Annotated in this window: 56 protein-coding genes, 3 tRNA genes and 1 CRISPR repeat array (2 of these 60 running past the window's edge); of the genes, 31 read left to right on the top strand and 28 right to left on the bottom strand. The window is 72.8% G+C overall.

Translation table 11 applies throughout. The features are described from left to right. From ACVMYR_RS03510 to ACVMYR_RS03490, 5 genes are all read right to left on the bottom strand, one after another. Positions 1-788 carry the 5' portion of a hypothetical protein gene (locus ACVMYR_RS03510; RefSeq protein WP_077935495.1) on the bottom strand. Its footprint begins 175 nt before the window's first position, so only the first 788 of its 963 coding nucleotides appear in the window; its start codon is at positions 786-788; the stop codon falls past the left edge of the window. A 10-nt stretch (positions 789-798) separates the two neighbouring features. Further along, the gene (locus ACVMYR_RS03505) at positions 799-1,785 is read right to left on the bottom strand and encodes a serine/threonine protein kinase (protein WP_457121095.1); all 987 of its coding nucleotides are present in this window, start codon (positions 1,783-1,785) and stop codon (positions 799-801) included. Further along, entirely contained in the window at positions 1,782-2,534 is a 753-nt protein-coding gene (locus tag ACVMYR_RS03500; RefSeq protein ID WP_077935497.1) for an NUDIX hydrolase, read from the bottom strand. The genes ACVMYR_RS03505 and ACVMYR_RS03500 overlap by 4 nt, the downstream gene beginning before the upstream one ends. Before the next feature lie 82 nt (positions 2,535-2,616). Next, positions 2,617-3,498, bottom strand: a complete 882-nt coding sequence (locus ACVMYR_RS03495; protein ID WP_457121094.1) for a MaoC/PaaZ C-terminal domain-containing protein — start codon at positions 3,496-3,498, stop codon at positions 2,617-2,619. Beyond that, entirely contained in the window at positions 3,498-4,853 is a 1,356-nt protein-coding gene (locus ACVMYR_RS03490; protein ID WP_457121093.1) for a 3-oxoacyl-ACP reductase, read from the bottom strand. Before ACVMYR_RS03490 ends, ACVMYR_RS03495 begins: the two co-directional genes overlap by 1 nt. A gap of 56 nt (positions 4,854-4,909) precedes the next feature. On the opposite strand from ACVMYR_RS03490, the gene ACVMYR_RS03485 reads away from it, so the two are divergent. The 12 genes from ACVMYR_RS03485 to purB all read left to right on the top strand — a co-directional run bounded on the left by ACVMYR_RS03485 (position 4,910) and on the right by purB (position 17,748). After that, the gene (locus ACVMYR_RS03485; RefSeq protein WP_431895337.1) at positions 4,910-6,202 is read left to right on the top strand and encodes an acetyl-CoA C-acetyltransferase; all 1,293 of its coding nucleotides are present in this window, start codon (positions 4,910-4,912) and stop codon (positions 6,200-6,202) included. A 161-nt stretch (positions 6,203-6,363) separates the two neighbouring features. Beyond that, on the top strand, positions 6,364-7,464 hold the full coding sequence (locus tag ACVMYR_RS03480; RefSeq protein WP_396789277.1) for a glycosyltransferase family 2 protein: 1,101 nt from the start codon (positions 6,364-6,366) through the stop codon (positions 7,462-7,464). Then, a complete protein-coding gene (locus ACVMYR_RS03475; protein ID WP_457121092.1) occupies positions 7,457-9,832 on the top strand; it encodes a hypothetical protein in 2,376 nt (791 codons plus the stop codon). The genes ACVMYR_RS03480 and ACVMYR_RS03475 overlap by 8 nt, the downstream gene beginning before the upstream one ends. Positions 9,833-9,968: 136 nt before the next feature. Next, the gene (locus ACVMYR_RS03470; RefSeq protein ID WP_431895341.1) at positions 9,969-10,829 is read left to right on the top strand and encodes a TNT domain-containing protein; all 861 of its coding nucleotides are present in this window, start codon (positions 9,969-9,971) and stop codon (positions 10,827-10,829) included. A gap of 28 nt (positions 10,830-10,857) precedes the next feature. Next, positions 10,858-11,109, top strand: coding sequence for a hypothetical protein (locus ACVMYR_RS03465; RefSeq protein ID WP_043961194.1), 252 nt, complete (start codon positions 10,858-10,860; stop codon positions 11,107-11,109). A 75-nt stretch (positions 11,110-11,184) separates the two neighbouring features. Beyond that, positions 11,185-11,862, top strand: coding sequence for a hypothetical protein (locus ACVMYR_RS03460; RefSeq protein ID WP_457121091.1), 678 nt, complete (start codon positions 11,185-11,187; stop codon positions 11,860-11,862). A 286-nt stretch (positions 11,863-12,148) separates the two neighbouring features. Continuing rightward, positions 12,149-12,790, top strand: coding sequence for a MauE/DoxX family redox-associated membrane protein (locus tag ACVMYR_RS03455; RefSeq protein WP_457121090.1), 642 nt, complete (start codon positions 12,149-12,151; stop codon positions 12,788-12,790). Positions 12,791-12,812: 22 nt separating this feature from the next. Beyond that, a complete protein-coding gene (locus tag ACVMYR_RS03450; protein ID WP_457121089.1) occupies positions 12,813-13,355 on the top strand; it encodes a TlpA family protein disulfide reductase in 543 nt (180 codons plus the stop codon). A gap of 104 nt (positions 13,356-13,459) precedes the next feature. Next, positions 13,460-15,274 carry an ABC transporter ATP-binding protein gene (locus tag ACVMYR_RS03445; protein WP_457121088.1) on the top strand — a complete coding sequence of 605 codons (1,815 nt, stop codon included), beginning with the start codon at positions 13,460-13,462 and terminating at the stop codon, positions 15,272-15,274. Further along, positions 15,271-15,822 (top strand): signal peptidase I, encoded by a 552-nt coding sequence (gene lepB / locus ACVMYR_RS03440; RefSeq protein ID WP_457121087.1) that lies wholly within the window; start codon positions 15,271-15,273, stop codon positions 15,820-15,822. The genes ACVMYR_RS03445 and lepB overlap by 4 nt, the downstream gene beginning before the upstream one ends. Positions 15,823-15,883: 61 nt before the next feature. After that, positions 15,884-16,093, top strand: a complete 210-nt coding sequence (locus ACVMYR_RS03435; protein ID WP_457121086.1) for a hypothetical protein — start codon at positions 15,884-15,886, stop codon at positions 16,091-16,093. 230 nt (positions 16,094-16,323) lie between these two features. Continuing rightward, a complete protein-coding gene (purB, locus tag ACVMYR_RS03430) occupies positions 16,324-17,748 on the top strand; it encodes an adenylosuccinate lyase (protein ID WP_228986635.1) in 1,425 nt (474 codons plus the stop codon). Positions 17,749-17,878: 130 nt separating this feature from the next. Here purB and ACVMYR_RS03425 read toward each other — a convergent pair whose 3' ends face one another. Both ACVMYR_RS03425 and ACVMYR_RS03420 read right to left on the bottom strand, forming a co-directional pair. After that, positions 17,879-18,445, bottom strand: coding sequence for a YbjQ family protein (locus ACVMYR_RS03425; RefSeq protein WP_091282542.1), 567 nt, complete (start codon positions 18,443-18,445; stop codon positions 17,879-17,881). Between the two features lie 24 nt (positions 18,446-18,469). Continuing rightward, positions 18,470-19,153: a S1 family peptidase gene (locus ACVMYR_RS03420; protein WP_077935506.1), complete on the bottom strand. Its 684-nt coding sequence runs from the start codon at positions 19,151-19,153 to the stop codon at positions 18,470-18,472. 366 nt (positions 19,154-19,519) lie between these two features. On the opposite strand from ACVMYR_RS03420, the gene purS reads away from it, so the two are divergent. The 4 genes from purS (at position 19,520) to ACVMYR_RS03400 (ending at position 24,223) form a co-directional block, all read left to right on the top strand. Beyond that, positions 19,520-19,783 carry a phosphoribosylformylglycinamidine synthase subunit PurS gene (purS, locus tag ACVMYR_RS03415; RefSeq protein WP_043961200.1) on the top strand — a complete coding sequence of 88 codons (264 nt, stop codon included), beginning with the start codon at positions 19,520-19,522 and terminating at the stop codon, positions 19,781-19,783. Then, on the top strand, positions 19,780-20,463 hold the full coding sequence (gene purQ, locus ACVMYR_RS03410; protein ID WP_043961201.1) for a phosphoribosylformylglycinamidine synthase subunit PurQ: 684 nt from the start codon (positions 19,780-19,782) through the stop codon (positions 20,461-20,463). Before purS ends, purQ begins: the two co-directional genes overlap by 4 nt. 64 nt (positions 20,464-20,527) lie before the next feature. Beyond that, the gene (purL, locus tag ACVMYR_RS03405) at positions 20,528-23,458 is read left to right on the top strand and encodes a phosphoribosylformylglycinamidine synthase subunit PurL (protein WP_457121085.1); all 2,931 of its coding nucleotides are present in this window, start codon (positions 20,528-20,530) and stop codon (positions 23,456-23,458) included. Between the two features lie 3 nt (positions 23,459-23,461). Then, positions 23,462-24,223 (top strand): 2-phosphosulfolactate phosphatase, encoded by a 762-nt coding sequence (locus ACVMYR_RS03400; RefSeq protein WP_457121084.1) that lies wholly within the window; start codon positions 23,462-23,464, stop codon positions 24,221-24,223. 102 nt (positions 24,224-24,325) lie between these two features. On the opposite strand, the gene ACVMYR_RS03395 is transcribed toward ACVMYR_RS03400, so the two are convergent. Beyond that, positions 24,326-26,551 (bottom strand): carboxypeptidase-like regulatory domain-containing protein, encoded by a 2,226-nt coding sequence (locus ACVMYR_RS03395; RefSeq protein ID WP_457121292.1) that lies wholly within the window; start codon positions 26,549-26,551, stop codon positions 24,326-24,328. Between the two features lie 199 nt (positions 26,552-26,750). Here ACVMYR_RS03395 and ACVMYR_RS03390 point away from each other — a divergent pair, with 199 nt between their 5' ends. From ACVMYR_RS03390 to amcA, 5 genes are all read left to right on the top strand, one after another. Next, positions 26,751-27,116, top strand: coding sequence for a sterol carrier family protein (locus ACVMYR_RS03390; RefSeq protein ID WP_043961208.1), 366 nt, complete (start codon positions 26,751-26,753; stop codon positions 27,114-27,116). A 158-nt stretch (positions 27,117-27,274) separates the two neighbouring features. After that, positions 27,275-28,813, top strand: a complete 1,539-nt coding sequence (purF, locus tag ACVMYR_RS03385) for an amidophosphoribosyltransferase (protein ID WP_077935508.1) — start codon at positions 27,275-27,277, stop codon at positions 28,811-28,813. A 64-nt stretch (positions 28,814-28,877) separates the two neighbouring features. Then, a complete protein-coding gene (gene purM / locus ACVMYR_RS03380) occupies positions 28,878-30,032 on the top strand; it encodes a phosphoribosylformylglycinamidine cyclo-ligase (protein ID WP_077935509.1) in 1,155 nt (384 codons plus the stop codon). 131 nt (positions 30,033-30,163) lie between these two features. Further along, complete coding sequence (gene amcB, locus ACVMYR_RS03375; protein ID WP_457121291.1) at positions 30,164-31,270, top strand: cyclophane-forming radical SAM peptide maturase AmcB; 1,107 nt, start codon at positions 30,164-30,166, stop codon at positions 31,268-31,270. Continuing rightward, positions 31,239-31,475, top strand: a complete 237-nt coding sequence (amcA, locus tag ACVMYR_RS03370) for a multiple cyclophane-containing RiPP AmcA (protein ID WP_091282530.1) — start codon at positions 31,239-31,241, stop codon at positions 31,473-31,475. The genes amcB and amcA overlap by 32 nt, the downstream gene beginning before the upstream one ends. A 145-nt stretch (positions 31,476-31,620) precedes the next feature. Here the strand turns inward: amcA and ACVMYR_RS03365 are convergent, their stop codons facing one another. Then, positions 31,621-31,836 (bottom strand): DUF3073 domain-containing protein, encoded by a 216-nt coding sequence (locus ACVMYR_RS03365; protein ID WP_036373645.1) that lies wholly within the window; start codon positions 31,834-31,836, stop codon positions 31,621-31,623. A gap of 371 nt (positions 31,837-32,207) precedes the next feature. Further along, positions 32,208-33,290, bottom strand: a complete 1,083-nt coding sequence (locus ACVMYR_RS03360) for a Glu/Leu/Phe/Val family dehydrogenase (protein ID WP_077935512.1) — start codon at positions 33,288-33,290, stop codon at positions 32,208-32,210. Between the two features lie 206 nt (positions 33,291-33,496). Here ACVMYR_RS03360 and ACVMYR_RS03355 point away from each other — a divergent pair, with 206 nt between their 5' ends. Next, positions 33,497-34,336: a hypothetical protein gene (locus ACVMYR_RS03355; RefSeq protein ID WP_077935513.1), complete on the top strand. Its 840-nt coding sequence runs from the start codon at positions 33,497-33,499 to the stop codon at positions 34,334-34,336. A gap of 285 nt (positions 34,337-34,621) precedes the next feature. Beyond that, positions 34,622-34,831 carry a BldC family transcriptional regulator gene (locus ACVMYR_RS03350; RefSeq protein ID WP_007073996.1) on the top strand — a complete coding sequence of 70 codons (210 nt, stop codon included), beginning with the start codon at positions 34,622-34,624 and terminating at the stop codon, positions 34,829-34,831. 73 nt (positions 34,832-34,904) lie between these two features. Here ACVMYR_RS03350 and ACVMYR_RS03345 read toward each other — a convergent pair whose 3' ends face one another. Beyond that, positions 34,905-35,315 (bottom strand): PPOX class F420-dependent oxidoreductase, encoded by a 411-nt coding sequence (locus ACVMYR_RS03345; protein WP_091282523.1) that lies wholly within the window; start codon positions 35,313-35,315, stop codon positions 34,905-34,907. Between the two features lie 53 nt (positions 35,316-35,368). Between ACVMYR_RS03345 and ACVMYR_RS03340 the strand changes: the two genes are divergently transcribed. Next, positions 35,369-36,148: a class I SAM-dependent methyltransferase gene (locus ACVMYR_RS03340; protein WP_077935515.1), complete on the top strand. Its 780-nt coding sequence runs from the start codon at positions 35,369-35,371 to the stop codon at positions 36,146-36,148. Between the two features lie 60 nt (positions 36,149-36,208). On the opposite strand, the gene ACVMYR_RS03335 is transcribed toward ACVMYR_RS03340, so the two are convergent. Then, complete coding sequence (locus ACVMYR_RS03335; RefSeq protein WP_043961229.1) at positions 36,209-36,496, bottom strand: hypothetical protein; 288 nt, start codon at positions 36,494-36,496, stop codon at positions 36,209-36,211. A gap of 161 nt (positions 36,497-36,657) precedes the next feature. Between ACVMYR_RS03335 and ACVMYR_RS03330 the strand changes: the two genes are divergently transcribed. Both ACVMYR_RS03330 and ACVMYR_RS03325 read left to right on the top strand, forming a co-directional pair. Beyond that, positions 36,658-37,515, top strand: coding sequence for a 3-hydroxyacyl-CoA dehydrogenase family protein (locus tag ACVMYR_RS03330; RefSeq protein ID WP_077935516.1), 858 nt, complete (start codon positions 36,658-36,660; stop codon positions 37,513-37,515). Beyond that, positions 37,512-38,255, top strand: a complete 744-nt coding sequence (locus ACVMYR_RS03325) for an enoyl-CoA hydratase/isomerase family protein (RefSeq protein WP_074475579.1) — start codon at positions 37,512-37,514, stop codon at positions 38,253-38,255. Before ACVMYR_RS03330 ends, ACVMYR_RS03325 begins: the two co-directional genes overlap by 4 nt. Before the next feature lie 67 nt (positions 38,256-38,322). Here ACVMYR_RS03325 and ACVMYR_RS03320 read toward each other — a convergent pair whose 3' ends face one another. After that, positions 38,323-39,666: an ABC transporter substrate-binding protein gene (locus ACVMYR_RS03320; RefSeq protein ID WP_077935517.1), complete on the bottom strand. Its 1,344-nt coding sequence runs from the start codon at positions 39,664-39,666 to the stop codon at positions 38,323-38,325. Between the two features lie 169 nt (positions 39,667-39,835). Between ACVMYR_RS03320 and ACVMYR_RS03315 the strand changes: the two genes are divergently transcribed. Then, positions 39,836-40,225, top strand: coding sequence for a hypothetical protein (locus ACVMYR_RS03315; protein WP_043961233.1), 390 nt, complete (start codon positions 39,836-39,838; stop codon positions 40,223-40,225). A 42-nt stretch (positions 40,226-40,267) separates the two neighbouring features. Here the strand turns inward: ACVMYR_RS03315 and ACVMYR_RS03310 are convergent, their stop codons facing one another. After that, a complete protein-coding gene (locus tag ACVMYR_RS03310; protein WP_043961234.1) occupies positions 40,268-40,702 on the bottom strand; it encodes a hypothetical protein in 435 nt (144 codons plus the stop codon). A gap of 123 nt (positions 40,703-40,825) precedes the next feature. Here ACVMYR_RS03310 and ACVMYR_RS03305 point away from each other — a divergent pair, with 123 nt between their 5' ends. After that, complete coding sequence (locus ACVMYR_RS03305; RefSeq protein ID WP_457121083.1) at positions 40,826-41,533, top strand: DUF2786 domain-containing protein; 708 nt, start codon at positions 40,826-40,828, stop codon at positions 41,531-41,533. 2 nt (positions 41,534-41,535) lie between these two features. Here ACVMYR_RS03305 and ACVMYR_RS03300 read toward each other — a convergent pair whose 3' ends face one another. The 5 genes from ACVMYR_RS03300 to ACVMYR_RS03280 form a co-directional block, all read right to left on the bottom strand. Next, positions 41,536-42,054 (bottom strand): SRPBCC family protein, encoded by a 519-nt coding sequence (locus tag ACVMYR_RS03300; protein WP_043961236.1) that lies wholly within the window; start codon positions 42,052-42,054, stop codon positions 41,536-41,538. Between the two features lie 136 nt (positions 42,055-42,190). Continuing rightward, positions 42,191-42,385, bottom strand: coding sequence for a hypothetical protein (locus tag ACVMYR_RS03295; RefSeq protein ID WP_077935519.1), 195 nt, complete (start codon positions 42,383-42,385; stop codon positions 42,191-42,193). 4 nt (positions 42,386-42,389) lie between these two features. Further along, positions 42,390-42,560: a hypothetical protein gene (locus tag ACVMYR_RS03290; RefSeq protein ID WP_158229360.1), complete on the bottom strand. Its 171-nt coding sequence runs from the start codon at positions 42,558-42,560 to the stop codon at positions 42,390-42,392. Continuing rightward, positions 42,557-43,183, bottom strand: coding sequence for a GNAT family N-acetyltransferase (locus ACVMYR_RS03285; RefSeq protein WP_457121082.1), 627 nt, complete (start codon positions 43,181-43,183; stop codon positions 42,557-42,559). The genes ACVMYR_RS03290 and ACVMYR_RS03285 overlap by 4 nt, the downstream gene beginning before the upstream one ends. Then, positions 43,180-43,965: a GntR family transcriptional regulator gene (locus ACVMYR_RS03280; protein WP_256092032.1), complete on the bottom strand. Its 786-nt coding sequence runs from the start codon at positions 43,963-43,965 to the stop codon at positions 43,180-43,182. Before ACVMYR_RS03280 ends, ACVMYR_RS03285 begins: the two co-directional genes overlap by 4 nt. Positions 43,966-44,153: 188 nt before the next feature. Here ACVMYR_RS03280 and ACVMYR_RS03275 point away from each other — a divergent pair, with 188 nt between their 5' ends. After that, the gene (locus ACVMYR_RS03275) at positions 44,154-44,612 is read left to right on the top strand and encodes a hypothetical protein (RefSeq protein ID WP_091282493.1); all 459 of its coding nucleotides are present in this window, start codon (positions 44,154-44,156) and stop codon (positions 44,610-44,612) included. Positions 44,613-44,712: 100 nt separating this feature from the next. Here ACVMYR_RS03275 and ACVMYR_RS03270 read toward each other — a convergent pair whose 3' ends face one another. From ACVMYR_RS03270 to ACVMYR_RS03230, 9 genes are all read right to left on the bottom strand, one after another. After that, positions 44,713-46,113, bottom strand: coding sequence for an ApeA N-terminal domain 1-containing protein (locus ACVMYR_RS03270; RefSeq protein ID WP_457121081.1), 1,401 nt, complete (start codon positions 46,111-46,113; stop codon positions 44,713-44,715). A gap of 497 nt (positions 46,114-46,610) precedes the next feature. After that, positions 46,611-46,882: a CRISPR direct-repeat array (repeat unit 28 nt; unit sequence CTGTTCCCCGCGCATGCGGGGGTGATCC). A 215-nt stretch (positions 46,883-47,097) separates the two neighbouring features. Beyond that, a tRNA-Phe gene (locus tag ACVMYR_RS03265) sits at positions 47,098-47,171 on the bottom strand. A 103-nt stretch (positions 47,172-47,274) separates the two neighbouring features. Further along, positions 47,275-47,348, bottom strand: a tRNA-Asp gene (locus tag ACVMYR_RS03260). A 40-nt stretch (positions 47,349-47,388) separates the two neighbouring features. Then, positions 47,389-47,461 (bottom strand) — tRNA-Glu (locus ACVMYR_RS03255). A gap of 154 nt (positions 47,462-47,615) precedes the next feature. Then, entirely contained in the window at positions 47,616-48,413 is a 798-nt protein-coding gene (locus tag ACVMYR_RS03250; protein ID WP_228986633.1) for a polysaccharide deacetylase family protein, read from the bottom strand. A 72-nt stretch (positions 48,414-48,485) separates the two neighbouring features. Next, entirely contained in the window at positions 48,486-49,445 is a 960-nt protein-coding gene (locus ACVMYR_RS03245) for a MerR family transcriptional regulator (RefSeq protein WP_091282485.1), read from the bottom strand. Next, positions 49,435-50,061 (bottom strand): isopentenyl-diphosphate Delta-isomerase, encoded by a 627-nt coding sequence (idi, locus tag ACVMYR_RS03240; RefSeq protein WP_077935526.1) that lies wholly within the window; start codon positions 50,059-50,061, stop codon positions 49,435-49,437. The genes ACVMYR_RS03245 and idi overlap by 11 nt, the downstream gene beginning before the upstream one ends. A gap of 25 nt (positions 50,062-50,086) precedes the next feature. Continuing rightward, the gene (gene crtI / locus ACVMYR_RS03235) at positions 50,087-51,568 is read right to left on the bottom strand and encodes a phytoene desaturase family protein (protein ID WP_457121080.1); all 1,482 of its coding nucleotides are present in this window, start codon (positions 51,566-51,568) and stop codon (positions 50,087-50,089) included. Positions 51,569-51,596: 28 nt separating this feature from the next. Continuing rightward, positions 51,597-52,751 carry a polyprenyl synthetase family protein gene (locus tag ACVMYR_RS03230; RefSeq protein WP_077935528.1) on the bottom strand — a complete coding sequence of 385 codons (1,155 nt, stop codon included), beginning with the start codon at positions 52,749-52,751 and terminating at the stop codon, positions 51,597-51,599. 65 nt (positions 52,752-52,816) lie between these two features. Between ACVMYR_RS03230 and ACVMYR_RS03225 the strand changes: the two genes are divergently transcribed. Then, positions 52,817-53,740, top strand: coding sequence for a phytoene/squalene synthase family protein (locus ACVMYR_RS03225; RefSeq protein WP_457121079.1), 924 nt, complete (start codon positions 52,817-52,819; stop codon positions 53,738-53,740). After that, positions 53,737-54,973, top strand: the 5' portion of a protein-coding gene (locus ACVMYR_RS03220) for a cryptochrome/photolyase family protein (protein WP_457121078.1). It continues 53 nt past the right edge of the window; 1,237 of the gene's 1,290 nt are visible here — the first part of the coding sequence; the start codon lies at positions 53,737-53,739; the stop codon falls past the right edge of the window. Before ACVMYR_RS03225 ends, ACVMYR_RS03220 begins: the two co-directional genes overlap by 4 nt.

Here is a 54,973-nt window from a genome sequence, read left to right as displayed (position 1 = left end):
AGGCCGACGGTGAGGGCGATGGTCTCGCAGACCGCGTCGAGGTCGTCGAGCACGACGGCGTTCTGCCCGAGCAGGTCGCGCCAGAAGTCCAGCACCTTCGTGTTGCCGGCGTAGCTGCTGCCGGCGGGGAGCAGGTAGTAGGTGTCCCAGCGCCGGGTCACCTCGTCGACGATCTGCAGCAGCGGCACGTCCTCGCGGAGGTCGTCACCGATGAGCCGGCTCACCTGCCGCCGGTCCACCCGGGGGTAGGCCAGCTCGTCGCCGATGATGAACAGGTAGCCGCGCCGGCCCCGCTTCTCCCAGCAGTCGGTGGCGGTGTGCCGGGCCATGAAGTACATGGCCAGCTCGTACGACTCGGTCATCTGGCCGCCGCCGCCACCCTCCAGCACGATCCGGCCGAGGTCGTCGTCCATCCGGTTGTCCGACTCGAACTGCCCGACCTGCAACGGCACCTGGTCGCAGGTGGCGTCGCCGATCGCGCCGAACATGATCTGCGGGTCGCGGGCGTACCCCTGGCGGAGCAGGAGCCCGAGCAGCTGCGGCAGCTTGGCCTGGAGGGTGCGGGGCACGTTCCGCATGGAGCCGGTGACGTCGAACAGCACTGTGATGGCCGTCGACTGCGGGTGCTCGGCCGAGTCGCGGCTCTCCCGCATCGCGTCGCGCGGGTCGAGCGCCGGGTGCACCTTGCGCGCCCCGCTGTCGCTGTAGGCGAAGGCGCTCTTGCCGGTGGCCCGGCGGTACCGGTCGGCGGCGTCGTACACGTCGGTGGACCACATTCCACTGCCCATGGCAGCCTCCCTAGGGGTTGAGGGTGAAGGGTCGGAAGGTGCGCGGCCCGTAGAGCCGTTCGAGCACCTCGTCCAGTTCGCGCAGCAGTCGCCACGCGTCGTCGGGCCGGGACAGCAGCGCCGGGCGGCGGCAGCCGTGGGCGAAGGCGCGCAGCTCGCGCGGGGCCCGGTCGCCCATCAGCCACGCCATGCACGTGGCGGCCATCGCCAGGTCGGTGCCGGGCCCGCAGGCCCGCCGGGCGGCGACCTCCGGCGGGTACCAGTCCTCGTGGCCGGGCACCAGCGCGGGGATCGTGCCCCCGGTGGCGGCGGAGAAGCACCAGTCGACGAGCACCACGCCGTGCCCGTCGGGCTCGATCAGCACGTGCCGGGGCAGCACCGCGCCGTGCACGATGCCGGCCCGGTGGGCCAGGCCGAGGGCGACCAGCAGCCGCCGCCACATCCAGGCCGCGTCCCGGCCGTCGAGCCCGTCGGGGTACGCGCGGCGCACCTCGTCGAGGCTGTGCAGGCCGGGCGCGGTGGCCAGCACGCTGATCCGCCGTTCCGCCCCGGTGGCCGGGTCCCGGTGCCGGAGGGTGTCGACGAGCCGGGGCACGTACGGCAGGTAGCGGGGGTCGCCGCGTTCGGAGATGGTGCGCAGCGCGTGCTGCTCGCGGGCGATGAGGTCGTTGTCGGCGGGGTCGCGGGGCAGCTTGAGCAGGCGGTCCGACCCGACGTCGTAGAGGTCGGCGAGGTCGCCGGTGTGGGCGAGCGGGCCGAGCCGGTGGCCGCCGAGGACGATCGGGTCGGCGCTGGCCCGCCCGGCCCGCCACCGGTTGGTGACCTGGACGAACGCGTCGGTGGCGGCGGCGCGTACGGCCGGGTCGAGCGCGCCCAGCCGGTCGGGGTGCAGGGCCGCGACCAGCTCGCGGTAGCGGTGGGCCGACGGGTCGGCGCCGAACAGGTCGGCGTCGGTGCGCGCGGCGGTGACCAGCCGGATCGCCTCGTGGGTGTTCACCGCACCGTCTCCTCCCGGGCGGGGCGCAGCAGCGCCGGGTGCAGCAGTCGGGCGTCGCCGGCCCGGTAGAGCTTGGCGCGGGGGCCGCCGCGCGTGCCGCCGCGTTCGGTGCTCGCGCCGGTGCTCTCCACGAAGCCCGGCACGGAGAGCACCTTGCGGTGGAAGTTGCCGGGGTGCAGCGGGTGCCCCCAGACGGTCTCGTAGACGGCCCGCAGCTCGCTGATGGTGAACTCGGTGTCGAGGAAGCGGGTGGCCAGCGGGGTGTATTCCAGCTTGGACCGGGCCCGCTCCAGGCCGTCGTCGATGATCCGGTCGTGGTCGAAGGCGAGCTGCCGGCTGCTCAGCGCGGTCACGGGCAGCCAGATCGCGTCGTCGGCGTCGCTGCCGGCGGCCGGGTCGGGCAGGTCGGGGGCGAACGCGAGGTAGGCCACCGAGACGATCCGCATCCGGGGGTCGCGGTCGGGGTCGCCGTAGCTGGCGAGCTGCTCCAGGTGGACCCGGCGCAGCCGCTCGCCGCCGAGGCCGGTCTCCTCGGCCAGCTCCCGCCGTGCCCCGGTCGCCAGGTCCTCCTCGGGGCGGACGAACCCGCCGGGCAGCGCCCAGTGGCCCTCGAACGGCGGCCCGCCCCGGCGGACGAGCAGCAGGTGCAGCGCGTCGGACCGGACGGTCAGGGCGACCACGTCGACGGTGACGGCCACCGCCGGGTAGGCCCGGGGGTCGTAGGCGGCGAGGAACTCCTGCTCGTTCACGGCGTCTCTCTCACTCTGAGAACATCTCAACGTGAGAACAACTTAGCGCACGAAAGAGTGAATGCCAAGCCCTGACCCCTCGTCAGCGCACGGAGCCCACCAGGTGCGGCCTGCCGCTGCGCGCGTCGTGCAGGGCGAACTCCCAGGCCGGGCCGTCGGCGGTGGCGGTGAAGGCCACCGTGGACGGCAGCGGCACCGGCAGCTTGAACGCCACCTCGACCGTGTACGCCTCCGGCAGCCGGCTCTCCAGCGCGGCCAGGCAGCGCGCCTTGCTCCACATGCCGTGCGCGATCGGGCGGGGGAAGCCGAACAGCCGCGCCCCCAGCCGGGAGGTGTGGATCGGGTTGTGGTCGCCGGAGACCCGCGCGTAGTCGGTGCCCACCCGCGGCGGCACCCGCCAGGAGGCGGTGGCGGCCGGCGCGGCGGGCCGGTCGCCCCGGTCGCGCCGCGCGCCGCCGCCGGCCGTGCGCTCCCTGCCGAGGTACGTCGACACGCCGCGCCACACCTCCGCCCCGCCGGCCGCCCCGACCAGCACCACGTCGACCTGCCGCCCCCGCTCGTGCGGGCGCAGGTTCTCGGCGTACGCGCGGAAGTCCAGCGGCTCGCCGGCCTCGACCGGCCGGCGCACGGTGATCCGGTTGGCCACGTGCACCAGCCCGACCAGCGGCAGCGGGAACTGCGGCGCGGTCATCAGCCGCAGCGCCAGCGGAAACCCCAGCACGTGCGGGTACGTCCCCGGGAGCCGGTCGGCCAGCCGGAACCCGCACACCCGGTCGTAGTCGGCCAGGTGCGCCCGGTCGACGGCGACCCCGGCGACGGCCAGCTCGACCTGCGGCAGCGCGTCGCCCCGGCGGCGACCCGGGCCGGGCAGCGCCCCGAGCAGGGCCCGCCGGTAGAGCGGGCCGGCCTGCGGCAGCCGGGGCAGCTCCAGCAGGGTCCGGCCCTGCGTCTCCGCGTCGGTCATCACGCCCCCAGCAGGCTCTGGCCGCAGACCCGGACGACGTTGCCGCTGACCGCGCCGCTCGCCGGCCAGGCCAGCCAGCCGATCGTCTCGGCGACGTCCACGGGCAGGCCACCCTGGGTCATGCTGTTCATCCGCCGGCCCGCCTCCCGCACGACGAGCGGGATGCGGGCGGTCAGCCGGGTCTCGATGAACCCGGGGGCGACCGCGTTGACGCTGATCCCGCGCTCGCGCAGCGCCGGGGCGAGCGACTGCACCAGCCCGATCACGCCCGCCTTGGAGGTGGCGTAGTTGGTCTGGCCCCGGTTGCCGGCGATCCCGGCGATCGAGGAGACCGAGACGATCCGGCCGCCGGCCGGGATCAGCCCGCGCTCCAGCAGCACGTCGTTGATGCGTTCCTGGCTGGACAGGTTGACGTCGATGACGCTGTCCCACCGGTCGGCGTCCATCCGGCCCAGCGTCCGGTCCCGGGTGATGCCGGCGTTGTGCACCACCACGTCGACCCGGCCGTGCCGGGACGCGAGGTGGTCGGCGAGCCGGGTGGGCGCGTCCGGGGCGGTCAGGTCGAGCTGCACGGCGGTGCCGCCGATCTCGTTGGCGACGGCGGCCAGCTCGTCCCCGGCGGCCGGGATGTCGAGCGCGACGACCTGCGCGCCGTCGCGGGCCAGCACCCGGGCCAGGGCCGCGCCGATGCCCCGGGCCGCCCCGGTCACCAGGACGACCTGGCCGTCGAGCGGCCGGTCCCAGTCGGCCGGCGGCTCGGCCGCGCCGGCGCCGACCCGGACGACCTGCCCCGAGACGTACGCCGAGCGGCCCGAGAGCAGGAACCGCAGGGTGGCCTCCAGGCCGGTGGCCGTGCCGGCGTCCCCGTGCGCCGTGACGTGCACGAGCTGGGCGGTGACGCCCCGGCCGAACTCCTTGCCGATGCTGCGGGTCAGCCCCTCCAGGGCCCGCTGGGCGGTCGCCTCGCGCGGCGTGCCGCACTCGTCGGGCGGGGTGCCGAGCACGATCACCCGGCCGCCGGGCAGCACCGAGCGGGCGCGCGGGTGGAAGAAGTCGTAGAGCTGGCGCAGGCCGGTGGAGTCGGTGATGCCCGTGGCGTCGTACACCAGGGCCCCGAAGCGCTCCTGGGCGTCGGCGGTGGCCGGATCGCGCAGCTCCACCCCGGCGGCGGTCAGGATCGTGCCGACCGGCCCGGCGAGCCGGCCGCCGGTGGCCGAGCCGAGCAGGGCCGGCCCGGTCAGCAGCGGGTCCCCCGGGGTGTGCCGGCGCAGTCGTGGCGGGTCGGGCAGCCCCAGGCGCTTGACCAGCGCGCGGCCGGCCCCCGATCGGACGAAGCTCGCGTACCTGTCGGTCATAGGCGTAGCCTACTGGCCAGTAGGTTGTGGGCAAGCCCTGAAACGGAGGCGGGATCGTGCAGAGCATCCGGCGGGTCGCGGTCATCGGCGGCAACCGCATCCCCTTCGCCCGGTCCAACTCGCGGTACGCCAGCGCGTCCAACGCGGACATGCTGGGCGCGGCCCTCGACGGGCTCGTCGCGCGGTTCGGGCTGGCCGGGCAGCGGGTCGGCGAGGTCGTCGCCGGGGCGGTGCTCAAGCACTCCCGGGACTTCAACCTCACCCGCGAGGTGGTGCTCGGCTCGAAGCTCGACCCGCACACCCCGGCGTACGACATCCAGCAGGCGTGCGGCACCGGCCTGGAGGCGGCGATCCTCGTCGCCAACAAGATCGCCCTCGGGCAGATCGAGGCCGGCATCGCCGGCGGCGTCGACACCACCTCCGACGCCCCGCTGGCCGTCAACGAGGAGCTGCGCCGCACCCTGCTCCGGCTCAACTCCGCCCGCACCCTCGGCGAGCGGCTGAAGATCGCGGCGAAGCTGCGTCCGCTCCAGCCGTTCCAGCCGGAGATCCCGCGCAACGCCGAGCCGCGCACCGGGCTGTCGATGGGCGAGCACGCCGCCCGCACCGCCCTGCGCTGGAACGTCGACCGGCAGGCCCAGGACGAGCTGGCGCTCCGCTCCCACCAGCGGCTCGCCGCCGCGTACGACCGGGGGTTCTTCGACGACCTGCTGACCCCCTACCTGGGGCTGAACCGGGACCAGAACCTCCGCCCCGACACCACCATGGAGAAGCTTGGCTCGCTCAAGCCCGTCTTCGGCCACCGGGGCCCGGACGCCGAGCACGCGACCATGACCGCCGGCAACTCCTCCCCGCTCACCGACGGCGCGTCCACGGTGCTGCTCGCCTCCGAACAGTGGGCGGCCGAGCGCAACCTGCCGGTGCTCGCCTGGTTCTCCTGGTCGGAGACGGCGGCCGTCGACTTCGTGCACGGCGACGAGGGGCTGCTGATGGCCCCCGCGTACGCGGTGCCCCGGATGCTGGCCCGCGCCGGGCTGACGTTGCAGGACTTCGACTACTACGAGATCCACGAGGCGTTCGCCTCGCAGGTGCTGGCGACGCTGGCCGCCTGGGAGTCGCCGGAGTTCTGCAAGGACCGGCTCGGCCTGGACGCCCCGCTCGGGTCGATCGACCGGGACAGGCTCAACGTCAACGGCTCGTCCCTGGCCGCCGGCCACCCGTTCGCCGCCACCGGCGGGCGGATCGTCGCCACGCTGGCCAAGCTGCTCGCCGAGTCCGGTTCCGGGCGGGGGCTCATCTCGATCTGCGCGGCCGGCGGCCAGGGGGTCACGGCGATCCTGGAGCGCTGACGCCCGGCCCCGCCTGCCTGACCGCGCCTCGCCGGGCCTTGCCGCAGCTCGCCGCGCTGACCCGCCGCCGTCCGGCCGTCCGGTGCCGGGCGGCCGACGTTCACCGGGCGTTCAACTCGGTGTGTGGCTGTGGTGGCCTCGGGCCGGCAGGGTGGCCGGCGATGGACATCAGCGCAGCCGGGGCGACACCGGACCTGTCCGTGGTCGTCCCCATGTACAACGAGCAGGACGTCGTCGCGGTGTTCGTCGAGCGGCTCCGGCCGGTGCTCGACGGCACCGGCACCACGTACGAGGTGGTCGCCGTCGACGACGGCAGCCGCGACGCCACGGCCCGGCTGCTGCTCGACCACGCCCGGTCCTGGCCCCAGCTCCGGCTCGTCCGGCTGCGCCGCAACAGCGGCCACCAGGCCGCCCTCACCGCCGGCCTGCACCGGGCCCGGGGCCGCTGGGTGGTCAGCATCGACGCCGACCTCCAGGACCCGCCCGAGGTCATCCCCGAGATGCTGGCCACCGCCCGCGACCGGGGCGTCGACGTCGTGTACGGGGTGCGCGCCGACCGCAGCACCGACACGCCGTTCAAGCGCGGCACCGCCGGCCTGTACTACCGGCTGATGCGGCGCATCGTCGGCGCGGACCTGCCCGCGCAGGCGGGCGACTTCCGGCTGGTCAGCCGCGACGTGGTGGAGGTGCTGCGCCGGCTGCCCGAGCGCACCCCGGTCTACCGGCTGCTGGTGCCCTCGCTCGGCTTCGCCGCCGCCGAGGTGCGCTACTCCCGCGCGGCGCGGGCGGCCGGGGAGACGAAGTACCCGCTGCGCCGGATGATCGCGCTGGCCTGGGACAGCACGGCGAACTTCACCGCCGCGCCGCTGCGGCTGGCCACCTGGCTCGGCGTGGTCAGCTTCGCGGCCTGCCTGGTGCTGGCCGTCCTCGGCCTGGTCGCCTACGCCGACGGCGCGACCATTCCGGGCTGGACCTCGCTGTTCGTGGCGGTGCTGCTGTTCAGCGCCGTCCAGCTGATCTGCCTCGGGCTGCTCGGCGAGTACGTCGGCCGCATCTACCGCACGGTGCAGGACCGCCCCACCCACCTCGTCGGCTTCGACTCCGCCGAGGTGCCCTTCGAATCCGGCGGGGTCCCCTTCGGCCCCGGCGAGGCTCCCTTCGGCTCCGGTGGCGCATCCGGCCCCGGCGGGGTGCCCGTCGACCCGGCCGGGGCGTCCGACTCGCCGGCCGTGGCGGTGGCGGCTGGCCGGGCCGGTGACTGAACCGGCGGTGCTGACGCAGGGCCCGCCGGTGGCGTCGGACGCGCCCGCCCCACACGACGCACCGACGGGTCGGGGCGGCCCGCCGGCCCGCCGGGTCGCGGCGGCCCTCGCCTGGGCCACGGTGCTCGCCGCGCTGGTCGCCGGCTGGTGGTGGACGGGCACCCCGGGCGGCGACGTCGCCCGGTACGTCGCGTACTGGTCGCTCGCCCTGGTGCTGCCGGGCACGCTCGTGCACCGGGCGCTGCGGGGCAGCCGGGGCAACCTGCCGGAGGACCTGGGCTACGGCGCCGCCGTCGGCCTGCTGCTGGAACTCGCCGCTTGGGCGCTCGCCACGGCCACCGGCACGCAGCCGGCGCTGCGCTGGTGGCCGGTGCCGGTGCTGGCGCTGTTCGTCGCGGTGCCCCGGCTGCGCCGGCACTGGCGGATCGCCCGGCCCCGGCCGCTGCCGCTGCGCTGGACGACCGCGGTCGCCGGGGTGCTGGTCCTCGTCGTGGCCTGGGCGGCCGTGGGCTGGCGGGCGAACCCGCTGCCGCCGGTGGACCACGTCTACTACCAGGACCTGCTCTACCACCTGGGGCTGGTGCACGAGCTGACCCGGACCATGCCCTTCGAGCTGCCGCAACTCGCCGGGGAACCGCTGCGCTACCACTACCTGGTCGACGCGCACCTGGCCAGCGCCAGCATGATCACCGGTACGGCACCGGCGACGATCCTGCTCCGGCTGTGGCTGGTGCCGGTCGCCGCGACGGCGGTCGTCGTCACCGCCGGGCTGGCCCGGGACCTCAGCGGACGCTGGTGGGCCGGCCCGGTCGCCGCGGCGACGGCGTACCTCGGGGTGTCGCTCTCCCTCGGCTCCGCCGCGACGGCCAGCGGCACCCTCCCGCTGTCCGTGGAGAGCCCCTCGCAGACGTACCTGCTGCCCCTGCTCCTGCTGCTCACCGGCGTCTGCGCGGACGTGGTGCGCGGCCGGCGGCCCGGGTGGGGGTGGGCGCTGGTGCCGGCGGCGGGCCTGGCCGTGGCCGGGGCCAAGTCCAGCGGCCTGCCCCCGCTGATCGCCGGCGTGGCGCTGGCCGGGGTGGTCGTCGGTTGGCGGGCCCGCCGGGTGCCGTGGGCGGCCGTGTCGCTGTTCGCGGTGCTGGTCGCGGCGATGGCCGTCGGGTACCGGCTGTTCGCCGGGGGCGGCGCGGGGGTGCTCTCCCCGCAGGTGTTCGGGGTGCTGCGGTTCCTCGCGCCGTGGCGGGGGACCGTCGGCGCGGGCGGGGGCATCGCGGCGGGCGGCCTGCTGCCGCCGGGGCTCGCGGCGGCCGGCGCGGCCGGGTGGCTCTTCGCGCTCGCCGTGCTGGGCTGGTGGCTGGCGCTCCAGGCGCCCCGCTTCGTCGGCGTGCTGCTGCTGGCCCGCCGGGGCACCCGGGTCGACCCGGCGGCATGGCTGCTGGCCGGGGCGCTGCTGGCCGGGGCGGGCGGTGCCTGGTCCTTCTTCCATCCGTCGGTCAGCCAGCTCTACTTCTTCATGGCCGTGGTCCCGTTCGGGGCCCTGCTGACCGTGTGGCTGCTGGCCGAGGCGCGCCCGTGGTGGCCGGTCGTGGCGGTCGCGGCGACCGTGGGCGCGGCGGCCCAGTGGCTGCTCGACCCGCTGGCCCCGTCCGAGCGGACCCGGCGGGCCTGGCTGTGGGCGATGGCCGTGCCGGCGGGCCGGGTGCTGCTGCTGGCCGGCGTCGCCGCGCTGCTGGCGGTCCTGCTCGCCGCGCTGCGCGCCCGGCGAGACCAAAGCCGGGGCCGGCCTGCGGCGGGGGCGTCGTGGCGTGGCCGGGCTGCGGTGGCCGGGGTGGTCGCCGCGCTCTGCGGGGCGAGCGTGGCCGGCGGCCTGGAGTGGACCGCGCGCCGGATCGGGGACCCGCCCCGGGCGCTCACCGCCGCCGAACGACCCTGGGCGCTCACCCGGGACGAGGCACGGGCCGCCCTCTGGCTGGACGCCCACGCCGACCCGGCGGACGTGGTGGCCACCAACGTGCACTGCCGGCCGGTGCGGACCGTCGCGCACTGCGACGCGCGGGCCTTCTGGGTGAGCGGGCTGGGCGGCCGGCGGACGCTCGTGGAGAGCTGGGGCTACACGGACGAGGCCCTGGCTGGGCACGCCCGCGACGGTTTCTCGTACCCCCGGCAGCCCGCCCCCGACCCGGAGCTGTTCGCCCGCAACGAGCGGCTGTTCACCGCGCCGACCGCCCCCGAACTGGACCGGGTGCGCCGCGAGGACGGCGTGCGGTGGCTGCTCGCCGACTCGGCCGCCGGCCCGGTGTCGCCGGAGCTGGCCCGGCTCGCCGAGGTGGGGTTCGTCGCCGGCCCGGTGACCGTGTACCGGCTGCGCTGACGGTCACCGGCCGCGCTGGCGGCGTGCCGGCTGCGCTGACCGACCTCTACCGGTAGAAAACCGCACGAAACCTCACATTCCAGTCCCGATCTCCAGAAGATGAGGGCAGCTCCTGTCCCTTTTCTGGAGGTTTGACGTGAAAATACCTCGTTGGGCCTTGGCGGCGCTCTCCGGCGCAGCCCTGGCCCTGCTTCCCGCCGTGGCGGCCCAGGCCGCCCCGATCGACACCGACCAGGGCACCCGGCTCATCGCCGACCGGTCCTCCGCCACCGGCCTCGGCGCCGGCTTCTGGGGTTCCGGTCTCCCGGGCTCCGGCGACGTGGCCCCCACGGGCCCCGCCCAGCCGCAGCCGCCCGTGGGCGACAGCCTGTGCCGCCCCGGCGTCCCGCCGAACGCGCCGCCGACCACCCAGTTCTACGACAACAACCCGCTGCTCGGCCCCGCCACGCTGCCCACCGCGCCGCCGGTCGGTCCGCTGCTCGCCGGTTACCAGCGCTTCGGTGGCCTCACCGAGTCGCAGTTCCTCCAGCAGTACGGCAACGCCACCCAGACCGCGTACGTCTATCCGCCTGCGAACGGCTTCGTCCTCGGCCCGAACGGGGTGCCGATCAAGGCGAAGCAGACCCTGCTGCCCGGCTACCGCCTCGACCGCTTCGGCTTCCCGGGCGGCGCGTTCCTCGCCCCGCTCGGCACCCCGTTCAGCGCCCGGTCGCTGCCGCCGTCGAACCTGAACACGCCGGCCGACGCGCCGCTGGCCAACTACCACGTCTACTGCGTGGTCAAGCCGTTCCCGGTGGACTCCGGGCCGATCGCCCCGTGGTTCGCCCAGCCGGGAATGGGCACCCAGTTCCAGCTCAACCCCGCGTACCTGCCGCAGGCCGGGGGCAACCTGAGCGTCACCTGGCTGCTCGCGCACGGTTTCCTGGTGGAGGAGAACCTGGAGGCGGCACCGTGCGCCGTCCCGCTCCAGCGCGGCGGCGTCCCGGCCGTCTGCTGACGACGAACCGGATGAACGGAGGTCGGGTGTGGACCGGCATCACGTACGCGCCGCGCTGCTGGCGGCCGGGTTGTCCCCGGACGCCTTCGAGATCGAGGGTGTGCACGAGCACGTGCCGGTCCCGCCCGACTTCTGGTTCCTGCGCCGCTCGCCCGACGGACGCTGGGAGATCGGCCTGTACGAACGCGGGACGCACGACGTCCGCCAGGCGTACGACTCCGAGGAGGCCGCCGCCGCTGGCCTCTACACGGCGCTGACGGGTCGGCCCGCGCCGTACTGATCCCTGTTGCCGGGCGTCCCTACTGTGGGTCCAGCCCGCCCGGACGTCACCGGCGGCACCCGTCAAGGAGTGGCCATGCCCGGTCGAGTCCTGCTCCGCCCCGCCCACCTCGCCCCCGTCGTCCTCGGCCTGGCCGTCGCGCTCACCGCCGCCGGCTGCGCGTCCACCGCCACGGGTTCCGGGGGGTCCACCGCGAAGACGACCGTCACCGAGGCACCCGGCGATGCGCCTGTCTCGGCCGGCTCCGGTTCCAGCTCCGGCGACAGTGGCACCGGCACCGGCACCGGCACCGGCACCGGCTCGACGGGCGGCGGCTCCACCGGTGGTGGCTCGACGGGCGGCGGTTCCACGGGCGGCGGTTCGACGGGCGGCGGTTCGACCGGCGGCGGTTCCGGTAGCAGCAGCGGCGGCGGGTCCGGCACCAAGTCCAGCGGCCCCACCATCGGATACTTCCGGGTCGCCCAGAAGCCGGCCTGCCCGGCCGGGACCAACGTCAACCCGATCGCCGGCACCCCGGTCGTCGTGGAGTGGAAGACCGGCAACGTCGACTCGGTCGCCCTCTCGGTCGACGGCCCCGGCGTGTACGGCGACAACTACCCGCCGGCCGGCAGCGAGACCCTGAACTTCCCCTGCTCCGGTGGCGAGGGCGACGTCCAGGAGCACACCTACACGCTGACCGTCCGCAACGCGCACGGCAAGCAGTCGAAGACCATCGTGGTGACCGCGAAGGTGCACGACATCCCGCGCGTCTGACCAGCGACGTCACCGCCGGCCCGTCCCGGCGCGAGGGGCGGGCTGGCTCGGGCGTCGGCCGGGCGCTGAGGGATCGGCCTCTACGAACGCGGCGTCTCCTCGATGCCTGGGGGACCCACGACCGAGGACACCGCCTGCCGTGCCCTGCACCACGCCCTCACTGGTCGCCCCGCCTTCTCCTGACCCGCCCCACCGGCTGCGTCGCTCGCCGACGCAGCATCGCATAAATAATCTTGCATATTTAAGGCTCTTTCCATGTGATGGTCAGGATTGTTAGCCTGACCTGGTGCTGGAGCACGTTGACATCGCGCTGCGCTGTCTGATCGGAGTGGTCTTCCTTGCCGCTGCCTTCGGCAAGGTTCGCAACCGAGGGGCCTGGCGCGAGTTCGTCGCCTCACTCGCCGCGTTGCGGATGGTGCCGGCGCGGCTCGTCTCCGCCACCGCCTGTGCAGTTGTCGTGGCGGAAGCTGCCGTCCCGATTCTGCTGCTGTTGCCGCCGACCCGCAGGCTCGGCCATGTACTCGCAGCACTGCTCCTGGTCGCCTTCAGCAGCGGGGTCCTCGTGACGTTGCACCGTCGGCAGCAGGTGGCCTGCCGCTGCTTCGGTGCGACAGGTGCGCCACTCGGGCGGCGACACCTCCTCCGTAACGGCCTGCTGATCGCTGCCGCGCTGGTGGGAGTGGTAGCCGGTGGTGCCGCCGGCGGCGTTGCGCTGGCGGGCGTCGCCGTGGCCGCCGTGGCCGGTGCAGTGGGCGGACTGGTCTTCGTGCGGTTCGACGACATCGCCGACCTCCTTGTTGCCCAGCCTGCCCGGCGTGGAGCCGTCGCCCAGCCCGTCCGACGTGGACCCGTGGTCCGTGAGGGCCTGGCGAAGGCCGCCGACATGACGACGAACCCGCGACAACGAAGTAGTCGATCACCCCGATAGCGCGACCCAAAGGAGCCCTTCCATGGCGTACCTTTCCGCTGCCGTCATCGTCGTCGGCGTGATCGGCCTGCTGAATCTGATCCTCACCTTCGGGCTGGTCAAGCGGCTACGTGAACACTCCGAACGACTCGCCGGCCTTGAGGCCGGGCACGGCGACCAGATCATGCTCCAGGCCGGGGACACCGTCGGGCCGTTCCAGGCCGTCACCGAGGACGGCGTGGCCCTCACCCGGGACGGGCTGGCTGGGCGTACCCTCGTCTCGTTCTTCTCCCCGGGATGCGCCCCCTGCAAGGAACGGATGCCGCAGTTCATCCAGTACGCGGCCGAGCACCCCGGTGGTCGGGACCGCGTTCTCGCAGTCGTGGTCAGTGACCCGGACGCCGCCGGAGGCTCCGTCGCCGCGCTGACGCCGGTGGCCCGGGTCGTCGTCGAATCCGACCGAGGGCCGGTCTGCACCGCCTTCGGGGTGCAGGGCTTCCCGGCAATCGGTCTGATCGACGAATCCGGTGTCGTCATTGCCAGCGGTTCCAGGCTCGACGAGATCTCGACGCCTGTGGCCGGATGAGTCCACCGGACGGCGGTGGCCCGGTCCGACTCGACCCACTCGCCGGGTCGCAGGAGGAGGCGTCGGACGGGTCGCCCCGCGCGACCGTGAGCCGTCGGTGGCCGATGTTGACCGCAGCCGCTGCGGGCGCTCGCCTCGTCCGGCGCGGGGCACCCCTGGTCACGGTCACCTACGGTCTGGTCACGGTGGCCGGTGCGGTGCTGCCGATCGTCACCGCCTGGCTGCTAAAGGCGGTCCTGGACGCGGTCGGCAGCGGCGTGGACCGGGCAACGGTGCTCGTCTCCGGTGCCGGTCTGGCCGTCGCCGGGCTCGGCACCGCCCTGCTACCACGGCTCGGCGACTACCTGACCGCCGAGATCGGGCGGAACATCGCCATCGTCGCCGACGACGAGCTCTACCGTTCGGTGGGACGCCAGGTCGGGCTGGCGCGTCTGGAGGACCCGACCTTCCTGGACGGGCTGCGGCTGGCCCAGGAGGGTGCGGCCATGCCGCTCCAACTGGTGGAGGCGGCCTTCGGCCTGGTCCGCGGGGCGCTTCTGATCGTCGGCTTCATCGGCTCGCTCACCCTGCTCAGCCCGGCCCTCACCGGACTGGTTCTGCTGGCCGCCGCACCGGTGTTGCTGGCCGAACTGGCGCTTGCCCGACGCCGGGCCCGGTTGCATTGGCAGATCGGCCCCTGGGAACGTACCGAGGTCTTCTACCGGACCCTGCTCCAGGACGCGCAGGCGGCGAAGGAGATCCGGTTGTTCGGCCTGGAGGGCTTCCTACGCGAGCGGATGCTACGGGAGCGGCGTCGCGCCAACCAGGCTCTGCGCCGCGTCGACCGGCGGGAACTCGCCGTCCAGGGTGTGCTGGCGGTGCTGGCGGCGGTGGTCGGCGGCGCCGGGCTGCTTTGGGCGGTCCGGGCGGCGTACGCGGGTGAGTTGACCGTGGGCGACGTCTCGATTGTGATCGCCGCACTCGCGGGGGTGCAGAGTGGGCTCAATTCGCTGGTGCGTGCCGTCGCGGACGGACGCGAGCAGCTGATGCTCTTCGACCACTTCGCGGTGATCACCACCGGTCCGGTGGATCTGCCACTGGCCGTCGATCCGGCACCGGTGGAGTCGCTGCGCCGGGGCATCGAACTGAGGGATGTCTGGTTCCGCTACAGCGACGAGCTGCCCTGGGTGCTGTGCGGCGTCAACCTGTACGTGCCGGCGGGTCAGGCAGTGGGACTGGTCGGGCTCAACGGCGCGGGCAAGAGCACCATCGTCAAGCTGCTCTGCCGCTTCTATGACCCGGGCCGGGGAGCGATCCTCTGGGACGGCGTAGACCTGCGCGACCTCGACGTGGCACAACTCCGCCGCCGGATCGGTGCCGTCTTTCAGGACTACATGGCCTACGACCTGAGCGCGGCGGAGAACATCGGGGTCGGAAACCTCCCGGCGTTGGCCGACCGGGACCGGCTGACCAGCGCGGCACGCCAGGCTGGGGTGCATCCGGCGATCGAGGCGCTGCCGTACGGCTACGACACCCTGCTCACCCGGATCTTCTACGGTGAGTCGGATCAGGGCGACCCGCAGACCGGGGTGCGCCTCTCCGGCGGGCAATGGCAGCGGATCGCCCTGGCCCGTGCCTACCTGCGAGAGGAGCACGATCTGATGATCCTCGATGAGCCTAGTGCTGGCCTCGACCCCGACGCCGAGTACGAGGTGCACAGCGCGCTTCGTGCCCACCGGGCCGGCCGGACCAGTGTCCTCGTCTCGCACCGGCTCGGCTCGATCCGTGACGCCGACCGGATCGTGGTGCTCGCCGACGGGCGGGTGGCCGAGCAGGGGACGCACGCCCAGTTGCTGGCAGCCGGTGGTGCGTACGCCGAGCTGTTCCGTCGTCAGGCGGACGGCTACCAGCTTGATCCGGTACCGGACGAGGCGCGGTGACCATATCGATCTCCGGGGTCGCCGCCCTCGCCGTCGCCGGGGCGGTGCCGTTGGCGGTGGCGTGGTGGCTGCGTGGTCGGTATGTGCTGGTCACGGTTGACGGTGAGAGCATGCTGCCGACGTACCGCCCCGGCGACCGGGTGCTGGTGCGGCGAATGCCACCCTCGGCGTTGCGTACCGGTCAGGTCGTGGTCGCCGGATGGCCGGACAGGCAGTGGGTACCGGGGCGGCGGGCCGTCAACAGTCGCTCGGTCTCGGACAGGGGTTGGCTGATCAAGAGGATCGCGGCGCTGCCGGGCGATCCGGTCCCGCCAGAACTGCCCGGAATGGACGTGTCGCAGGTCGACTCGCTGGCCAAGGTTGCCCCCGGCGGGAGGATGTCGGGCGACGACACCCAGACGGCGACCGTGCCGTCGGGGCTGCTGGTGCTGATCGGGGACAACCGTACGGTAAGTCATGACTCACGGCAGATCGGCTACTTCATCCTCTCGGACGTACTCGGCGTGGTGCTGCGAAAAATCGGTTCAGCGAATCATCGGAACAGTTAAATATGTACAATCTTCTTTGTTCCGTTCGGCGGGACGGACTCCAGTAACGAAGGAGGAAGCGATGATCCGACTGGTCGAGTCGCTGGGCGACCGGATGCTCAGCCTGGTCGTGCCTAAGGCAACGGCTACCGCGGCGGCGTGTCAGGGCAGCGCCTGGTGGGGCAGCTACTGCTACTGCCAGTCCTACCGGCCCTACTACCTGCGTTGCACGTGCGTCAACGGTGTGCCGTCCTGCACCTGCCAGCCCCGTGCCGGGATCGGCACCTGCTGATTCTGCCTCGGCGGTGAGCCCTGTCCTGCCAATCGGCGGGTCGGGCTCACCATCGCCTACTTCTGGGTCGCCGACGGACCGGCCCGCTCGGCCGGGACCAGCATCATCGTGGTGACCGCCCCGGTGCGCGACAGCCCAAGGTGTGACCAGCGCCTCCTGGCCTGGTCAGAGGAGGTGTCCGAGGTGGGCTGGCTCGGGCGGCGGTCCGAGCGTGCGAGAGAATGAGGCACGTGACGACGATCCCGAACGTGCTCGCCCACCGGTACGCCTCGCCCGAACTGGTCGCCCTCTGGTCGCCGGAGGAGAAGGTGCGAATGGAGCGGCGGCTCTGGCTCGCCGTGCTCCGCGCCCAGCGGGACCTCGGCGTGGCCGTTCCCGACGGCGTGGTCGAGGCGTACGAGCGGGTGCTCGACGACGTCGACCTGGCCTCGATCGCCGAGCGGGAGCGGGTCACGCGGCACGACGTGAAGGCCCGCATCGAGGAGTTCAGCGCGCTCGCCGGGCACGAGCACGTGCACAAGGGGATGACCTCCCGGGACCTCACGGAGAACGTCGAGCAGCTCCAGGTCCGCGCGTCGCTGGAGCTGGTGCGGGACCGGGTGGTGGCCACCCTCGCCCGGCTCGCCCGGCTCGCCAACGAGCACTCCGGGCTGGTCATGACCGGCCGGTCGCACAACGTCGCCGCGCAGGCCACCACGCTGGGCAAGCGCTTCGCGTCGGCCGCCGAGGAGCTGCTGATCGCGTACGAGCGGCTGGAGGAGCTGATCGCCCGGTACCCGCTGCGGGGGATCAAGGGCCCGGTCGGCACCGCCGCCGACCAGCTCGACCTCTTCGATGGCGACGCCGACAAGGTGGCCGAGCTGGAGCGCCGGGTCGCCGAGCACCTCGGCTTCGCCCGGGTGCTGGACAGCGTCGGCCAGGTCTACCCCCGTTCGCTCGACTTCGACGTGCTCGCCGCGCTGGCCCAGGTCGCCGCCGCGCCGTCGTCGCTGGCCACCACGATCCGGCTGATGGTCGGCCAGGAGCTGGCCACCGAGGGCTTCAAGCCGGGCCAGGTGGGCTCCAGCGCGATGCCGCACAAGATGAACACCCGGTCCAGCGAGCGGGTGAACGGCTTCGCGGTGATCATCCGGGGTTACCTGTCGATGGTCGGCGAGCTGGCCGGCGACCAGTGGAACGAGGGGGACGTCTCCTGCTCGGTGGTCCGCCGGGTGGCCCTGCCGGACGCGTTCTTCGCCGCCGACGGGCTGTTCCAGACCTTCCTCACCGTGCTGGACGAGTTCGGGGCGTACCCGGCGGTGGTCAACCGGGAGCTGGAGCGCTTCCTGCCCTTCCTGGCCACGACGAAGATCCTGGTCGCGGCGGTGCGCCGGGGCGTCGGCCGGGAGGCGGCGCACGAGGCGATCAAGGAGCACGCGGTCGGCGTGGCGCTGGCCATGCGGGAGCAGGGCGCCACCGAGAACGACCTGTTCGACCGGCTGGCGGCGGACGACCGGCTGGGCCTGTCCCGCGCCGACATCGACGCGCTGATCGCCGACCGGACGGCCTTCGTGGGCACCGCCGGCGCCCAGGTCGACCGGGTGACCACCCGCATCGCCAAGATCGCCCTCACCCACCCCAAGGCGGCCACCTACACCCCACCCCCCATCCTCTGACCCACCCCACCCCCACCCCCGGTTCGCCCCGGTGATCAAGAGATCTGCGTCATGCTGGAGATCAACTCCGACACTTTTCTCTTGATCACCGACCCGACCCCGGCCGACCCCGGGCCGGGTGGGTGGGGGGTCACGCGTTGCGGGTGGGGGTTTCGGCGGCCGAGGAGAGGTTGGGGGCGCTCGCCGGTTCGGCTATGCCGCCCGGGGCCTCGGCGATCGCCGGGTCGTGTGCCGTGTCGGCGGCGATCATCGGCTGGTCCGGGGGCATGACGTCCGGGGTCTTGGCGGCCACGATGACCGCGGTCCCGTACGCGCAGATCTCCATCCACATCTCGCCGCAGTCCCGGCTGTCGAAGCGCATGCCGATCACGGCGTTCGCGCCGAGGCGGCGGGCCTCCTCGCCGAGGCGGGCGACCGAGTCCGTACGCCAGCGGGTCAGGTTGTCCGGCGCCATGGGGTCGTACGCGCCGCCGCGGAGGTTCTTCACCCCCTCGCGGTACGGGTTGCGCGTCCTGGCCATCGAGGACACCACTTCGCCGAGGATCTGGCGGATCTCGTAGCCGGGCAGTTGATCCGTCGTCACGACCAGCACGGTTCTGATGCTGTCGCACCGGCGGGCGGCGGTTCGTCGGCCGTGGTCACCTGATCGGATGCTGCAAAAGGGGTCGGCGCGGACGGTCGGCGCTCGGCCGACCATCCGCGCCGAGGAGGGCGCTAACCGTCAGACACCGGCCACGGAGGTGATCCAGGCCCGGTTGTACGCGACACTGCCGTAGTTCTGGATGCTCACGCCGTCGGCGGTGGAGGCGACGCCCACCTGCTGGCCGTTGTAGAACTGCGGGCCGCCCGAGTCGCCCCGCCACGCGTTGCCGTTGACCGCGGTGCTCCGGATCGCCTGGCCGCCGTACGCGTCGGTGACGTTCGTGCTGGTCACCCGGACGCTGGCGGTCTTGAGCTGGCTGGACGCGCCGCAGCCGCTGTAGCAGGTCATGCCCCAGCCGTAGATCGTGTTGGTGGAGTTGACCGGCGGGTTGCTGCTGGCCAGCGAGACGGTGGAGGTGCTGACCGCGCTGGAGAGCCGCAGCAGCGCCAGGTCGTAGCGGGTGTAGGAGGCGCTCACGGTGCGGGTGGTGCCGCCGGAGGCGTAGTAGACGCTGCCGATCCGTACGGACATGGTGCCGCTGACGCAGTGCCGGGCGGTGAGCACCCACGTCGAGGCGATCACGCTGCCGGAGCAGGTGAAGGAGCCGTTGCTGAAGACGGCGGCGGCCCACGGTGCGGAGGAGACGGTGCCGCCGCCGATGATGGGCTGGGGGCCGGCCGGTGCGGCGGTGGCGGCGCTGGTGACGCCGAGGACGCCGGCCAGGGCGGCACCGGCCACGGCGAGCAGGGAACGGATGCGCATGGGGACGTACTCCTTGCCTAGGACCCGGGGTCGCCGGGTCGGTCGTGCCGGCGGGCGCGGGGGTCACCCGCCAGGACTTCCATTGACCTGTATCGATGGATACTAGGGGTGGCCAATTCTGGCGGCAAGGCTTCGATCGAGACTAGCCGATGTAACAATTTGGCGACCACTGGCGTGGTGAACCGCCTGCTCCGGGACGTTTCGCGTGTGATCGGACACGGAGCGGCCCCGCGTTCCGCCGGTTATGTTGATCACTGCCTGAACCGCGCCCGGCCGGTGCGGCTGAGGCGGTATCTGCCAGGTAGGCTGGCTGCGCTCGCCCGTTGTGGGTCGGCACCCAACTGCGTACACAGTCAGGAGTGCCCAGTGCCTCGCGTCGTCGTCGACGTCATGCTCAAGCCCGAGATCCTCGATCCTCAGGGCCAGGCCGTCGCAAACGCGCTGCCCCGGCTCGGCGTCAGCGACGTCGCCTCTGTCCGGATCGGCAGGCGGATCGAGATCGACTTCACCGGTGAACCGGACCTGGACCGGGCCCGGGAGATCGCCGACAAGCTGCTCGCCAACCCGGTCATCGAGGACTTCACCGTCCGCCTGGTCGAGACCGACGAGACCGCGGGCGCGCACCCGTGACCGCCCGGGTCGGTGTGGTCACCTTCCCCGGCTCGCTCGACGACGGGGACGCGGCCCGTGCCGTCCGGATCGCCGGCGCCGAGCCGGTCCGGCTCTGGCACGGCGACCCGGACCTGCGCGGGGTGGACGCCGTCGTCCTCCCCGGCGGCTTCTCCTACGGCGACTACCTGCGCTGCGGGGCCATCGCCCGGTTCGCGCCGGTGATGGAGACCCTGGTGGACGCCGCCCGGGGCGGCCTGCCGGTGCTCGGCATCTGCAACGGCTTCCAGATCCTCTGCGAGGCCCACCTGCTGCCCGGCGCGCTGACCCGCAACCAGCACCTGCACTTCCGCAACCGCGACCAGGTCCTGCGGATCGAGGCGGCCGGCACGGCGTGGACGAACGCCTTCCAGGCCGGCCAGGAGATCCTCATCCCGGTCAAGAACGGCGAGGGCTGCTACGTCGCCGACGCCGCCACGCTGGACCAGCTGGAGGCCGAGGGCCGGGTCGTCGCCCGCTACGTCGGCGGCAACCCCAACGGGTCGCAGCGCGACATCGCCGCCATCACCAACCCCGCCGGCAACGTGGTCGGCATCATGCCGCACCCCGAGCACGCCGTGGAGGCGCTCACCGGCCCCTCCCTGGACGGCCTCGGCTTCTTCACCTCGGTGCTCAAGCACCTGGTGGGGGCGCCGGCGTGACCGTGCGCGGCACCAACGGTCGGCTCCACCGCCCCTGCGGCGGCGAGCGCAGCGAGGAGAGGTCATGACCACCCATCCGGACCCGGCGGTACGGGAGACCCCGGGCGGCCTTCCGGCCACCCCGGCGGAGCCCTTCGCGGCCACCGTGGCGCCGCAGGCCGGCCCGGTCGACCCGGCCGCCCGTCCCGGCGAGCCGGTCCACCCCGAGTCGTCCCGGCCCGTCCCGGCCGCCGACTGGGCGCACGGCCTGGACACCGTGCCGCGCGCCGTCGAAACCCCCGAGGAGCTCCAGCCGTACGCCGAGCTGGGCCTCCGCGACGACGAGTACGACCGGATCCGGCAGATCCTCGGCCGGCGTCCCACCCAGGCCGAGCTGGCCATGTACTCGATCATGTGGAGCGAGCACTGCTCCTACAAGTCGAGCAAGGTGCACCTGCGCCAGTTCGGCGAGAAGGCCCCGCCGAGCGACCGGCTGCTGGCCGGCATCGGCGAGAACGCCGGTGTGGTCCAGGTCTCCGACGAGCTGGCGGTGACCTTCAAGGTCGAGTCGCACAACCACCCGAGCTTCGTCGAGCCGTACCAGGGCGCGGCGACCGGCGTCGGCGGCATCGTCCGGGACATCCTCGCCATGGGTGCCCGCCCGGTCGCCGTCATGGACCCGCTGCGCTTCGGCGCGGCCGAGCACCCCGACACCGCCCGGGTGCTGCCCGGCGTGGTGGCCGGCGTCGGCGGCTACGGCAACTGCCTCGGCCTGCCCAACATCGGCGGCGAGGTCGTCTTCGACCCCTGCTACCAGGGCAACCCGCTGGTCAACGCCCTCTGCCTCGGCGTGCTGCGGGTCGACCGGCTGCAGAAGAAGGAAGCCACCGGCCCCGGCAACGTCGTGGTGCTGATGGGCGCCCGGACGGGCCGCGACGGCATCGGCGGCGTGTCGGTGCTGGCCAGCGCCACCTTCGACGAGGGCAGCGAGCAGCGCCGCCCGTCCGTGCAGGTCGGCGACCCCTTCATGGAGAAGCTGCTGATCGAGGCGTGCCTGGAGCTGTACGACGCCGAGCTGGTCGTCGGCATCCAGGACCTCGGCGGCGCGGGCCTGACCTGCGCGCTCACCGAGACGGCCGCGTCGGCCGGCACCGGCATGCGGGTCTGGCTGGAGCGGGTCCCGCTGCGTGAGGCGTCGATGGAGCCGCAGGAGATCCTGGCCAGCGAGTCCCAGGAGCGGATGCTGCTGGTCGTCGCCCCGGACAAGCTGGAGGCGGTGCTCAAGACCGCCGAGAAGTGGGGCGTCTGGGCCACCGCGATCGGCGAGGTCACCGCGCCGTCGCCGGACGGTCGGCCCGGCCGCCTGGTGATCACCTGGCGCGACCAGCTCGTCGTGGACGTCCCGCCGGGGTCACTGGTCGACGACGGTCCGGTCTACGCCCGCCCGATGCGCGAGCCGGCCGACCTGATCCTGCTCCAGGCCGACCGCGCCGAGACGCTGCCCCGGCCGTCGACGCCGGAGGCCCTGCGCGAGACCGTGCTGCGCATGATCGCGTCGCCGAACCTCGCCGACAAGACCTGGGTCACCGAGCAGTACGACCGGTACGTGCTGGGCAACACCGTGCTCGCCCAGCCGGAGGACTCCGGCGTGATCCGCATCGACGAGCGCACCGGCCTCGGCGTGGCCCTGTCGCTGGACGGCAACGGTCGGTACGCCCGCCTCGACCCGTACCACGGCACCAAGCTGGCGCTGGCCGAGGCGTACCGGAACGTGGCCGTGACCGGCGCGAAGCCGATCGCCGTGACCAACTGCCTCAACTTCGGCTCGCCCGAGGACCCGGGCGTGATGTGGCAGTTCGCCGAGGCCGTGCGCGGCCTGGCGGACGGCTGCCTGGAGCTGGGCATCCCGGTGACCGGCGGCAACGTCAGCTTCTACAACCAGACCGGCGCGGCGGCGATCCACCCCACCCCGGTGGTGGGCGTGCTCGGCGTGCTGGACGACGTGGCCAGCCGGGTGCCGATGGGCTTCGTCCCGCGCACCGGCGGCGACCACGACCAGCTCTTCCTGCTCGGCGAGACCCACGTGGAGCTCTCCGGTTCCGAGTGGGCCTGGGTGACCCACGAGCACCTCGGCGGCATCCCGCCGCAGGTCGACCTGGGCCGCGAGCGGCAGCTGGCCGACCTGCTGGCCGAGGCGGCCCGGGTCGGGCACCTCAGCTCCGCGCACGACCTCTCCGACGGTGGTCTCGCGCAGAGCCTGGTCGAGTCCTGCCTGCGGCGCGGGGTCGGCGCGGTGATCGCGGTGCCGGAGCAGTTCGCCGGCGGCTCGATGCCGTTCGTCTTCCTGTTCAGCGAGTCGGCCGGGCGGGCCCTGGTCTCGGTGCCGCGCGGCCACGAGAAGGCGTTCACCGCGCTCTGCGCCGAGCGCGGGGTGCCGTGGGAGTTCGTCGGCGTCACCGACCCGGCGAGCGGCGCGCTGGAGGTGCGCGACCAGTTCCGGATCGGCCTGGACGAGCTGTCCGCCGCGCACACCGCCACGCTGCCCCGGCTCTTCGGCGGGTCGGAGCCGGCCGAGTCGGCCGCCCCGACCGCGCGGGCCGCCGCTGCGGTGCCGGTCGCCGCTCCGCCCGCCGTCGTGACCCCGGCCCAGCCGGCTTCCGTGACCCCGCTGGAGCCCGCCGTCGCGGCGGCACCTGCCGCTGCGACGACGCCGGCACCGCCGGCCGTGGCGACGCCGGCCGACGACGAGGCACCGTCGGCAGCCGGGTCGCCTGCCCCGCAGGCTGCCGGAGCACCGGACGCGGACGCCGAGCCGGCCGGGCCCGGCGAGCCGACTGCCGCCGACGCGGCTGCCCCGGCAGCCACCGACCCGGCCCCGGGCGCCGACGCGGCGCAGCCGGCCGACGGTGGGACGCCGCCGGCCGGGGCCGAGCCGCAGCGGGTCGACGGCCCGGAGGCGACCGCCGGCTCCGACTCCGGTGAGGCAGGTCCGACGGCCGCGCCCGACCAGCGCTGAGGCGTGACCGCGACGGTCTACGTCCAGCCCGGCTCGGGTGCCCGGTTCGACTGGGGGCTGGCCGGCGCGGCGGAACTCGGCCGGGTCTGCGCCGTCCTGGTGGTGGTGGACGTCCTCTCGTTCACCACCGCCGTGGAGGTGGCGGTCGCCCGGGGCATGCGGGTGCACCCGTTCCCCTGGGGCGAGCAGGCCGCCGAGTACGCCCGCCGGGTCGGCGCCGTCGCCGCCGTGGGCCGCCGGCAGGCGACCCCGGACCAGCCGTGGTCGCTCTCCCCGGCGGCCCTGCGCACCGCGCCGGCCGTCGCCGACCTGGTGCTGCCCTCGCCCAACGGCTCGGCGATCAGCGCCGCCGCCAGCGCCACGGGCCTGCCGGTGGTCGCGGCCTGCCTGCGCAACGCCCGCGCCGTCGGGCGCTGGCTGACCGACCAGGGGTACGGCTCGGTCGACGCCCCGGTCGGCGTGGTGGCCTCCGGGGAACGCTGGCCGGACGGCTCCCTGCGCCCGTGCGTCGAGGACCAGCTCGGGGCGGCGTGCGTGCTCGACGCGCTCTCCGGCGTCCCCGGCGGGCTGTCGGTGGAGGCGGCGATGGCGCTGGCCGCGCTCGCCGCCACGCCGGACGTCCCGGCCGCCGTGCGCGGCTGCGTCTCCGGCCGGGAACTCGTGGAGGGCGGCTTCGGCGGGGACGTGGAAGTGGCCGTCCAGGTCGGTGTGTCGGGCGTGGTGCCGGTGCTGCGGCAGGGCGTCTTCTCCGCGGCCCGGCTCTGAGCGGGGGACTCGGCTCACGCGTATCGACGAAGAAGGCGGCTCCGGGTTACCGGGCAGCCGCCTTCTTCGTCGTCGCGTTGCGCGGGCCGTGGCCCGCGTCGGTCAGTCGTCCAGCCAGTCCAGCCGGCGACCGCCCCGGTCCTGCTGCTGCGGGGGCGGCGGGCCGTCGGGCCGGCCCCGGCCCTGCTGCTGGGCCTGGTCGCCGTAGTAGCCGCCCTGCTGCTGGTCGTAGCTGGTGGGCTGCTCGTAGCCACGGTCGTCGTAGCCGCCGCCGCGCTGCTGCGGGGGCTCCTGACCGTAGCCGCCCTGTTGGCCGTAGCCGCTCTGCTGACCGTAGCCCTCGGCGCCGTAGCCGCCGCGCTGGTCGTAGCCGCCCTGCTGCTGGCCGGCGTCGTAGCCGCCGCCCTGCTGGCTGTGCTGGCCGTAACCGCCGCCGCCGTAGCCGCCACCGGTGGGCTCGGCCGCGCCGTAGCCGCCGGTGGGCTCGCCGCCGCGGCCGCCGTACTGCGGGGGCTCCGGCTGGCCGTAGCCGCCGTGACCCTGCTCCGCCTGGTAGGTGCTGGTCGGGTACGGGTCCGCGGCGGGCGGCGGGTAGGAGGAAGCGGTGTCGCCGGTGTACCGCCCCGTCGGCTCGTCGTAGCGCTCGCCGCCGTAGCCGCCACCGCCCTGGCCCGGGTACCCGCCGGCCGGCGCACCCGCGGGCGCGCCGTAGTCGCGGTTGCCGTAGCCGCCGCCGGAGGAGGTCGGCGCCGCCTCGGCACCGTACCCGCCGGGGTTGCCGTAGCCGCCGCCCGAGGCGGGTGCGGTGCCGTATCCGCCGCCCGAGGCCGGGGCGGAGCCGTAGCCGCCGCCGGAGGCCGGGGCGGAGCCGTACCCGCCCGACGCGGGGGCGCTGCCGTAGCCGCCGCCGGACGCCGGCGCGCCGCCGTAGCCGCCGCCTGAGGCGGGGGCCTCGGCACCGTAGCCGCCGGGGTTGCCGTAGCCGCCGCCCGAGGCGGGCGCGTCGGCACCGTAGCCGCCGCCGGGGTTGCCGTAGCCGCCGCCCGAGGCCGGGGCACCGCCGTACCCGCCGCCGGAGGCCGGGGCGTTGCCGTAACCGCCGGCCGCGCCGTACCCGCCGGTCTGCGGCTCGTCGCCGTAGCCGCCGCCGGCCCAGCCGCCCTGCTGCTGGCCGCCCGCGCCGTACGGGGCCGGCGGAGCGCCGTAGGGGTCCGGCGGGACGTCGTCGACGACCGGCCGGTGCATCATCGTCGGGGCGTCGCTGAGCGAGGTGCCGCCGACCATCGTCGGGTCGGGCCCGGCACCGACCCGGTTCACGACCCGCGTCTGGTCGTCCGCCCCGCCGTACGCCCCGCGGGCGGCCGGGATCGCGCCCGCCGCCGCAGCGCCGCTCTTCGGCGCGTCGTCGACGTCGTCGCCGTTCTCCCGGCGCTTCATCCAGAGCAGCACGATGGTGCCGACGCCGATGGCCACGAACAGGCCGCCGAGCAGGATGAGCAGCCACGACATGCCGCTGTCCTCCTCGGTGGAGGCGGCGTTGTTCGCGGCGCCGGGGGCGGCCTCCGTCGGCTCCTCGGTGGCGTCTTCGGTGGCCTCGTCGGAAGGCAGCGGCTCCTCGCTGGCCGACGGGCTGGGGCTCGGGCTCACCTCGACCTTGATCGCGAGGCTGAGCCGCTGCCCGCTGATGCTCTGCCCGGCGCCGGCGGTGAAGGACTTCGTGACGCGGACCTCGCCCTGGATCGCGCCGATGCTGAGCCGCCCGGGAACGATGGGCTTGTCGGTGCTGCCGGTGAAGCGGAAGTTGCCGCTGCCGTCGCTGGTGGTCTCGAACTTCGCCCCGGTGCTGTCCTGGAGCATCACGATGGCGTTCGGCACCGCCTCGCCGTTGGCCGCCGCGACCACCTTGCCGGAGACCGACTTGACGGTCTGCGTCTGGGCGGGCGTCGTGGGTGCGGTCTTGCCCTTGACGTTGAGCTGGAAGCTACCGGTGGTGGAGTCCGACTTGTCGGGCTGCACCTGGACCGTCACGTTGATCCCGCCGGCGTCCGGCGCGCTGTCGCTGGCCTTGATCGTCAGGAGCTGGGTCCTCGGGGCCTGGCCGTTGAAGCTGATCTGGCCGCAGCCGCCCGTGCAGCTCACGCCGGCAGGCAGCCCGGTGAGGCTGATCTGGGCGCTCGCGTCGTCGTTGCTGGGCGTCACCTTGACGCTCACCGTGGCGTCGCTGCCCGCGTTCAGGTTGATCGAGCCGGGCGTGACGCTGACCTCGGCGGCCAGTGCGGGTGTGGCGGGGACGGCGAGCAGGGCGCCGATTGCCAGCGCCACGACCACACCCGCCCGCTGCTGCCAGGCACGTCGGTGTGTTGACACGTCCACCGCCTTCCGGTCTGACTTCCCTCCGCCGGCGGGGCGCCGGGCCGGGGATCATCACGGTACGAATACGCCGTCGGCAACTATGCCTTGTCTGACCGGATCGGCGCGACCCAGGGCCAGCGTCGAAAGCGCCGGAGGCGGGTCGTATCGTCCCGTCGTGTCCTCTCCGCACATTAAGTCCGCAGCGGTCGCCGAGGCGCTCGCCGCGCTCGACGAGGGTCGTACCCCCGAACGGCTGGTGTTCCGGGAGGCGGTCCGTGCCTTGTTGACCGCCCTCACGGAGCGTGCCCCCGGCCGATCGGTGGAGGTGCGTGTCCCACCTTACGGTGCAGTTCAGTGCATTCCCGGTCCCCGACACACCCGGGGAACCCCGCCGAACGTCGTCGAGCTGGATCCGACCACCTGGCTGGAGCTGGCGACGGGCCGGCGGAGCTGGGCGGACGCGGTCACCGAGGGTCGCGTACGGGTCAGCGGGGTCCGTGCGGACCTCTCCGCGCACCTTCCGCTCCACCTGGGCGAATAGTCCCCTCGCGCGAACACGGAGAGGAGGCGAATCGTGACTTTCTGTATTGACACCGATTCGCGTACACTGTCAGGCGACGACAGTGGTCCCGGCCGGGCAACGCGGACCAGCACATCCGTCCGGCCCGGCCAGTCCCGACCAGCATGAGGGAGCGGCAGGTGCCCCGAGGCGACGGCCGGCTGAGCCACGATCTCGATCCCCAACGACCCGGCCCCCAGGACGCCTGCGGCGTCTTCGGTGTCTGGGCGCCCGGGGAAGAGGTCGCCAACCTCACCTACTTCGGGCTCTACGCCCTCCAGCACCGTGGCCAGGAGGCCGCCGGGATCGCCGTCAGTGACGGCTCCGGGGTGGTGGTCTACAAGGATCTCGGCCTGGTGGCCCAGGTCTTCGACGAGCCGACCCTGGCCAGCCTGCGCGGGCACCTCGCGATCGGGCACGCGCGCTACTCGACGACGGGCGGCTCGACCTGGGAGAACGCCCAGCCGACCATCCGGTCCACCAGCGCGGGCACCACCATCGCGCTGGCGCACAACGGCAACCTGGTCAACACCGCCGAGTTGCAGCGCGAGGTGGCCGAGCGGGGCCTGGCCGCCGACGGCTCGACCAACGACACCTCGCTGGTGACGATGCTGCTGGCCAGTCGTCCGGATCTCTCGGTCGAGGCCGCCGCGCTGGAGGTGCTGCCCCAGCTGCGCGGGGCGTTCAGCTTCGTCTTCATGGACGAGTCGACGCTCTACGCCGCCCGCGACCCGCACGGCGTGCGCCCGCTGGTCCTCGGCCGGCTGGAGCGCGGCTGGGTGGTGGCGAGCGAGACCGCCGCGCTCGACATCGTGGGCGCGAGCGTGGTCCGCGAGGTGGAGCCGGGCGAGCTGATCGCCATCGACGAGAACGGCCTGCGCTCGGCCCGGTTCGCCGCGCCCGAGCCGAAGGGCTGCCTCTTCGAGTACGTCTACATCGCCCGCCCGGACGCCACCATCGCCGGGCGCAACGTGCACGCCGCCCGGGTGCAGATCGGCCGCCAGCTCGCCAAGGAGCACCCGGTCGAGGCCGACCTGGTCATCCCGGTGCCGGAGTCCGGCACCCCGGCCGCCATCGGCTACGCCGAGGAGTCCGGCATCACCTACGGCGCCGGCCTGATGAAGAACCCGTACGTCGGCCGGACGTTCATCCAGCCGTCGCAGACCCTGCGCCAGCTCGGCATCCGGCTGAAGCTCAACCCGCTGCGGGAGAACGTGCGGGGCAAGCGGCTGGTGGTGGTCGACGACTCGATCGTGCGTGGCAACACCCAGCGGGCGATCGTGCGGATGCTGCGCGAGGCGGGCGCGTTGGAGGTCCACGTGCGGATCTCCTCCCCGCCGGTCAACTGGCCGTGCTTCTACGGCATCGACTTCGCCACCCGGGCGGAGCTGTTGGCCAACGGGCTGGACAACGAGGGCATCCGGCGGTCCATCGGCGCCGACACGCTGGGCTATGTTTCGTTGCCCGGCCTCATCGCCGCGACCGAGCAGCCGAAGACCCGGCTCTGCCGGGCCTGCTTCGACGGGGAATACCCGATCGAGCTGCCGGCCGGGAACCTGATCGGCAAGCACGTGCTCGAAGGGGTGGGACGCCGGGTCGCCGATGCCCCGGACGCCCCCGGGCACGACGTCCCACCGCTCGTCGCCACTTCGGGCGGCGCGACCGTACACCGCCAATAGCACCGCCCGACGCGGGCCGACCGGCCACCGCCGGACCCCGCGAGAACCACAAAAGGGGAGAACCGTGACGCACGTTTCCGAGCGCAGCGGCACAGGAAGCAGCCCGACCGGCGCCGGCGGTGACCGCCAGCCCTGGACGGCCGGCAACGGCCGCCCGGCGCGCAAACGCTCGGTCTCGTACGCGGACGCCGGCGTCTCGATCGAGGCGGGCGACCGCGCGGTCGAGCTGCTCAAGTCCAAGGTCAAGCAGACCCGTCGCCCGGAGGTCATGGGCGACCTGGGCGGCTTCGCCGGCCTGTTCCGGCTGGACACCAAGAAATACAAGAACCCGATCCTGGCGTCCTCCACCGACGGGGTGGGCACCAAGCTGGTGATCGCGCAGCAGCTCGACATCCACGACACGATCGGCATCGACCTGGTCGCCATGGTCGTCGACGACCTGGTGGCCTGCGGGGCGGAGCCGCTGTTCCTGCTCGACTACATCGCCTGCGGTGAGGTCGTCCCCGACAAGGTGGCCGAGATCGGCGCGGGCATCGCCGACGGCTGCCGGTACGCCGGCTGCGCGCTGCTCGGCGGCGAGACGGCCGAGCACCCGGGCGTGCTGCGTCCGGACGAGTACGACGTCTCCGCCACGGGCGTCGGCGTGGTGGAGGAGAGCGAGATCCTCAGCCCGGATCGGGTGGAGATCGGTGACGTGGTCATCGCGATGCGCTCCTCGGGCCTGCACTCCAACGGCTACTCCCTGGTGCGGCACGTGCTGCTGGGCGCGGGCCGGATGCGGCTGGACGTGGTGATCGAGGACTTCGGCCGCCAGCGCACCCTCGGCGAGGAGCTGCTCACGCCGACCAAGATCTACGCTCAGGACTGCCTCAAGCTGATCGCCGAGGCCGAGGTGCGGTCCATCGCGCACGTGACCGGCGGCGGCATCCCGGGCAACCTGGTGCGCATCCTGCCGGAGAACGTCGACGCGGTGGTCAACCGCTCCACGTGGAAGCCGCAGCCCATCTTCGACCTGATCCAGTCCAAGGGCCGGATCGACGACAACGAGATGGAGTCGACGTTCAACATGGGCGTCGGCATGTTCGCGATCGTCTCCGCCGAGGACGCCGACCGGGCGCTGGCCACGCTGACCGGCCGGGGTGTGGACGCCTGGCAGGCCGGCGAGATCATCGAGGGCACCGGCAAGGTGCAGATGGTCGGCCAGCACACTCGGGGTTAATATCGAGGGCCATTGATTTGCTCGGCGTCTGGTCGGGGGTTCACCCGAGCGGCCGTCGCCGCCTAGCCTGAGGGGCACCCTTCGGGTCGGGAAGGAGGGCGATGGCTGCTCGGGGACGGCCGTCCAGCGGGATGCGGGGGATCTCCCCGGTCCCGTCGTACGTCGTGATGCAGCCGACGACCCTGTGCAACCTCGACTGCGCATACTGCTACCTCCCGATGCGGGCGGTCGACCGGCGGATGCCGGTCGCGGTCGCCGAGGCGGTCGCGGCCTCGGTGAACCGCTGGGCGGAGGCCGGCCGCTTCTCGGTGGTGTGGCACGGCGGGGAGCCTCTGGCCGCCGGCCGGGAGCACCTCGCCGCGCTGATCGCCCCGTTCGGCCCGGAGGTCGAGCACCACGTGCAGACCAACGCGACCCTCATCGACGACGCCTGGTGCGAGTTCCTCGCCGCGCACCGGGTGCGGGTCAGCGTGAGCGTGGACGGGCCGCGCGGGCGCAACGGCGACCGGGTCACCCGGGCGGGCCGGCCGGCGTACGACCGGATCGTGCGTGGGGTGGCGGCGCTGCGTCGGCACGGGCTGCCCTTCTCGGCCCTGGCCGTGGTCAACGACCCGGAGCCGGGTCGCGCCGCCGAGCTGTACGACTACTTCCTCGGCCTGGGTTGCGAGGTGCTGGGCGTCAACATCGAGGAGATGGAGGGGGTGAACACCCGGGGCAACGCCCACGAGGCGGCGCAGGTGCGGGCGTTCTGGGCGGAGCTGGTGGCCGCCTGGCGTCGGGACCCCCGCATCCACCTGCGCGAGGTGGAGTGGTCGCTGCGGTACGCGGCGGCGGTCCTCGACGGCACCGCCGACGGGCTGCTGCCCCGGCGGCTGGACCCGATCCCCACGGTCGGCCACGACGGCTCCGTGGTCGTGCTCTCCCCGGAGCTGGCCGGCTTCTCCGACCCCCGGTACGGCGACTTCAGCAGCGGCAACGTGCTGACGACCCCGCTGGCCGAGATCGTGGCCGGCGCGGAGCGGACGACCGGTTGGGTGGGTGAGTTCCTGGCCGGCGTGGAGGCGTGCCGGGCGTCCTGCCCCTACTTCGGGTTCTGCGGGGGCGGGCACGCCGCCAACCGTTACTTCGAGCTGGGGCGTTTCGACGGTACGGAGACCGAGCACTGCCGCAACAGCAAGATCCGCCTACTGGAGGGAGTGTTGGACCATGCCCGAGAACACCGGACACCGGCAGTCTGAGCGCGTCGGAGGGGCCACGGAGGGCCCGGTCGTCGACCGGGTGCGGGATGCCGCCGACGGGCTCGTCGCGCTGCTCCAGGAGGCGGAGGACGCGCGCCGGCTGCGGTCGGAGGCGGCGGGAGGAGAGGGCGCGGGCGCGGTGTGCGCCTGGAACCACTTCGAGAACATCCCGACGTTCTACAACTGGAACAACCGGCCCCGCTGAGGGTACGGCTCCGAGATCAAGGACCTGCCGATCGCCCGGAACGGGGTCCGGTGGACAGATCCTTGATCATCGGTTGGTACGCCGGCCCCGGGACGGGCACAAACACAAGCACGCGGACTGCCGCGTGCTCAGCTGCTCCCGGGGGTCAACGGGTCGGACGGACCCAGGGGTCCGGGTCCTCGTCCGCGTGATCCTCGTCGTCGTCGTCGACATACTCTTTGTAGTCGTCGTCGAAGTCGTGGTTCGACTTACCAGCACCCGCCAGTTCGCGCTGCAAGGCGGTGAGGTCGGTGTTCGGGGAGTGGTACTTCAACTCCCGGGCCACCTTCGTCTGCTTGGCCTTAGCACGGCCGCGCCCCATGGCTCGACCCCCTCGCACAGAATTCGGGGCAGCCCGAAGGCGGGCCCCGATGACGTCAGGCATCTCTCGTGGCTCTTACGGTACATGGGGATGCCGCCCTTCGGCACCTCGGGTTACCGCAGGCCGGCTCTGCGCGTCGCAGTTATCCGGCCGTCACCGATTGTACTGAGGTAAGGGGCAGTTGCCGAATCACCCGTGACATCGGGCAGTTGGGCAGTAATCACCCCGATTTCAGCTTAACGCCGTTCGCCGTCGCGCCCTGCCCGGTCGCCCGACCCGGGGTCCAGGCCGCCCCGGGCCGGGCTGTGACCTTCACCGCAGCGCGCGGCGCGGCACCGCACAGGCGGCCCCGCGCCGCGGCGCGGCGGTCGTCACCTCAGGTGGATCGTCCGCAGCCGGCCGACCTCCGCCATCCGGCGCTCGGCGAGCCGGTCCGCCGCCACCGCCGGGGGCACCCCCTCGTCGTCGGCGAGCCGCAGGATCTGCCGGGTGGTGTCGTAGATGCGGGTGGCCCGGAGCTTGGCCCGCTCGAAGTTGAAGCCCTCGATCTCGTCGGCCACCTGGATCACCCCGCCGGCGTTCACCACGTAGTCGGGGGCGTAGAGGATGCCCCGGTCGGCGAGCAGCTTCTCGATGCCCGGGTGGGCGAGCTGGTTGTTCGCCGCCCCGGCGACCACCTTCGCCCGCAGCGCCGGCACCGTGTCGTCGTCGAGGGCGCCGCCCAGCGCGCACGGGGCGTACACGTCGATGTCGGCGGCGACGAGCGCGGCGGCGTCGTCGACCAGCTCGACCTGCGGGTGGTTGGCGCGCACCCACTCGCGCGCCCGGGGGTCGACGTCGGTCGCCACCACCTCGGCGTGGTCGTCGAGCAGGTGCCGGGTCAGGTGCTTGCCGACCTTGCCCAGCCCGGCCACGCCGACCCGTCGGCCGTTGAGGGTGGGCGCGCCCCAGACGTGCTCGGCGGCGGCCCGCATGCCCTGGAAGACGCCCCAGGCGGTCAGCACCGAGGAGTCGCCCGCGCCGCCGTGCTCCACGCTGCGGCCGGTGACGTAGCGGGTCTCCCGGGCGATCACGTCCATGTCCGCCACGTACGTGCCGACGTCGCAGGCGGTGTAGTAGCGGCCGTTGAGCGATTCGACGAAGCGGCCGTATGCGCGCAGCAGCGGCTCGCTCTTGAGCTGGTCCGGGTCGCCCCAGATGACCGCCTTGCCGCCGCCCAGGTCCAGCCCGGCGAGCGCGTTCTTGTACGCCATGCCGCGCGACAGGTCGAGCACGTCGGCCAGCGCGGCCTCTTCGCTCGCGTACGGGTAGAAGCGGGTGCCGCCGAGCGCGGGGCCCAGCGCGGTGGAGTAGATGCCGATGATCGCGCGGAGGCCGGTCTGCGTGTCCTGGCAGAACACGACCTGCTCGTGGCCGGTGGATGACGGGTCGTCGATGCTGGTGAAAACGCCCATGGCTGACTCCTGTGACGGTGTGCGTCCTTGTGGGACGCGGACCTGGTGGCGCGCCCGGCGGGATGGTGCCGGTGCCTCCGAGCCTAGTATCGGCCGACGCCGTGCCGTCGTGCGCAGCGTGCCCGGTCGCGGGCGTCCGGTGCCCAGCGCGCCTGATCGGGGGGCGCTGCGGGCGTCCGGGTTGCGTCTCGTGGGAGGATCGCGCCGTGCCGTCGCTCTTCGCTTCTTACCTGCGGGTGTACGAGCCGCTGACCGCCTTCGACCGGGACCGCCAGTCCTTCTGGCGGCGCTACGTGCAACAGGGGCGGGCGGTGGCCCCCTCGGAGGGGCCCCTGCGGCAGCGGACGGCGGTCATCGAGGCGCTCGGCGCGGGCTGGACCCGCCTGCCCGACCTGCCCGAGGAGGCGTACGTCCTGGAGGTCGACGACGCCCTGCTGGTCTGCCCGTGGAACCTGCGGATCCGGGTGGCCGAGGCGGCGCTGAGCGCCCGCGACGGCGTGCCGTCGGTGCTGGCCGACGCGTTCGTGCCGCCGATCCTCGCGGGGCAGGCCAAGGCGGTCGTGGAGGACTGGCGCAGCGGGGCCCGGGTGCTGGAGCACGGCGTGCCGCGGGTGCACGAGCAGATCGCCACGTGGGGCGTGCCGCTGCGCTGGTTCGTCCTGTTCGACTTCGAGGAGCGGGACCTGGTGACCCGGCCCGGGCGGCGCGCGCTGCGCTACCGGACGGAGATCTCGAAGGCCCGCCGCCGGTCGTCGCGGGCGCTGTCGGTGCTGCGCAAGACCGTCGGCGAGGCGCCCATCACCGAGGCGGTCGAGGAGGCCGCGCGGTGGTTGGAGGAGTTCCACCCGCGCTCGGTGGTGGAGCTGGACTACGGCGGCCTGGTCGAGTTGCTCTCCGACGAGACCCTCGCCGAGGACGACTCCCCGGCGCTCGTCGCGGGCGGCCTCGTCGGGCTGTCCAAGGGGGAGGCCGACGAGGCTTCGGCGGCGTACGACCGGCTCGTCGCGAGGTGGCGGGCGGTCCAGTTGCTCGAGCGGTGCAACTAGCCCTGACCTGGGTAAAGACCTGCGCAAGGGGGCGCAAAACGCCCATGGAAGCGCTCCCAAGGTGAGATGCTCTCGTAGTTGGAGCATCACGACCAGTGACTATGAGTCCAAATAAGGTGGGTTCTGGCGTGTATTAGTCGTATAAATCGGGCATGGTTCATCCGTCCGTCTAGGGACCTTCGGCCGTTCGGCCCATGTCGGACATCGGGGACTAGCCGGACCATGGGAGACGCGTCGGCCGGCGGGACCCCGGCCGATGTCTATACCTGTGGAGGAGTGACCGATATGGCATCGCGAACGCACGAACCGGAGCCGCTGCTCACACCGGCCGAGGTGGCGTCGATGTTCCGTGTCGACCCGAAGACGGTGACCCGGTGGGCCAAGGCTGGCAAGCTCAGCGCCATCCGCACCCTGGGCGGCCACCGCCGTTACCGCGAGTCGGAGGTTCGCGCCCTGCTGCAGGGGCAGATCCCCCAGCAACGCCAAGGCGACTGAGCCAGTTCCTTCAGACGTACGGATCAGGGGTGGCAGAGCGATTCTGCCGCCCCTGATCCGTGTCCGGCCCCCGTCACCGGGCCCCCTCGTCCCCTGGCGCGGCCCCCTCGGTGAGGATCACCCGGATGCCCACCGTGCCGCCCTCGCCCCGGCGCAGCCGGCTGCCCAGCAGGCTGAGGCGGCCCACCAGCCGATACTTCTGCTTCAGCAACTCGCGGATCCGGCGGGTCTGCGCCGGATCGCAGATGGCCGCCCGGCCGGGCACCGCCGCACCGTGCGGGCGGCCCCGCACGTCGCACGGCGCGACCGTGACCTCGCCGCTGCGCCGGATCCGCTTCACCTTGCCCGAGTCGGCGACGGTCCACGCGGCGAGCGCGTCACCGTCGCGGACCACCCACACCGGCGTGGGCACCGGCCGCCCGTCCTTGCGGAACGTGGTCAACAGCACGTACTTCTCGGCGCCCAGCCGGTCCAAGGTGGTCACGCCGCCAGGATACGACCGAGCGGACGTCAGGCAGCGGGGATAGCGTGAACCATGTGACCGGGGAACCCAGGATCGGCGACGTCTTCGGCGAGCTGCTGCGCGACGCGCTCGCCGTGCAGAGCGGGGTGGGTGCCCGGCCGCTGGCCGGGGGGCGCCTGCCCCGCCCGGTCATCGAGGTCATCGAGCGGGACGACGGCCTGATCAACGGCGCCCCCGCCGCCCACTACCTGGCCGGGCCCGAAGACTGGCAGCCGTACGACCACCGGGCCGTGGACCGGGTGCGCGGCGAGACGCTGGACGTCGGCGTCGGCGCCGGCCGGATCGCGCTGCTGCTCCAGGAGCGCGGCGTGCCCGTGACCGGGCTGGACACCTCGCTCGGCGCGCTGAAGGTGTGCCGGCGGCGCGGCGTACGCGACCTGGTGCACGGCACGGTCGACCAGCACGTCGCCGACGGCCGGCGGTACGACACCTTCCTGCTGCTCGGCAACAACCTCGGCCTGATCGAGGGGCGGGACCGGGCACCGGCGTTCCTCGCCGCGCTGGCCGCGCTCGCCCGGCCCGGAGCGCAGGTCATCGCCCACGGCACCGACCCGTACGGCACCAGCGACCCCGTGCACACCGGCTACCACGAGCGCAACCGGCGGCTCGGCCGGCTCGGCGGGCAGCTTCGGCTTCGCCTGCGCTACCGCGAACTGGGCACCGAGTGGTTCGACTACCTGGTCTGCTCGGTGGCCGAGCTGGCCGACCTCGTACGCGGCACCCCGTGGCGGCTGGCCGACGTGGACGACCGGGACGCCCCGTACTACCTGGCGACGCTGACGCTCACGGGCTGAGGTGCTTGCAGGGGCCCCCTGTACAACAGAATGCGTTAACAAGGGGCCCCTCCTTACACCTCAGACCTGGACGGTCGGCGGGAGCTGCTCCGGCGGGAGACCGCCGTCGCCGTCGACGACCTCGTCGGGGGTGCCGTCCTCGTCGAGGTCGACCATCGTGATGTCCACCTTGCCGTCACCGTCGGTGTCGAACTGGAACAGGTCGGCCCGGCCGTCACCGTCGGTGTCGACCACCCAGACGTCGGTCTTGCCGTCGTTGTTGGTGTCCGCGCGGAGCAGGTCGACCCGCTCGTCGCCCCGGGTCTCCACGGTCTCGTTGGTCTCCACACTCTCCGGTGCCTGGCTCATGTCGGGTCCTTCCCTCGGTTGACGGCCGTCCTTACCCGGATCGACGCGCCCCCACGCATCCGCCGGGTGGCGGTGCTGCATAGGGTCGCACCCATGAGCCAGTGCAGCGAGCGCCCCGGCGCGGCGGAGACCCCGCGCGCCGGGCGGAGCGAGGAGACGTCATGAGCGGTCGGTTCGTCGTCGTCGGGGCCGGCACGATGGGCCTCGGCATCGCCTACGTGGCGGCCGGCGCGGGATACCGCGTCGAGCTGGTGGAGGTCGACCCGGGCCGGGCCACCGCCGCCGGGGCGCGGCTGGGCGAGCTGTGGGAGCGGGCGGTGCAGCGCGGCAAGCTCACCGCCGACGCGGCGGCGGCCAACCGGGAACGGTTGACGCTGCGCCCGTCCCTCGGCGAGGTCGCGGCCGAGCCGGACGTGGTGGTGGAGGCCGTCCCCGAGCGGCTCGACCTCAAGCGGACGGTGCTGCGCGACGCCGCCGCCCTGCGCCCCGCGCTGCTCGGCAGCAACACGTCCAGCATCGCCATCGCCGAGCTGGCCGCCGGGCTGGACCGGCCCGAACGCTTCCTCGGCCTGCACTTCTTCAACCCCGTCTGGGCCATGGCGCTGCTGGAGGTCGTGGTGGGCCCGGCCACCGCCGACGAGACCACCGCGGCGGCCGTCGCGCTCGCCGGCCGGCTGGGCAAGGACCCCGTCGTCGTACGCGACATGCCCGGCTTCGCCACCTCCCGGCTCGGGGTGACCCTGGGCCTGGAGGCGATCCGGATGGTCGCCGACGGGGTGGCCAGCCCCGCCGACATCGACAAGGCCATGGTGCTCGGCTACCGGCACCCGGTCGGCCCGCTGGAGCTGACCGACCTGGTGGGGCTGGACGTCCGGCTCGACATCGCCCGCACCCTCCAGGCCGCGTACGGGGACCGGTTCGCGCCGCCGCCGCTGCTGGAGCAGATGGTCGCCGAGGGGAAGCTGGGCCGGAAGTCCGGGCAGGGCTTCTACCACTGGGACGAGGGCGGCAGGCGATGAGCGGGCTGCGCGTCGAGGAGCGCCCCGACCGGCTCGTGGTGACGCTCGACCGGCCGGAGAAGCGCAACGCGATCGACGCCGACCTGGTCGCCGAGCTGCACGCCGTCTGCGCCGAGCTGGAGGCCCGGCCCCGGCTGCTGCTGCTCACCGGCGGCACCGAGGGGATCTTCGCGGGCGGGGCGGACATCGGCCAGCTCCGCGAGCGCGGCCGGCTCGACGCGCTCGCCGCGATCAACTCGGCGGTGTTCGCCCGGGTCCGGGCGTTGCCGATGCCCACCGTCGCCGCCGTGGACGGGCCGGCGCTGGGCGGCGGGGCCGAGCTGGCGTACGCATGCGACCTGCGGGTGTGCACGGCCCGCGCCGTGTTCGGGCAGCCCGAGGTGCGGCTGGGCATCCTGGCCGGCGCGGGCGCGACCCACCGGCTGCCGGCGCTCGTCGGCGAGGCCCTCGCCAAGGAACTGCTCTTCACCGGCCGCCGGGTGGACGCCGCCGAGGCGCTGCGGATCGGCCTGGTCAACCGGGTGGTCGACGAGCCGGCCGAGCTGCTGCCCACCGCGCACGGGCTGCTCGACGAGATGGCGAAGGGGTCCGCGCTGGCGCTGCGGCTGACCAAGCTGGCCGTGGACGCGCCCCCGGCCGCCCACCCGCACCTCGACCTGGTCAGCCAGGCGGTGCTGTTCGAGGACGAGGAGAAGCGGCGGCGGATGACCGAGTTCCTGGAGCGCCGCCGGGACCGTTGACGCGAGCCGCGAGTCGGCGGCCGTCCCGCGAGGATCGTGGGGCGGCCGCCGCTCGGACCAGGTCGGTTCAGTGCCGGATCTGCACCCCGGAGTCGGCCAGCGCCCGGATCACCTGCGCGGACTCGCCGAAGCCGATGACCAGCACGGCGTCCGCGCCGTACTCCTTGATCTCGCGGGCCCCGGCGGTGAAGTCCAGCGGCGGGGCCTTCGCGTCGGCCGGCGGCTCGTACGTCAGCAGCTTCACCCGGTCGCCGTCGATGCCGGCCCGCTCCAGCTCGGCACGGACGTTCTCCTGGAGGCCCTCGCCGTAGGAGTCCTTCCGGGCGACCAGGGCGATCCGGTGCGGCCCGTCGCGCAGGATCACGTCGGCCAGCGCCCGCCCCTGGAGGCTGTCCGGAGGGGCGGTGCGGAAGTAGAGCCCCTTGTCCTCGACCGAGGTCAGCCCGGCATCGGTGTTGGACGGCGAGAAGAGCACCAGGCCAGCGGCCACCACGTCCGGCAGGACGGCCCGGGAGATGCCCGACGCGCCCGCGCCGATGATGACGTGCACGCCGTCGGCGATGTGCTTCTCCACCGTCTCCTTCGCCACTGCCGGGTTGGTGCCGTCGTCCCCGTCGACCCAGCGCACGTCCTCGCCGAGCACGCCGCCCGCGGCGTTGATCTCCTTGAGGGCGAGCGCGGCCCCGGCGGCCAGCGGCGGGTACGCGATGGCCAGGTCGCCGGTGCGCGGCAGCAGGCCGCCGAGGACCAGGGGCGCCGAGGGGACCTTGCCGCTGCCCTGCCGGTGCGACCGGGGCGGGTTCTTGGTGCTCGCCGCCGACTCGTCGCCGGCGCCGACGAACTCGGTCTTGCCGTCGTCGAGCTTCTCCTCGCCGAAGGTCAGGGTGGCGTAGCTGGCGGTGGCCGGCTCACCGGCATCGGTGAACCCGGCCCGGTTGAGCGAAACACCCCGGTACTCGATGTCCCGCCCGTTCCGCGCCAGCCGCAGGCATTCCGCCGGCTTCTCGCACCGCTCACCGTTGTTGGTGACGCCGACGATCTGCTTGGCGATCGCGGCCGGATCGGTGCTGCCGGCCAACTGCGCGGCCAGGGCGCTGATCACGACGGCGTCGTACGACTCGGCGGAGTAGAGATAGTCCGTCAGTTTCGGGTCGACGGCGCGGAGCCGGTTCTTGAAGGCCTCCGGCAACGGCGTGAGCGGGGTCGTGCCCTTCATGCCGTCGAGCAGGTCGGCGCGCTCCTTGAATTCCGCAGCGTACGCGTTGGTCATGTTGCCGTCGCTGCCGTAGAGGCGGACCTGTGGGGTGGTGGTCGCCTCCTCGGACTTGTCGGCGCCGCAGCCGGCACCGGCGAGGAGCAGCGCCCCGCACGCCGCCAGTGCGGCGACGCGCGAGCCGGGTGATACGAGCATGGTCGTCCTTCCTCCGGGAAAGGTCCGCTGCGCACATTAGCGTGCCTGGCTGATCGGCGGGACCGTGGAGGAGGGTCAAACCCCAGCTAGCCCCGGCGACGCACGGACGGTCACGGGGCGCGCGCTCTCGGGTGGTCACCGCTTGACCACCGGACGTACAGTTCGGCGGGTGACGGACGTACCGCAGCAGACGCTGGACGACGCGACCGCCGTGCTCCACTCCGCCCTCGCGGGCGACGGCGACGCGGTGGTGGGCACCTTCGACAAGGTGGTCGACCGGGCCGGCCTCGCCGGAGCGTACGGGGTGGCCTGGTGCCTCGCGGCCACCATGGTCGGGGACGTGCCCGCCCCCGGCGGCGCGGCGCTGGACTTCCCCGGCATCGACGAGGCGGGCTACGACACCCGCTGGGTGGCGCGCTTCGTCAGCGCGTACGCCAACGCCGACGCCGACACGGGGGAGGCGCTCTTCGGCGCGGCGGTCGCCGACGGCCTGCTGCCGGACTGCCTGCTCACCCTCGCCGGCTCGACGGTGGCCACCCTGCGCAGCCGGGCCGGCTGACGCCCGACCCCGACCCGGGGGCCGGGCGTCGGGCGTCGCCGGTCAGAACGCGTGGTACGCGATTAGCGGCTCGTACTCGTAGCGCAGGTTCTGGAAGCGCACCCGGAAGTTCACCCCGTCGCGGACGTTGGTGGCCACCGTCGTCCACCCCGACTTCGCGGGGAGATAGGTCCAGTAGTTGCAGTTGTTGGTCTTGTCGACGAAGACCACGCACGCCTGGGTGCCGAAGCTGCTGTCGTTGCGGACGTTGACGTCCGCGCAGCGGCTGGTGGTCCGGTAGGTGCCGGCCTCGCCGCCCCAGCTTCCGGTCTGGAAGTACGAGCGCACGGCGCCGCCGTAGCAGGTGGCGTACGTGCCGGCGAGGTTGCCGGCGACCAGCGGCTGGGCGGGAGCGGCGACGGCGGGGGCGGCGAGGGCGAGCGCCGACACGGCCGCGGCCGTCGAGGTGGACAGCAGGCGGACGACCGGGGACGACATGGGTGCCTCCAACGGGTTGTTGACCGTCCGGGTGGGACGGCCGACCGACCGGGACGATGATACTGGTCGATCTTCCCGGCGTCGGCCCGGCCGTGGCGGGACCGGTGTGATAGCTCTGGTGGCATGTCGCAGGCCATGCTCGCCAAGGTGCGCAAGCTGCTGGCGAAGGCCGAGGACCCGGCCTGCACGCCCGAGGAGTCGGCCGCCTTCACCGCCAAGGCGACCGAGCTGATCGCCCGCTACGGCGTGGACCGGGCCCTGCTGGCGGCCCGTGACCCGACCACCGACCCGGTCGGCGACCGGGTGGTCGAGGTCGTCGCCCCGTACGCCCGGGACAAGGCCGGCCTGCTCGCGGCCGTCGCCGACCCGCTGCGCTGCCGCTGCGTGCGCCGCCGGCACGGCGACGGCTTCGCGATGCACCTGTTCGGCTTCGCCAGCGACCTGGAACGGGTCGACCTGCTCTTCACCTCGCTGCTGGTGCAGGCCGCGCACGGGCTGGCCGCCGCCGGGGTCCCGCCGGGCGAGCACCCGGCCGCGTTCCGGCGGTCCTGGCTCGCCGGGTTCGCCCAGGTGGTCGGCGCGCGACTGGCGGCGGCGGAGGCCGACGCCGTCGCCGACTCGGGTGGCCCCTCCGTCGCGCTCGTGCTGGCCGACCGCTCGGACCGGGTCCAGCGTCGGGTCGCCGAGGTCTATCCCCGGCTGCGCACGGCCGCGCCGAGGCGGCTCGCCGGCACCGGCTTCGGCTCGGGCGCGGCGGCGGGTCGACGTGCGGACCTCGGCGGCCGGGGGGTGAACCCCGCAGCCCGGCCGGCACGGGGCCTCACCCGCTGACGTCAGCTGTCGTGGGGGTGCAGAACGCAGGAGAGATAGCGGGTCAGCAGCTCGTGCCAGCCGGCCGTGAGGGCCTCCCGGTACCCCTCGGCGGCTGCGCCGTGCCGGTCGAAGTGCCGGTGCTCGACCTCCACCCGGGTCCACTCCGGGCCCTCGGGGAGGAACAGCACCTCCACCTCGCTGGCCCGCGCCGGGTCGGGGACGGGCACGCGGTCGGGCCCGATCTGCCAGACGAACACCAGGCGGCGGGGCGGATCCCAGGTGAGCACCCGGCCCCAGTCGGCGCGGAAGCCGTGCGGGCCGATCTCGTAGAGCATGCCGCCGGCGTGCGGCTCGACGCCCAACTCGACCAGCTCGGCCGGCCCGGACCAGGTGTATTCCGGCACCCACCAGTCGGTGAGGGCGCCGGTGAAGACCGCGAAGGCCCGTTCGGCGGAGGCGGGAACGAGGAGGCTGCTGCGGAGCGAGTATCGTGCGACGTCCTGCCGGACGGCTGTCGGACCGTCGATCTCCTGTCCCATAGGCCCGGACCATACCGGCTGGTGTCCTGAAGTGCAGCTTGCAAAGTGCCGGCTTGCGGACCCCTTGCGCCCGGATGTCGGACAGTAGCGCCGAGTGGTCGTGACGCAACGCCTTGCTGCGGCGCGCCGCAGCGACTCATGCTGCTCGTGCGGACTCCCAGGGGTAGGGCATCGCCCGGAGCCGCTCGACGTGGGCGAGGTGACGCCGCTGCCGTTCGTGGTCACCGGCGGCGGCGGCTTCGTCCGCCCAGCGCTGGACCTCCGCGATCCATCCCTCGTGCTCGCTGCGCAGCGCGTCGTTGAGTGCCTGAACGTGCGGGTCCATCGTCATCGCCTCAACCTCCTAGCCGTTCGTCCAGCTTACCGAGTTCGTACCGGCTGTCTTCCACCTGACGGCGGTAGAACTCCTGATGAGTCTCGTACTGCGTGATCAGTTCGCGCGCCCGCTCGATCCGCTCAACGAGCCTCATGCGCTCGAACTCGTCCTGCTCGTTGGGGACCGTCATCGGCCCTCCCCGTCCAGCGAACCGCCCTGCCTCAACTCTTCCCCCTCCGGGCCCATACGCTCCATCCGTTCAAACCGAACCGTTCCCCGGGACGCCTCCCCTGCTCGGCGCTGGAAGAGCACCCCTGACCCCCGGTGAGGGAGTGAGACGGTACGGACATGATCAAAACCCTGTCGGCGGTAGTACCCATGGAGCGCCAGATTCGTTCGCCAGGCGTCCAAGCGAAGCCAACTCTTTCCTCGGTCAGCCGCTAGTTTCGAGGCGAAGTCAACCAGTGCCTCGCCGAGACCGCTGCCAGCGTAGCCACGATCCACGATCACTCTGTGGACATACAGTGCGTCGCGTGGCTCGTCTTCCTCGTGCCAGAATTCGGGGTCTGCCAACTCGTCGACTATTGCCATCGCTGCGATGCGAAAGCCGTCAACAGCGACGTAGCACTCTCCCCGGCCGACCGCGTCTTCAATCCGCTGCTGCATCCGCTCGGGCGTCTGTCTCTCACTCCGCCCAGTGGGCTGCCATTGGTCGAGTCCCTGAGCTGCAAGCCATCGAACGGTATCGGATTGCAGGCGAACAAGGACAGCAAGGTCCGCCTCTGTCGCAACCCTGATGCTCAACTCGGTCATGACTCGACTAGCTCTTCCGCCGGTCGAGTGCGTTCGAATGCGATGACGTGGCGGTCCCCCGGCAGTACGTTGAGCACCACGCGGACGGCTGTTCCATCACTCGTGTAGCCAGTGACAACGTGGTACGCGACTGGCGTGCCGGGCATCAGCGCAAGTCGCCTCGCCTCCTCCGGCGTAGGCATCCTGATGTAGAACTCGTCCAGCGCGTGAATCTGGCAGTAGCCGCGCTCCGAAAGGACCCTGTTGGCCCCTCGCGCGATGTCGTCCGGCCGCATGATATCCGTTCCCTGCGCGAGGCTGAGCGGAAAGTAGCTGTCGTTGGTGTTGAACGGCTCGCCGTCCAGGTAGCGCACCCGCTTGCGGACGACGGTCAGCTCCCCATCCTGGAGGTGGAGCCGCTCCTTGACGATCTCAGGAGGGTCGACTATCGATATCTCAATCGTCTGCCGTGCTTCTCGTCCTTCGGCCGAGTGCTGGGCGATGAACCTGTCTGTCTCGATGTACCGGGGCTGCGGCATGAACTCTTGCTGTGGCCGGTAGTTGATCGGCTTGCGGTCTCTCACGAAGTAACCACGGGGTCTGGCCGCAACGATCAGTCCTTCGCTCACCAGCGATGCGAGCGCCTGGCGGGCAGTGTTGCGGGCAACCTGGAACCGTGCGGTCAGTTCCGCCTCGGTTGGCAGTTGGGCACCCGGTGGCATCGTGCCGTCGCTGATCGCCTGCCGTAGATCCTCTGCAATCTGCTGCCAGACCGGCATCTGTCCCGCGCGCTTGACGCTCACAGTCCGCTCCCTCCGCAGCATGGTCTAGACAGTCTATGCGAAGAGCTTGACAGGGGTGCGAGGAGGAGCAAGAGTCTCATTGTCTAGTCAGTACAGACGGGCTGGGCATGAACAGAAGGGCCTCGGTGGGGGTGCGACCCCGCCGAGGCCCGCGCAGCAACGTCCCCTCCACGCAAAGGAGTACGAAGATGCAGGTCGATCCTATCTCGGCACCCCAGGTTCCCGGCGGCGAGGATGTGGAGCACCTCCGGGTGCTGGTCACGTCGGTGTTGGGTGCGCAGGAGGTGGCAGTGGCGCTGGCGGTGTCGGACATGCCCACGCGACGGGTGGCGCTGACTCGCGACCAGGAGATCGGCTACGCGATTCAGGGCGTAGCTCGTCTCGGCGTGGACGAGGTGCGGGCACGGGCGGTCGCGGCTCGCAACGTGAATCTGCGCTACAGCGAGTTGCTCGACATGAACGGCGGCACGGTCGGTTCGGCTGCTCCGGAGGTGAGGGCGCTCAGCGCGCGTGAGCGGCAGGTGTGGGGCTGCGGCGAGCGGCGGCAGAGCCGGGCGGTGTCGGTGGCGTGGAAGGTGACCGGGGTGGCCAGTCATCCCGAGGCGGGATCCGTTCGGCTTGCGGGGAGCGCGGCTACGGGGGGCTGATCCTCGGGTCTGCTGGGCGCTGCTCGTTGCCAGATCCCCTGGGGCCGCCGTGTTGGCAATTTCGGCGGACCCCTTTTATCGTATGTGCGCCGAGCGCGTCCTACCTGTGCTCGCGGACCCTAAGAACCGCCGTCTTGACGCGGTCTGCTAACCACGACGCAGAGTACGACGTGGCCCATTCTGCGAGCTCCTCCTTGCGGACACCGCATTCAATAAGCATGCATGCGCGAGTCACGGCGTAGACCGAATCACTCAAAGCCCGCAAATCGCCACCTTGGATCCTGTGAGGAGCTGGGCCAAGATGCGTGAGGTCGTTTCGCAGCTGGGAAATGGCGAAGGCCCAATGGTCTATGTTCCCGGTGATCGGCTTGGCCGCGATCCCCGCCTTCGCCGCGAGCTGCCTCATCCGCTTGCGGAGGGTCATCTCATTGGCGTAGTGAAACTTGTCCCTGACCCAGGGGTGATGCTGCTCCGGCACGCTCGCGACGATGGCGCGGTAAAGACTATCGAACTCCTCCTGATCCATTTGAGTGCCGCCATACATGGTTCGGTGGAAGGCTTCTGATGCGAAAGTGACGTTCAGGAACCGGTTTTCGGCGAACATCTTCTCGGCGCGCTGAACACTCATCAGGAAGTCCAGGGCGTCCTGAAAGCGCTCCGACACGTCAAGCCAGCGGGCAACCGACTCGATTCCACCTAGCTTTTGAAGAGTCAGAACCATCTGGTGGGGATGCCTGGCTTTTCGATCCGCAGGCTTGGTGTAGCGGAGCCAGGGGACCAGAAGCTCGATCTCCTCCTCGTGTCCAGCATCCTCACCCGAGAGCAGTCGCGCGCGGACATCGGGCCGCTGGAGGCTAAGCCGATCCTGAGTTGCATGTGTATCCATACAGAGAGACAGCAGGCTTTGGATTCGCCCGACATCTTTCCTGATTTTGTTGAAGCTCTGCGGCCCGTCGTATGCCATTCGAAACACCGGCCAATGGCGGAACGTAACCCCTTTAACTTGTTCGACCTTGCGCGACCAAGCCGTGCTGAGAGTGATCCGGCCCCTGCTGAATCTTGCCTCCTGGTCCTCTGGCGGATCGTATGTGAACTGGAACTTGGCCCCAGGTCCCCCGATCACAGGATGTTCAGTCACCCCTTTATGTGCGGCCCAGGCGTCAAGATCGCTCCACTCTGCTGTCGCCGTCTGGAACCAAAGGTCATCCTCGATAAGGTGGTGTCCCAAGAATATCTGATTCACAAAGTATTCCGATTCTTGTAAACCAGTGGATCCTCGATTACTTCGGCGTAAGAAGCAACGGTCAAGGGTGACCCTTCTGGAGCCGATCCAACCGTTGATACGGGTCATCTGTTCTGCGTCGCTGTCGGCCTCGTTGTCGAAGATTCCGACGAGCGAGACCGAAGCCCCCTTTTCTGGATCGAAGCGGAGGCGTCCGGTGAGAGTGTCCTCTTCGTGACCCGTCAGCCAAAAGAGCCCAAGCTCGTCGATCTCCCTCACGGCAACTCCCCGTCTGAGAGTGGGTGGATCGTAGGAGGCTAGTTCATGGCGGTGACCCCGCCCCGCGCGTCACCCTGGTTCCGTGAGGAGCCGGTGGCGAGTCCCGGACTGACCGGGCCCATGCGACAGCACACCCGCCGGTCTCTTCCATCCTCGGAACACCTCATCGCGGACCGATCTGTGGTCGGCTTGGGCGAGCTGCCGAACGGAACACGTCGGCCGCTCCGGTCCGGTGTGGGGAAGGAGCGAAGGTGGGTGAGGGGCGGGTTGGGGTTAGGGCTGCCTCCGGCGGGGGCCAACGACTCCGGGATGGAGTTGCCGAACGGTTGCGGTCGTGGGTGGTTGGGATGGCAGGAGCGGGGGTGCGGTGCGCGCCAAGCACGGCGAGTCAGCTGTACCTTGTCACCAGCAACCGGGCGGCACGGGCGGGGAGGATCTTGGTCGAGCAAGTGAATGAAATCGGCGCTGTTGATCTTTAGTGCCCCAGGTCAAGAAGTCTGTTCCCCGCGCATGCGGGGGTGATCCCGCCGCCAGCGTGCGGCCCTCGGCCGTACCGTCCTGTTCCCCGCGCATGCGGGGGTGATCCGGCGACCGGGAACCGGATGTTCGGCGCGGTGCTCTGTTCCCCGCGCATGCGGGGGTGATCCGGTGACGGCGCTCAGGCTGTTGTAACTGCCGCCCTGTTCCCCGCGCATGCGGGGGTGATCCCAACGGGTCGATCTACCCCCTGGCCCGGTTCATCTGTTCCCCGCGCATGCGGGGGTGATCCCGAGAAGAGACCTCGATACCCCGTGCCGATCGACTGTTCCCCGCGCTGCGGGGGTGAACTTGGCGTGCAACCGACGTGCAACTAGCGGCGGTGATCATGGGTGCCCAGCGGTCAACCACGGACAGCGTCGAGCGATCCGGCCCGGGGCCGCATAAGCAAGATCCCCACCTGCGTTTCCGCTGGTGGGGACCTCTGTAGCCCGGCGAAAGGCTATGTGGCCAGGGGCGGGGTCGAACCGCCGACCTTCCGATTTTCAGTCGGACGCTCGTACCAACTGAGCTACCTGGCCGTGCTGCTCGGCTCATCGTACCCAAGTGGCGGGATCGCCGCCGGCAGGGCACCTGCTCCGATACGCAGAACGCCGCGCATCTTACGCGCGGCGTCAGCGCTTGCGGTCCTGACGGGACTTGAACCCGCGACCTCCGCCTTGACAGGGCGGCGAGCACTCCAACTGCTCCACAGGACCTGGCTGGTGTTACCGGTGTTGCTCCGGCTTGCGCCGGTCGTGCCCCCAACGGGATTCGAACCCGTGCTACCGCCTTGAAAGGGCGGCGTCCTGGGCCGCTAGACGATGAGGGCGGCCCCGCCATCATTGCACACTCGCAACTTCTAGCGGACTTGCTCCCATCCGGCCCCGCCGGAGGCTTCGAAAGCATACGTGACGGTCGGCCCACGAAACAAATCGGTATGGCTGGCGGCACATCCAGCCACAAACCTGCAGGTCATGGGCGGTCTAGCCGATCCGGGTGAGCCCGTAGCGCCGCTTCAGGTCGCCGATGAGGTGGGCGCAGGCGGCGACCGTGGCGGCCCGGTTGCCGCCCCCGTCGTGCATCAGCACGATCGAGCCCGGCTTCGTCGCGCCCATGACCCGCTTCCTGATCGTCGGGGCGGTGGGCTTCGCCCAGTCCTGCGGGTCGACGGCCCAGTGCAGCGATCGCATGCCGAGCTGCTTCGCCACCGTCACCACCTCCGGGGTCCACCGCCCGCCCGGCTGTCGGTAGAGGGTCACCTTGGCGTCGGGCGCGGCCGCCCGGATGGCGCGGTTGGTGCGCGTCAGGTCGGCGCGGATCTCGGCGACCGGCCGCCGGCCGAGGTCGATGTCGTGCCGCCAGCTGTGGTTGCAGAGCTGGTGCCCCTCGCGGGCGATCCGGGCGACCAGCTGCGGGTGCTTGCGCACCTGCGTGCCGACCACGCAGAAGGTGGCCTTCGCCCCGGCTGCCTTGAGCTGGTCGAGGATCTTCGGCGTCCAGGCCGGGTCGGGCCCGTCGTCGAAGGTCAACGCCACCGCCTTGCCGCCCGTGGTCCGGCGCAGCCCCGTCGGGAGCTTGGTGGGGCGCGGGCGCAGCGGGGGTGGGGTGGTGCGGGTCGGCTTGGGGGCGACGGTCGGCTTGGGCGTCGGCTCCGCCGGGGGTGCGGTCGGTGTCGACGGGGAGGCGGCGGCTCCCGGACGCCGGTCGGTCGTCCGCTCGCCGCAGCCGGCGAGGAACAATGCAAGGCAGAGGCCGAAAGCGAGTGCTCTCCGTGCGCTCATCGTCGCTCCGAGGGGTCGGGGGCCGTGGGCCACTCGACCGTAGTGGACGAAACGTGAACGGCGGCAGGGCGGTCAGTCCCCCGTCGACTGGTCCAGGGAGTCCCGCACGGCCAGGGCGAGCGAGACCGCCTCGGCCAGGTCGACCGGCCGGACCACCCCGGCCGGCAGCGAGTCGGCCCGCCAGCCGGGGCCGGCGGCCAGCACCAGCAGCGGCCGGCGCGGGCTGGCCAGCAGTGCGGTGAGCTGGGCCGGATCGGCGGTGGCCCGGATGTGCGACCAGACCACCACGGCCGCCGGGCCGGTGCGGTTGACCGCCTCGACCAGGGCCGCCGCCGGCACCCGGGCACCGAGCATCCGGTACGCGACGCCGGCCTCGGCCAGCGCGGCGGCGAGCGCCTCCAGCGGCAGGGTGTGCTGCTCCTCGTCGGCGCAGGAGAGCAGGATGCGGGCCGGGCCGGGGGCCGAGGAGGCGCGGGCGACGGCCGCGAACGCCTCCGAGACGCACCGCGACACCAGGTGCTCCACCTCGATGAGGCCGCCCGTGGCGGTGTGCCGCTCGCCGATGCCGACGAGCACCGGGCGCAGCAGCCCCTCCCAGGTGCCGACGACTCCGTCGGTGGCCAGGGCGTGCGCGATCGTCTCCCCGATCGCCACCGAGTCCAGCCGCATGGCGGCGCGGGCCAGCCCTCGGGCCGCCGGGCCGGCCCGACCGACCGGGATGGTCTGCCCGCCGCCGTCGCGCCCGCCGCCCGGCCGGATCCGGTTGGCGACGACGGCGGACGGCTCGCCGCCCGGCCCCGGGGCGGGCACCTGGCGGGCCCAGCGGGCCGCCTCGGCCGGGGTGACCCCTTCGGCGGTGAGCTTGCGCATGATCTCCAAGCGCGCGAGATCGGCCGGCGTGTAGCGCCGGTGGTGGCCCGGCAGGTGCTGGCTGGGGCCCAGGCCGTACCGCTGGTGCCAGGTGCGCAGCGTGGTGACCGCGACGCCCAGGCGGCGCGCCACGGCCCCCGCGCTCAACGCCTCATCGCCCACCCGACCGCTCCGCCGCCTCGTTCACCTCGTCTGCGCAGGGACCGGCCGGGGTCGCGTCGGGGCCGGCGGTGCCCGCCGGCCGGGACGGGCGTAGCAGGCGGTTCACCACCCCACCCAGCCAGGGGGCGTACGCCCGGGGGTCGACGTCGAGGTCGGCCTCCAGCGTCGCCGGGTCGACCCAGCGCAGCTCGGCCACCTCGGCCGGGTCCGGCCGCACGGGCAGGTCGGCCGGGACGTCGGCGCGCAGCACGTGGTCGTACTCGAACTCGACCCGACCGGTGGCCGGGTCCTCGGCGTAGTAGACGTACACGCCGGCCTCGGTCAGCTCGACGGGCCCGACGCCCAGCTCCTCGCCCAGCCGGCGGTTCGCGGCGGTCACCAGCGACTCGCCCGGCGCGGGATGGCCGCAGCAGGAGTTGGCCCAGCGCAGCGGGAACCGGGTCTTCACGGCGGCCCGGCGCTGCAGCAGCACCCGGCCGTCCGGGGCGACGAGCAGCACGGAGAAGGCCCGGTGCAGCCGGCCGGGCGGCTGGTGGGCGGCGGACACCGTCGCCTCGCCCTGCGCCCGGCCGTCGTCGTCGACCAGCTCGACCAGGTGTTCCTCGCGCACGCTCACCGCACACCTCCCACTACTCGGGCGCTCACTGGCCGTCGCCCGTCACGCGGGCGGCGGCCAGCTTGCCGGAGATCAGGACCATGGGCACGCCGACGCCGGGCTGGGTGCCGGAGCCGACGAACACCACGTTGTCGAGCGTGCGGTGCAGGTTCGACGGGCGGAACGGGCCGGTCTGGAAGAGGCTGTGCGCGGACGCGAACGGGGTGCCGGCGGCCATGCCCTGCTCGGCCCACTCGGCCGGGGTGACCGCGCGCAGCACCTCGATGCCGGCGCCGAAACCGACGTACCCGCGCTCTTCCAGCGTCCCGACGAGCTGGTCGGTGTACCGGCGGGTGAGGTCGCCGCGCCACTCGAACGGGGCCCGGTCGAGGTTCGGCACCGGGGCGAGCACGTAGTACGTGTGCCCGCCGGCCGGGGCGACCGCCGAGTCGGTGCGGCTGGGGTTGGTGACCAGCAGGGACGGGTCGGTCATCAGCTCCCCCCGCCGGATCACCTCGTCGAACGTGCCCTTCCAGGATCGTCCGAAGTGGATGTTGTGGTGGGCGATTTTCTCATAGCCCTGCCGCGAGCCGACGTGCAGCACCACGCACGACGGCGAGTAGGTCAACCGGCGTCGCCTGGCCGGCGGGAGCAGGTCGCGGTAGGCGACCGGAAGGTCCGGGTTGAGCACCACCACGTCGGCTCCGACGAACTCGCCGTCGGCGGTGACCACCCCGGTCGCCCGGCCGTTCGCGGTCTCCACCCGGGCCACCGTGGTGCCGTAGCGGATCTGCACGCCGTGCTTCTCGGCCGCGCCGGCCATCCCCCGGGAGACCGCGTGGATGCCGCCGCGCGGGAAGTAGACCCCGGCCACCGAGTCGAGGTACGCGATGACGGCGTAGATGGCCAGCGCGTCGTGCGGGGCGAGCCCGGCGTACATGGCCTGGAAGGAGAAGATCCGCTGGGTGCGCGGGTCGCGGAAGAACTGCTCGATCTTCGTCTGGAGCCGGCGGAACGCGCCGCCGGCCAGCAGCTTCAGCAGGTTGCCGGTGAGCAGGTCGGTGGGGGCGTCGAGGTTGCGTTCGATGAAGTCGGCCCGCTCCAGCCGCCACAGCTCGCGGGCGTAGTCGACGAAGCGCAGGTAGCCGTCGGCCTCCCGGGGCCCGCAGACCGAGGCGATCTCGGCGGCCATCCGGGTGGTGTCGGTGATGACGTCCAGCGTCGAGCCGTCCGGGTAGTACGCCCGGTACGCCGGGTCCAGCGGCATCAGCTCGACCCAGTCGCCCAGCTCCTCGCCGACCGCACCGAGCGCCTCGGCGATCAGGTCGGGCATGGTGAGCACGGTGGGGCCGGTGTCGAACTCGTAGCCGTCGACGCCGAGCCGGCCGGCCCGGCCGCCCGGCACCGCCTCGCGTTCGAGCACGGTCACCTGCCGCCCGCTGCCGGCCAGGTGCAGCGCGCAGGCCAGCCCGCCGAGTCCCGCCCCGACGACCACCACCCGGTCCGTACGTCCGGTCACGGTGCGCACGCGACCACCTCCCTCACGAAGTTGCCCATCATGCCCGCCGCGCGGTGGCGGCGGTGGCGAGGCCCGTCAGCGCGGTGCGCGCGGTCTCGTCGATCGACGCGGTGTCGAGCGCGGCCAGCGCGTCGGCGACCCGGTCGGAGATCATCCGTTCGACCCGGGCGACCGCGCCGGTGTCGGCGACCAGCTCGGCGAGCCGGGCCACCTCGCGGGCGGCGGCGACCCGGCCGGCCCGCTCCAGCGCCCGGCGCTGGTTCGCGGTGGCGAGCTGCCGGGCGAGCATCAGCAGGGCGGTCGGCTTGCCGGTGCGCAGGTCGTCGCCGGCCGGCTTGCCGGTGGTCGCCGGGTCGCCGTAGACGCCGAGCAGGTCGTCGCGGAGCTGGAACGCCTCGCCGACGGCCAGACCGTAGCGGGTGTACGCGGCGGTCAGCGGCCCGTCGGCGTCGGCGCCGGCCAGGGTCGCGCCGAACAGCAGCGGACGCTGGACGGTGTAGCTGGCGGTCTTGTAGCGGGCGACCCGCAGGGCCCGGTCCAGCGACCAGTTGGCCGCGTCGTTCTCGCCCAGGACGTCCAGGTACTGCCCGGCGACCGTTTCGACGCGCATCTGGTCGTAGCAGCGCCGGACGTCGAGCAGCCGGGCCGGCGGCACGGTGGCGCGCCCGAGCAGCCGGTCGGCCCAGACCATGCAGAGGTCGCCGACGAGCACGGCGACCGCCTCGCCGAACCGGTCCGGGTCGCCGGTGTGCCCGGCGGCGACGTGCCGGGCGGCGGCGGACCGGTGCGCCGTGGGTCGGCCGCGCCGGGTGTCGGAGGCGTCCATCACGTCGTCGTGCACGAGGGCGAACGTGTGCAGCAGCTCCAGGGCCGCGAGCGCCGGCAGCACCGCCGGCAGCGGCTCGTCCCCGCCGGCGACCCCTCGCCAGCCCCAGTACGCGAAGGTGGGGCGCACCCGCTTGCCGCCGGCCAGCACGCAGTCGCGCGCCGTCGCGGCGAATTCGCCCATCGCCGAGTCGATTTCGGCGAGCGTGGAAACCTCGGCGGCGAGGAACCCCGCGAGGGTGTCGTCGACCCCCTTGACCAGGTCTTTCGTGAACGCGGCCAGTACGCCGCGGACCGGATCGTCCGTCGCTTCCGGCTGTGCCGGCGCGACGCGGAGCGCATTACCCGCAACTGCGTCGTTGGCCATGTCGGCGAGCGTACCCTAGGGTTACGAGTTGCGTCGATTGCTGCGTCGAATCCGAGGGAGGGCCGGTGGACGTCGACCTCACCGCTGCCTATGACCGCTGCCGCGAGCTGCACAGACGTCACGGCCGCACCTACTATCTCGCCACCCGCCTGCTCCCCGCTTGGAAACGGCGGCACGTTCATGCCTTGTACGGATTCACCCGGTATGCCGACGAGATCGTCGACCGCACCGAGGACCTGCCACCCGCCGAGCGGGCCGCCCGGCTCGACGACTGGTCGGCCCGCTTCCTGGCCGGGCTGGGCGGGACCCCGGTCGACGACCCGCTGCTGCCCGCCGTGCTGCACACCATCGCCGTCTTCGACCTGGACCGGGCCGACTTCGCGTCGTTCCTGCGCAGCATGGCGATGGACCTGACCGTCACCGCCTACCCCACCTACGACGACCTGCTCGACTACATGGAGGGCTCGGCCGCCGTCATCGGCACCATGATGCTGCCGATCCTCGGCAGCTCCGACCCCGCCGCCGCCCGCGAGCCCGCCCGGCAGCTCGGCCTCGCCTTCCAGCTCACCAACTTCATCCGGGACGTCGCCGAGGACCTCGCGCGCGGCCGGACGTACCTGCCCGACGAGGACCTCGCCAAGTTCGACGTCACCCGCGACGACCTGTTCGCCGCCGCCGCCCGGGGCCGGGCCACCCCGAGAATCCAGGACCTCATCGAGTACGAGGTGAGCCGCGCCCAGACGCACTACGAGGCCGCCGCGCCGGGCGTGACCCTGCTCGCGCCCGCCTCCCAGGCGTGCATGCGCACCGCGTACGCCCTCTACGGCGGCATCCTCGACGAGGTCGCTGCCCAGGACTACGACGTGTTCACCCGGCGGGCGCTGGTGCCCCGGCGGCGGCGGATGGCGGTGGCCGGGCGGGCCCTGCTCACCCCCGCCGGCACCCCCGTCGTGGTCCCCGGCCCGGCCCAGATGCCCGCCGGCCGATGACGCGTACCGCGATCGTGCTGTTCACCCGCGACCTGCGGGTGCACGACCACCCGGCGCTGGCCGCGGCCTGCGCCGCCTTCGACCGGGTCGTCCCGCTCCACGTGCTCGACCCGGCGCTCGCCGGCCGCTCGCCCAACCGGACGCGCTTCCTGCACCAGAGCCTCGCCGCCCTGCGCGACGCGCTGCGGGAACGCGGCGGCGACCTGGTGATCCGGCACGGCGACCCGGTGGCCGAGACGATCCGGCTGGCCGGCGAGGTGGGCGCCGAGGGGATCGGCCTCTCCGCCGACGTCAGCCGGTACGCCCGCACGCGGGAGCGCCGGCTGCGCGCCGAGTGCGAGCGGCACCGCCTGCACCTGCGCCTCTTCCCCGGCCTCACGGTCGTCGACCCCGGCGCGGTGCGCCCGGCCGGCGGCGACCACTACCGGGTGTTCACCCCCTACTTCCGGGCCTGGCAGGGGGCGCTGTGGCGGGAGGAGTCGGCCCCGCCCGACCGGGTACGACTGCCCGACGCGCTGGCGGCCGGGGCGCGGCCCGACGGGTCGACGGCCGGCTCGCGGCCCGACGGGCTGCCGGTCGGGGAGCTGCCCGCTCCACCGAAGGGGGAGTCGCCGCACGCCGTGCCGGGCGGGGAGGCCGCCGCCCGCCGCCGCCTCGCGCAGTGGCTGCCCACCGTCGACCGGTACGGCGACATCCACGACGACCTGGCCGGCGACGCGACCTCGCGGCTCAGCCCGTACCTGCGCTTCGGCTGCCTCTCACCGCTGGAGCTGGCGAACCGGGCGGGTGAGCGGGCCGGCGATCCGGGCGGCGCGCGGTTCGGCCCGTTCGTCCGGCAGCTCTGCTGGCGGGACTTCTACTACCAGGTCACCGCCGCGTTCCCCGAGATCGCCACGAAGGCGTACCGGCGGGGGGCCACCGAGGACTGGCGGCACGACCCCGAGGCGCTCGACGCCTGGGCGCGGGGGCGTACCGGCCTGCCGATCGTCGACGCCGGGATGCGGCAGCTGCGCGCCGAGGGCTGGATGCACAACCGGGCCCGGCTGATCACGGCCGGCTACCTGACCAAGGTGCTCGGGCTGGACTGGCGCGAAGGGGTGGCGGTCTTCTCCCGCTGGCTGCTCGACGGCGACGTGGCCAACAACGCCGGCAACTGGCAGTGGGTGGCGGGCACCGGCAACGACAGCCGGCCGCACCGGGGGTTCAACCCGGTGCGCCAAGCGGCCCGCTTCG

The organism is Micromonospora sp. PTRAS2, from assembly GCF_054052245.1.
This window is presented reverse-complemented; position numbering and strand designations above follow the sequence as displayed.

Excerpts from the sequence above, each read along its gene's own strand:
- amcB (WP_457121291.1), top strand. The coding sequence starts at position 30,164 with ATGCGGGGGATCTCCCCGGTCCCGTCGTACGTCGTGATGCAGCCGACG.
- ACVMYR_RS03335 (WP_043961229.1), bottom strand. The coding sequence starts at position 36,496 with ATGAGCCAGGCACCGGAGAGTGTGGAGACCAACGAGACCGTGGAGACC.
- ACVMYR_RS03300 (WP_043961236.1), bottom strand. The coding sequence starts at position 42,054 with ATGGGACAGGAGATCGACGGTCCGACAGCCGTCCGGCAGGACGTCGCA.
- ACVMYR_RS03420 (WP_077935506.1), bottom strand. The coding sequence starts at position 19,153 with ATGCGCATCCGTTCCCTGCTCGCCGTGGCCGGTGCCGCCCTGGCCGGC.
- amcA (WP_091282530.1), top strand. The coding sequence starts at position 31,239 with ATGCCCGAGAACACCGGACACCGGCAGTCTGAGCGCGTCGGAGGGGCC.
- ACVMYR_RS03350 (WP_007073996.1), top strand. The coding sequence starts at position 34,622 with ATGGCATCGCGAACGCACGAACCGGAGCCGCTGCTCACACCGGCCGAG.
- ACVMYR_RS03435 (WP_457121086.1), top strand. The coding sequence starts at position 15,884 with ATGATCCGACTGGTCGAGTCGCTGGGCGACCGGATGCTCAGCCTGGTC.
- ACVMYR_RS03310 (WP_043961234.1), bottom strand. The coding sequence starts at position 40,702 with ATGTCGTCCCCGGTCGTCCGCCTGCTGTCCACCTCGACGGCCGCGGCC.
- ACVMYR_RS03450 (WP_457121089.1), top strand. The coding sequence starts at position 12,813 with ATGGCGTACCTTTCCGCTGCCGTCATCGTCGTCGGCGTGATCGGCCTG.
- ACVMYR_RS03495 (WP_457121094.1), bottom strand. The coding sequence starts at position 3,498 with ATGACCGACGCGGAGACGCAGGGCCGGACCCTGCTGGAGCTGCCCCGG.
- ACVMYR_RS03480 (WP_396789277.1), top strand. The coding sequence starts at position 6,364 with ATGGACATCAGCGCAGCCGGGGCGACACCGGACCTGTCCGTGGTCGTC.
- ACVMYR_RS03490 (WP_457121093.1), bottom strand. The coding sequence starts at position 4,853 with ATGACCGACAGGTACGCGAGCTTCGTCCGATCGGGGGCCGGCCGCGCG.
- ACVMYR_RS03250 (WP_228986633.1), bottom strand. The coding sequence starts at position 48,413 with ATGAGCGCACGGAGAGCACTCGCTTTCGGCCTCTGCCTTGCATTGTTC.
- ACVMYR_RS03445 (WP_457121088.1), top strand. The coding sequence starts at position 13,460 with ATGTTGACCGCAGCCGCTGCGGGCGCTCGCCTCGTCCGGCGCGGGGCA.
- ACVMYR_RS03320 (WP_077935517.1), bottom strand. The coding sequence starts at position 39,666 with ATGCTCGTATCACCCGGCTCGCGCGTCGCCGCACTGGCGGCGTGCGGG.
- ACVMYR_RS03365 (WP_036373645.1), bottom strand. The coding sequence starts at position 31,836 with ATGGGGCGCGGCCGTGCTAAGGCCAAGCAGACGAAGGTGGCCCGGGAG.
- ACVMYR_RS03290 (WP_158229360.1), bottom strand. The coding sequence starts at position 42,560 with ATGACGGTCCCCAACGAGCAGGACGAGTTCGAGCGCATGAGGCTCGTT.
- ACVMYR_RS03330 (WP_077935516.1), top strand. The coding sequence starts at position 36,658 with ATGAGCGGTCGGTTCGTCGTCGTCGGGGCCGGCACGATGGGCCTCGGC.
- ACVMYR_RS03285 (WP_457121082.1), bottom strand. The coding sequence starts at position 43,183 with ATGACCGAGTTGAGCATCAGGGTTGCGACAGAGGCGGACCTTGCTGTC.
- ACVMYR_RS03460 (WP_457121091.1), top strand. The coding sequence starts at position 11,185 with ATGCCCGGTCGAGTCCTGCTCCGCCCCGCCCACCTCGCCCCCGTCGTC.
- ACVMYR_RS03425 (WP_091282542.1), bottom strand. The coding sequence starts at position 18,445 with ATGGTCGGCCGAGCGCCGACCGTCCGCGCCGACCCCTTTTGCAGCATC.
- purL (WP_457121085.1), top strand. The coding sequence starts at position 20,528 with ATGACCACCCATCCGGACCCGGCGGTACGGGAGACCCCGGGCGGCCTT.
- ACVMYR_RS03230 (WP_077935528.1), bottom strand. The coding sequence starts at position 52,751 with ATGGCCAACGACGCAGTTGCGGGTAATGCGCTCCGCGTCGCGCCGGCA.
- ACVMYR_RS03305 (WP_457121083.1), top strand. The coding sequence starts at position 40,826 with ATGTCGCAGGCCATGCTCGCCAAGGTGCGCAAGCTGCTGGCGAAGGCC.
- ACVMYR_RS03295 (WP_077935519.1), bottom strand. The coding sequence starts at position 42,385 with ATGACGATGGACCCGCACGTTCAGGCACTCAACGACGCGCTGCGCAGC.
- ACVMYR_RS03325 (WP_074475579.1), top strand. The coding sequence starts at position 37,512 with ATGAGCGGGCTGCGCGTCGAGGAGCGCCCCGACCGGCTCGTGGTGACG.
- ACVMYR_RS03360 (WP_077935512.1), bottom strand. The coding sequence starts at position 33,290 with ATGGGCGTTTTCACCAGCATCGACGACCCGTCATCCACCGGCCACGAG.
- ACVMYR_RS03275 (WP_091282493.1), top strand. The coding sequence starts at position 44,154 with ATGCAGGTCGATCCTATCTCGGCACCCCAGGTTCCCGGCGGCGAGGAT.